General features: G+C 69.8%; 52 protein-coding genes and 1 pseudogene (1 of these 53 only partly in view). 23 read left to right on the forward strand and 30 right to left on the reverse strand.

Going from position 1 to position 57027, the window contains the following annotated elements; translation table 11 throughout:
* The 6 genes from A3CU_RS0140870 to A3CU_RS0140895 form a co-directional block, all read right to left on the reverse strand.
* Positions 1–443: TIGR03619 family F420-dependent LLM class oxidoreductase (locus tag A3CU_RS0140870; RefSeq protein WP_027947099.1), on the reverse strand; the 443-nt coding region annotated here is incomplete at its 3' end.
* A 467-nt stretch (positions 444–910) separates the two neighbouring features.
* A complete protein-coding gene (gene icmF, locus A3CU_RS0140875; protein WP_027947100.1) occupies positions 911–4147 on the reverse strand; it encodes a fused isobutyryl-CoA mutase/GTPase IcmF in 3237 nt (1078 codons plus the stop codon).
* Positions 4148–4236: 89 nt separating this feature from the next.
* Positions 4237–4848 carry a GTP-binding protein gene (locus A3CU_RS0140880; RefSeq protein WP_027947101.1) on the reverse strand — a complete coding sequence of 204 codons (612 nt, stop codon included), beginning with the start codon at positions 4846–4848 and terminating at the stop codon, positions 4237–4239.
* A complete protein-coding gene (locus tag A3CU_RS52040; protein ID WP_027947102.1) occupies positions 4829–5623 on the reverse strand; it encodes a DUF742 domain-containing protein in 795 nt (264 codons plus the stop codon). The genes A3CU_RS0140880 and A3CU_RS52040 overlap by 20 nt, the downstream gene beginning before the upstream one ends.
* Positions 5624–5630: 7 nt before the next feature.
* A complete protein-coding gene (locus tag A3CU_RS0140890) occupies positions 5631–6071 on the reverse strand; it encodes a roadblock/LC7 domain-containing protein (protein ID WP_027947103.1) in 441 nt (146 codons plus the stop codon).
* Positions 6068–9706 carry a sensor histidine kinase gene (locus A3CU_RS0140895; RefSeq protein WP_027947104.1) on the reverse strand — a complete coding sequence of 1213 codons (3639 nt, stop codon included), beginning with the start codon at positions 9704–9706 and terminating at the stop codon, positions 6068–6070. Before A3CU_RS0140895 ends, A3CU_RS0140890 begins: the two co-directional genes overlap by 4 nt.
* A 777-nt stretch (positions 9707–10483) precedes the next feature.
* Here A3CU_RS0140895 and A3CU_RS0140900 point away from each other — a divergent pair.
* From A3CU_RS0140900 to A3CU_RS0140915, 5 genes and pseudogenes are all read left to right on the forward strand, one after another.
* The gene (locus tag A3CU_RS0140900) at positions 10484–10906 is read left to right on the forward strand and encodes a DUF485 domain-containing protein (RefSeq protein ID WP_027947105.1); all 423 of its coding nucleotides are present in this window, start codon (positions 10484–10486) and stop codon (positions 10904–10906) included.
* A gap of 9 nt (positions 10907–10915) precedes the next feature.
* A complete protein-coding gene (locus A3CU_RS0140905; RefSeq protein WP_052373056.1) occupies positions 10916–12547 on the forward strand; it encodes a solute symporter family protein in 1632 nt (543 codons plus the stop codon).
* A gap of 5 nt (positions 12548–12552) precedes the next feature.
* Positions 12553–13695 (forward strand): type III PLP-dependent enzyme, encoded by a 1143-nt coding sequence (locus tag A3CU_RS0140910; protein ID WP_027947107.1) that lies wholly within the window; start codon positions 12553–12555, stop codon positions 13693–13695.
* A 10-nt stretch (positions 13696–13705) separates the two neighbouring features.
* Positions 13706–14059 (forward strand): annotated as a pseudogene (gene speD, locus A3CU_RS55020) (adenosylmethionine decarboxylase); the annotation flags it as partial.
* The gene (locus tag A3CU_RS0140915) at positions 14039–14926 is read left to right on the forward strand and encodes a spermidine synthase (RefSeq protein WP_052373106.1); all 888 of its coding nucleotides are present in this window, start codon (positions 14039–14041) and stop codon (positions 14924–14926) included. The pseudogene speD and the gene A3CU_RS0140915, both read left to right, overlap by 21 nt.
* Here the strand turns inward: A3CU_RS0140915 and A3CU_RS0140920 are convergent.
* The 6 genes from A3CU_RS0140920 to A3CU_RS0140950 all read right to left on the reverse strand — a co-directional run bounded on the left by A3CU_RS0140920 (position 14892) and on the right by A3CU_RS0140950 (position 18937).
* A complete protein-coding gene (locus A3CU_RS0140920) occupies positions 14892–15236 on the reverse strand; it encodes a DUF3817 domain-containing protein (RefSeq protein WP_027947109.1) in 345 nt (114 codons plus the stop codon). The two genes, A3CU_RS0140915 and A3CU_RS0140920, sit on opposite strands and share 35 nt — an antisense overlap.
* A 14-nt stretch (positions 15237–15250) precedes the next feature.
* Complete coding sequence (locus A3CU_RS0140925) at positions 15251–15649, reverse strand: hypothetical protein (RefSeq protein ID WP_425388321.1); 399 nt, start codon at positions 15647–15649, stop codon at positions 15251–15253.
* 17 nt (positions 15650–15666) lie between these two features.
* The gene (locus tag A3CU_RS49260; RefSeq protein WP_043844230.1) at positions 15667–16560 is read right to left on the reverse strand and encodes a lysozyme family protein; all 894 of its coding nucleotides are present in this window, start codon (positions 16558–16560) and stop codon (positions 15667–15669) included.
* A 138-nt stretch (positions 16561–16698) separates the two neighbouring features.
* A complete protein-coding gene (locus A3CU_RS0140940) occupies positions 16699–17184 on the reverse strand; it encodes a hypothetical protein (RefSeq protein WP_027947111.1) in 486 nt (161 codons plus the stop codon).
* 311 nt (positions 17185–17495) lie between these two features.
* The gene (locus A3CU_RS53775) at positions 17496–17663 is read right to left on the reverse strand and encodes a hypothetical protein (RefSeq protein ID WP_169739753.1); all 168 of its coding nucleotides are present in this window, start codon (positions 17661–17663) and stop codon (positions 17496–17498) included.
* Between the two features lie 128 nt (positions 17664–17791).
* Positions 17792–18937, reverse strand: a complete 1146-nt coding sequence (locus tag A3CU_RS0140950; RefSeq protein ID WP_027947112.1) for an acyl-CoA dehydrogenase family protein — start codon at positions 18935–18937, stop codon at positions 17792–17794.
* 105 nt (positions 18938–19042) lie between these two features.
* Between A3CU_RS0140950 and A3CU_RS49265 the strand changes: the two genes are divergently transcribed.
* Complete coding sequence (locus tag A3CU_RS49265) at positions 19043–19690, forward strand: TetR/AcrR family transcriptional regulator (RefSeq protein ID WP_052373059.1); 648 nt, start codon at positions 19043–19045, stop codon at positions 19688–19690.
* A 295-nt stretch (positions 19691–19985) separates the two neighbouring features.
* Complete coding sequence (locus A3CU_RS0140960; RefSeq protein WP_027947113.1) at positions 19986–21596, forward strand: succinic semialdehyde dehydrogenase; 1611 nt, start codon at positions 19986–19988, stop codon at positions 21594–21596.
* A 58-nt stretch (positions 21597–21654) separates the two neighbouring features.
* On the opposite strand, the gene A3CU_RS0140965 is transcribed toward A3CU_RS0140960, so the two are convergent.
* Both A3CU_RS0140965 and A3CU_RS0140970 read right to left on the reverse strand, forming a co-directional pair.
* Positions 21655–24672: a helix-turn-helix transcriptional regulator gene (locus A3CU_RS0140965; RefSeq protein ID WP_027947114.1), complete on the reverse strand. Its 3018-nt coding sequence runs from the start codon at positions 24670–24672 to the stop codon at positions 21655–21657.
* A gap of 63 nt (positions 24673–24735) precedes the next feature.
* The gene (locus tag A3CU_RS0140970) at positions 24736–24936 is read right to left on the reverse strand and encodes a hypothetical protein (protein WP_027947115.1); all 201 of its coding nucleotides are present in this window, start codon (positions 24934–24936) and stop codon (positions 24736–24738) included.
* A gap of 197 nt (positions 24937–25133) precedes the next feature.
* On the opposite strand from A3CU_RS0140970, the gene A3CU_RS0140975 reads away from it, so the two are divergent.
* A complete protein-coding gene (locus tag A3CU_RS0140975) occupies positions 25134–25802 on the forward strand; it encodes a DUF4232 domain-containing protein (RefSeq protein WP_084144217.1) in 669 nt (222 codons plus the stop codon).
* 54 nt (positions 25803–25856) lie between these two features.
* Here the strand turns inward: A3CU_RS0140975 and tesB are convergent, their stop codons facing one another.
* From tesB to A3CU_RS49270, 4 genes are all read right to left on the reverse strand, one after another.
* A complete protein-coding gene (tesB, locus tag A3CU_RS0140980) occupies positions 25857–26765 on the reverse strand; it encodes an acyl-CoA thioesterase II (protein WP_027947117.1) in 909 nt (302 codons plus the stop codon).
* A 95-nt stretch (positions 26766–26860) separates the two neighbouring features.
* Entirely contained in the window at positions 26861–28285 is a 1425-nt protein-coding gene (gene pyk / locus A3CU_RS0140985; protein ID WP_027947118.1) for a pyruvate kinase, read from the reverse strand.
* Positions 28286–28446: 161 nt separating this feature from the next.
* Entirely contained in the window at positions 28447–29112 is a 666-nt protein-coding gene (locus A3CU_RS0140990; RefSeq protein ID WP_027947119.1) for a DUF2461 domain-containing protein, read from the reverse strand.
* Positions 29113–29165: 53 nt separating this feature from the next.
* Positions 29166–29888 (reverse strand): DedA family protein, encoded by a 723-nt coding sequence (locus A3CU_RS49270; RefSeq protein ID WP_052373061.1) that lies wholly within the window; start codon positions 29886–29888, stop codon positions 29166–29168.
* Between the two features lie 316 nt (positions 29889–30204).
* Between A3CU_RS49270 and A3CU_RS0141000 the strand changes: the two genes are divergently transcribed.
* Both A3CU_RS0141000 and A3CU_RS0141005 read left to right on the forward strand, forming a co-directional pair.
* Positions 30205–31350, forward strand: a complete 1146-nt coding sequence (locus A3CU_RS0141000) for a sensor histidine kinase (protein WP_027947120.1) — start codon at positions 30205–30207, stop codon at positions 31348–31350.
* Positions 31341–31985, forward strand: a complete 645-nt coding sequence (locus tag A3CU_RS0141005) for a response regulator (protein ID WP_027947121.1) — start codon at positions 31341–31343, stop codon at positions 31983–31985. Before A3CU_RS0141000 ends, A3CU_RS0141005 begins: the two co-directional genes overlap by 10 nt.
* Before the next feature lie 102 nt (positions 31986–32087).
* Here the strand turns inward: A3CU_RS0141005 and A3CU_RS0141010 are convergent, their stop codons facing one another.
* Positions 32088–33113, reverse strand: a complete 1026-nt coding sequence (locus A3CU_RS0141010) for a 6-phosphofructokinase (protein ID WP_027947122.1) — start codon at positions 33111–33113, stop codon at positions 32088–32090.
* A gap of 281 nt (positions 33114–33394) precedes the next feature.
* Here A3CU_RS0141010 and A3CU_RS0141015 point away from each other — a divergent pair, with 281 nt between their 5' ends.
* A complete protein-coding gene (locus tag A3CU_RS0141015) occupies positions 33395–34471 on the forward strand; it encodes a 3-deoxy-7-phosphoheptulonate synthase (protein ID WP_027947123.1) in 1077 nt (358 codons plus the stop codon).
* 78 nt (positions 34472–34549) lie between these two features.
* On the opposite strand, the gene A3CU_RS0141020 is transcribed toward A3CU_RS0141015, so the two are convergent.
* Both A3CU_RS0141020 and A3CU_RS0141025 read right to left on the reverse strand, forming a co-directional pair.
* The gene (locus A3CU_RS0141020) at positions 34550–35047 is read right to left on the reverse strand and encodes a polyadenylate-specific 3'-exoribonuclease AS (protein WP_027947124.1); all 498 of its coding nucleotides are present in this window, start codon (positions 35045–35047) and stop codon (positions 34550–34552) included.
* 103 nt (positions 35048–35150) lie between these two features.
* Positions 35151–35912, reverse strand: a complete 762-nt coding sequence (locus A3CU_RS0141025) for a lysophospholipid acyltransferase family protein (protein ID WP_027947125.1) — start codon at positions 35910–35912, stop codon at positions 35151–35153.
* Positions 35913–36096: 184 nt separating this feature from the next.
* On the opposite strand from A3CU_RS0141025, the gene A3CU_RS0141030 reads away from it, so the two are divergent.
* The 3 genes from A3CU_RS0141030 to A3CU_RS0141040 all read left to right on the forward strand — a co-directional run bounded on the left by A3CU_RS0141030 (position 36097) and on the right by A3CU_RS0141040 (position 38760).
* Positions 36097–36837 (forward strand): alpha/beta hydrolase, encoded by a 741-nt coding sequence (locus A3CU_RS0141030; protein WP_027947126.1) that lies wholly within the window; start codon positions 36097–36099, stop codon positions 36835–36837.
* Positions 36838–36925: 88 nt separating this feature from the next.
* Complete coding sequence (locus tag A3CU_RS0141035; RefSeq protein ID WP_027947127.1) at positions 36926–37372, forward strand: hypothetical protein; 447 nt, start codon at positions 36926–36928, stop codon at positions 37370–37372.
* A 275-nt stretch (positions 37373–37647) separates the two neighbouring features.
* Positions 37648–38760, forward strand: coding sequence for a glycerate kinase (locus A3CU_RS0141040; RefSeq protein ID WP_027947128.1), 1113 nt, complete (start codon positions 37648–37650; stop codon positions 38758–38760).
* Between the two features lie 56 nt (positions 38761–38816).
* Here A3CU_RS0141040 and A3CU_RS0141045 read toward each other — a convergent pair whose 3' ends face one another.
* Positions 38817–40763 (reverse strand): AfsR/SARP family transcriptional regulator, encoded by a 1947-nt coding sequence (locus tag A3CU_RS0141045; RefSeq protein ID WP_245617551.1) that lies wholly within the window; start codon positions 40761–40763, stop codon positions 38817–38819.
* Positions 40764–40881: 118 nt separating this feature from the next.
* A complete protein-coding gene (locus A3CU_RS0141050; protein ID WP_027947130.1) occupies positions 40882–41628 on the reverse strand; it encodes an SAM-dependent methyltransferase in 747 nt (248 codons plus the stop codon).
* Between the two features lie 316 nt (positions 41629–41944).
* On the opposite strand from A3CU_RS0141050, the gene A3CU_RS0141055 reads away from it, so the two are divergent.
* Positions 41945–42823: an alpha/beta fold hydrolase gene (locus A3CU_RS0141055; RefSeq protein ID WP_027947131.1), complete on the forward strand. Its 879-nt coding sequence runs from the start codon at positions 41945–41947 to the stop codon at positions 42821–42823.
* Between the two features lie 22 nt (positions 42824–42845).
* Here the strand turns inward: A3CU_RS0141055 and A3CU_RS0141060 are convergent, their stop codons facing one another.
* On the reverse strand, positions 42846–43556 hold the full coding sequence (locus A3CU_RS0141060; protein WP_027947132.1) for an MBL fold metallo-hydrolase: 711 nt from the start codon (positions 43554–43556) through the stop codon (positions 42846–42848).
* 52 nt (positions 43557–43608) lie between these two features.
* Positions 43609–44361, reverse strand: coding sequence for a DUF427 domain-containing protein (locus A3CU_RS0141065; RefSeq protein WP_027947133.1), 753 nt, complete (start codon positions 44359–44361; stop codon positions 43609–43611).
* Between the two features lie 141 nt (positions 44362–44502).
* Here A3CU_RS0141065 and A3CU_RS49275 point away from each other — a divergent pair, with 141 nt between their 5' ends.
* The 4 genes from A3CU_RS49275 to A3CU_RS0141085 are packed head-to-tail and all read left to right on the forward strand — an operon-like array spanning position 44503 to position 46633.
* Positions 44503–44694, forward strand: a complete 192-nt coding sequence (locus A3CU_RS49275; RefSeq protein ID WP_043844235.1) for a DUF2795 domain-containing protein — start codon at positions 44503–44505, stop codon at positions 44692–44694.
* The gene (locus tag A3CU_RS0141075; RefSeq protein ID WP_027947134.1) at positions 44675–45682 is read left to right on the forward strand and encodes a DNA topoisomerase IB; all 1008 of its coding nucleotides are present in this window, start codon (positions 44675–44677) and stop codon (positions 45680–45682) included. Before A3CU_RS49275 ends, A3CU_RS0141075 begins: the two co-directional genes overlap by 20 nt.
* Positions 45683–45703: 21 nt before the next feature.
* Entirely contained in the window at positions 45704–46402 is a 699-nt protein-coding gene (locus A3CU_RS0141080) for a methyltransferase (RefSeq protein ID WP_425388322.1), read from the forward strand.
* Between the two features lie 3 nt (positions 46403–46405).
* A complete protein-coding gene (locus A3CU_RS0141085) occupies positions 46406–46633 on the forward strand; it encodes a CDGSH iron-sulfur domain-containing protein (protein ID WP_084144218.1) in 228 nt (75 codons plus the stop codon).
* A gap of 3 nt (positions 46634–46636) precedes the next feature.
* On the opposite strand, the gene A3CU_RS0141090 is transcribed toward A3CU_RS0141085, so the two are convergent.
* The 5 genes from A3CU_RS0141090 to A3CU_RS0141110 all read right to left on the reverse strand — a co-directional run bounded on the left by A3CU_RS0141090 (position 46637) and on the right by A3CU_RS0141110 (position 52180).
* Positions 46637–47605 carry an iron-containing redox enzyme family protein gene (locus A3CU_RS0141090; RefSeq protein ID WP_043844238.1) on the reverse strand — a complete coding sequence of 323 codons (969 nt, stop codon included), beginning with the start codon at positions 47603–47605 and terminating at the stop codon, positions 46637–46639.
* Positions 47606–47639: 34 nt separating this feature from the next.
* The gene (locus A3CU_RS0141095) at positions 47640–48791 is read right to left on the reverse strand and encodes a carboxylate-amine ligase (protein ID WP_027947138.1); all 1152 of its coding nucleotides are present in this window, start codon (positions 48789–48791) and stop codon (positions 47640–47642) included.
* Positions 48716–50212 carry an FAD-dependent oxidoreductase gene (locus A3CU_RS0141100; protein WP_027947139.1) on the reverse strand — a complete coding sequence of 499 codons (1497 nt, stop codon included), beginning with the start codon at positions 50210–50212 and terminating at the stop codon, positions 48716–48718. Before A3CU_RS0141100 ends, A3CU_RS0141095 begins: the two co-directional genes overlap by 76 nt.
* A gap of 34 nt (positions 50213–50246) precedes the next feature.
* Complete coding sequence (locus A3CU_RS0141105) at positions 50247–50990, reverse strand: class I SAM-dependent methyltransferase (RefSeq protein WP_027947140.1); 744 nt, start codon at positions 50988–50990, stop codon at positions 50247–50249.
* A gap of 350 nt (positions 50991–51340) precedes the next feature.
* Entirely contained in the window at positions 51341–52180 is an 840-nt protein-coding gene (locus tag A3CU_RS0141110; RefSeq protein ID WP_027947141.1) for a helix-turn-helix transcriptional regulator, read from the reverse strand.
* 133 nt (positions 52181–52313) lie between these two features.
* Between A3CU_RS0141110 and A3CU_RS0141115 the strand changes: the two genes are divergently transcribed.
* The 4 genes from A3CU_RS0141115 to A3CU_RS0141130 form a co-directional block, all read left to right on the forward strand.
* Positions 52314–52757: a nuclear transport factor 2 family protein gene (locus tag A3CU_RS0141115; RefSeq protein ID WP_052373063.1), complete on the forward strand. Its 444-nt coding sequence runs from the start codon at positions 52314–52316 to the stop codon at positions 52755–52757.
* A 163-nt stretch (positions 52758–52920) separates the two neighbouring features.
* Entirely contained in the window at positions 52921–53793 is an 873-nt protein-coding gene (locus tag A3CU_RS49280; protein WP_052373066.1) for an NAD(P)H-binding protein, read from the forward strand.
* 154 nt (positions 53794–53947) lie between these two features.
* A complete protein-coding gene (locus A3CU_RS0141125; protein WP_027947143.1) occupies positions 53948–55234 on the forward strand; it encodes an ATP-grasp domain-containing protein in 1287 nt (428 codons plus the stop codon).
* Between the two features lie 3 nt (positions 55235–55237).
* A protein-coding gene (locus tag A3CU_RS0141130) for a CocE/NonD family hydrolase (RefSeq protein ID WP_027947144.1) crosses the window boundary here: on the forward strand, positions 55238–57027 show its 5' portion. 229 nt of this gene lie beyond the right edge of the window; only the first 1790 of its 2019 coding nucleotides appear in the window; the start codon lies at positions 55238–55240; the stop codon falls past the right edge of the window.

The raw sequence follows: 57027 nt of genomic DNA on the forward strand, positions 1-57027 counted from the left end.
GTCCAAATCGCCTTCAACGCCTCAATCCGCTCATCCAACAACGCCCCACGCGTACGCGGATCAGTACCGTGATTACGCATCTCCTCACGATTCCACCCAGCACCCACCCCGAAAAGCACACGCCCACCGGACACCAGGTCCAGACTCGACACCTCCTTCGCGGTATGAATAACATCCCGCTGCACCAACAACACGACGCCCGTCCCCAGCAACAAGTTCGACGTCACCGACGCTGCGGCCGTCAACGCCACGAACGGGTCGAGCGTGCGAAAGTACCTGCGGGGAAGTTCCCCGCCACCTGGGTAGGGCGTCTCGCGGCTGACCGGGATATGCGAGTGCTCCGAGACGAGGAGGGCGTCGAAGCCACGCTCCTCCAAGGCAGTGCCCAGCGCCGCTGGGCCGATTCCGTAGTCGGTTACGAAGGTGGCAACTCCGTACTTCATGTGACGGCCAACCACCGAATCAGGCCAGGTATTCCCCGCCGTCACCGACCGTGACGGCCGGGGTTCCGCGCACTCAGGCCTGGGTCGAAGCCGGTTGGGGTGGGTTGGGCTGACTTTGGCGTTCCTGCCCGAACCCCGAAACTCGTCACCAACCCAGAACTCACCTCCCCGAACCCAGAACTCACCCACCTCAACCCAGAACTCGCCCTCCTCAACCGGGGACACGCCAGGTGCTGGCGTGTCCCCGGTCCAGGCACGCGAGTTCCCGGCTCAGGCACGCGAGTTCCCGGCTCAGGCATGCGTGTCCCCGGTTCAGGCACGCGAGTTCCCGGTTCAGGCACGCGAGTTCCCGGCTCTGATCGATATCGATAGAGCCCTGCCTCCGTCACCCCGGCACGCCGGCACCCTGGCACCCCGCACGCCGGCACGCGAAGACTCCGCGTCACACCAAACTGGACGAAGGCTGTTCAGACGTTGCGGCGATACTGGCCACCCACTTCGAAGAAGGCCTCGGTGATCTGCCCGAGCGAGCACACGCGGGCCGCATCCATCAGCACCGCGAAGACGTTCTCGCCGCGCGTCGCAGCCTGTTGGAGGTCGTGCAGCGCCTGCTGGGCTTCCTCGGCATGCCGGTGATGGAAGTCCGCCAGCCGGGACAGCTGGGACTGCTTCTCCTCCTCGGTCGCCCGGGCCAGTTCGACCTGCACCTCGTCGTCCTCCGGGTGCGGGTTGCGGAAGGTGTTCACGCCGACGATGGGCAGGGAACCGTCGTGCTTGCGCCGCTCGTACAGCATCGACTCGTCCTGGATGCGCCCGCGCTGGTAGCCGGTCTCCATCGCACCGAGGACCCCGCCGCGCTCGGAGATGCGGTCGAACTCGACCAGCACCGCCTCCTCCACCAGGTCGGTCAGCTCGTCGATGATGAACGAGCCCTGTAACGGGTTCTCGTTCTTCGCCAGTCCCCATTCCTGGTTGATGACCAGCTGGATGGCCATCGCCCGGCGCACCGAACTCTCCGACGGCGTGGTGATCGCCTCGTCGTAGGCGTTGGTGTGCAAGGAATTCGCGTTGTCATACAGTGCGCACAGCGCCTGCAGCGTGGTCCGGATGTCGTTGAACGTCATCTCCTGCGCGTGCAGGGATCGCCCCGAGGTCTGGACGTGGTACTTCAGCTTCTGCGACCGCTCGTTCGCGCCGTACCGCTCCCGCATGGCCGTGGCCCAGATCCGCCGCGCCACCCGGCCGAGCACCGAATACTCGGCGTCCATGCCGTTGGAAAAGAAGAACGAGAGGTTCGGCGCGAAGTCGTCGATCCGCATACCGCGGGCGAGATAGGACTCGACATAGGTGAACCCGTTGGCCAGCGTGAACGCCAGTTGCGAGATCGGGTTCGCCCCCGCCTCCGCGATGTGGTAGCCGGAGATCGACACCGAATAGAAGTTACGCACCCCGCGCTCGATGAACCATTCCTGGATGTCGGCCATCATGCGCAGCGAGAACTCGGTGGAGAAGATGCAGGTGTTCTGCCCCTGGTCCTCCTTCAGGATGTCCGCCTGCACCGTGCCACGCACCGTGCGCAGCGTCCACGCGCGCAGTTCGTCGGCCTCCTCGGGCGTCGGCTGCCGGCCGTGCTCGGCGACGAAGGCGTCGATGCGCTGGTCGATCGCGGTGTTGAGGAAGAAGGCCAGGATCGTCGGGGCGGGACCGTTGATCGTCATCGACACGGACGTGGTCGGCGAGGTCAGGTCGAAACCGTCGTAGAGCGCCTTCATGTCGTCCAGCGTCGCGATCGACACGCCCGAGGTGCCGACCTTGCCGTAGATGTCGGGTCGGGTCCCCGGGTCGTGGCCGTAGAGGGTGACCGAGTCGAACGCGGTGGAAAGCCGCTTCGCCGCCGAGTCGGCCGAAAGGTACTTGAACCGCCGGTTGGTGCGGAAGGCGTCGCCCTCGCCCGCAAACATCCGGGCCGGGTCCTCCCCCTCGCGCTTGAACGGGAAAACCCCTGCCGTGTAAGGGAAATATCCGGGCAGGTGCTCGCGCCGGAGGAAGGAAAGCAGCTCGCCGTCGTCGGTGTAGCGAGGCAGAGCCACCCGCGGGATCCGGGAGCCGGACAGGGTTTCCCGCCACAGCTGGGTGCGCAGCTCCTTGTCCCGCACCCGTACCACGAGTTCCTCCTCGCGGTAGGACTCGGCCAGCTCCCGCCACTGCGCCAGCAGGCGCCGCGACTCGCCATCCACCTCCGATTCGGCGGTTTCGACCAGTGCGTCGATCGCCCCGGTGTCCGCGCCCGCTTCCTTCAGCGCCGCGCTGGCCGCGGCCAGCTGGTCGCGCTTGCGGACCGCGGCGACCTGGCGCCGGGTGCGCTCGTGGTACCCGCGCACCGTCTCGGCGATCTCCGCCAGGTACCGGACCCGCGCCGCCGGGATGATCGTGCTCGCACCGGTCGACACCTTGCCCTGGACGGGCGGCAGCGTGGGCGTGGACACCGAAAGCCCGCGCTCGGCCAGGGAATCACGCAGGTGCTCGTACAGCGCGGTGACACCGTCGTCGTTGAACTTCGCCGCGCTGGTGCCGAACACCGGCATGTCCTCCGGCGCGGCGCCGAACTCCTCGCGGTTGCGCAGCAGTTGCCGGGCGACGTCGCGGCGGGCGTCCTCCGCGCCCCGGCGCTCGAACTTGTTGATCGCCACCACATCGGCGAAGTCGAGCATGTCGATCTTCTCCAGCTGTGAGGCGGCGCCGAACTCCGGCGTCATCACATAAAGCGAGAAGTCGACATGATCGACGATCCCGGCGTCGCCCTGCCCGATCCCGGGCGTCTCGACGATCACCAGGTCGTAGCCCGCCGCCTTGCACGCTTGGACCGCCTCGTCGAGCCCGGTCGGGATCTCGCCGTGCGTGGTCCTCGTGGCCAGGGAACGGAAGAAGACCGGTGAACCGGCCCCGCCGAGACAGTTCATGCGGATCCGGTCGCCCAGCAGCGCACCGCCACCCCGGCGCCGGGTCGGGTCCACGGCCAGCACGGCGATCCGCAGCTTGTCCTCCTGGTCGAGCCGGAACCGGCGGATCAGCTCGTCGGTGAGCGAAGACTTCCCGGAACCGCCGGTGCCGGTGATGCCCAGTACCGGCACCGTCCGGGCCGCTGCCGCTTCGGCGATGGCAGAGGTCCAGTCGGCGGCGAGCACACCGGCCTGCAGCTGGGTGATCACGCGGGCGAGCGCCGCCACGTCGCCGGACAGCAACCGGTCGACCGACGCGGGCGGCTGCGCGGCCAGGTCGGCGTCGCAGTCCCGGATCATCGAGTTGATCATGCCCGGCAGGCCCATCTCGAGGCCGTCGTCCGGGGAGAAGATCCGCGCCACGCCTCGCGCGTGCAGCAGCTCGATCTCCTCGCGCACGATCACCCCGCCGCCACCGCCGTAGACCTTGATGTGCCCGGCGCCGCGCTCGTTCAGCAACTCGACGAGGTAGGTGAAGTACTCGACGTGGCCGCCCTGATAGGCGCTGATCGCCACGCCATGGACGTCTTCGGCGATCGCTGCCGTGACGACCTCGTCCACGGAACGGTTGTGCCCCAGGTGCACGACTTCGGCGCCCTGGGACTGCAGGATCCGTCGCATGATGTTGATCGACGCGTCGTGCCCGTCGAACAGGCTGGACGCGGTTACGAACCGGATCGGGTGGGTGGGCCGATAGCGCTCCATACCCTTAAAATACTTGGGCTTCCTACTATTTCAACCCCAAGTACTACTGGAGGTGACGGCGGCAACATGTCGGGCATGTTGCCGCCGGCTCAGCGCTGACCGACCGACCGCATCGCGATCCACTGCCGCATCGCGTACTCGACCAGCGTGATCAGGGTCTGCTTGGTCGACTCGCGGTCCCGCGCGTCGCACCGCACGATCGGGATGCTGGGGTCGATGGCCAGTGCCTCACGCACGTCGTTCAGATCGTGCGCCAGGACCCCATCGAAGGTGTTCACGCCGATGATGTAGGGCAACCCGCGGTCCTCGAAGAAGTCGACCGGCGCGAACGAGTCCGCCAGCCGGCGGGTGTCCGCGAGCACGACCGCTCCGATCGCACCGCGCACCAGGTCGTCCCACATGAACCAGAACCGCTGCTGGCCCGGCGTGCCGAACAGGTACAGGATCAGATCCCGGTCCAGCGACACGCGGCCGAAGTCCATGGCCACGGTCGTGGTCGCCTTGTTCGGCGTGTTGTCGAGATCGTCAATGCCCCGACTGGCGTCGGTCATCATCGCCTCGGTGGTGAGCGGCACGATTTCCGACACCGACCCGACGAAGGTGGTCTTGCCGGCGCCGAACCCACCAGCGACCACGATCTTGGCCGAGGTCATGGTCTGCGGCGCGGCCGGCCGCGGTGCCTTAAAGCCGACGGAGTCCACTCAACACCCTTTCCATCAACATGAGACGCGCCTCGGCGTCGTCGTTACCCGACACCGTTTCGTGCACGGTGATCAAACCAGCCCCGGCTGCGTCGCTGATCAGTACCCTGGCCACGCCCAGCGGAACCCTCAGCAGCGCCGCGATTTCCGCCACGGATCGCGGCGTCCGGCATTCTTCCATGATCGCGCGGTGCTCGAACTGCACCGCGACCTGGTCCCCCTGGGCGACGGCGGCTTCGGAGGTGGAGAGCAGGGTCTCCAGCTCCAGCTCGAGGTTCGCCTTGGTGCGGCCGCCGGTGAGGGCGTACGGGCGCACCACCGCGGCTTCCTCCGCCGGCTGTTCGTAGCCGTCGTAGTAGTACTCGGCCGGGCCGGTGTTGGACACGGCCGGCTCGAAGAGCCCGGTCCCCTGGGCAGGCTCGAAGAAGCCGGGCGGCCCTGGCGGCTGCGCGGCCGGGCCTGGCTCCGGCGGCGGCGAATACGCCTCGGCGGCGTACTGCCCGTAGCCGGGCTCACCCGGGTAGTACTCCGGCTCGCCCGGATACGCCTGCTCGCCCGGATACGTCGGCTCACCCGGATACGCTTGCTCACCCGGATACACCGGCTCGCCTCCGTACGTCGACGGGCCGGCGTCGGTCTCCAGCTCCGGGTCTTCACCGGCCGACTTTTTCCGTTTCTTGCGTCGCCGTGAATCCAGAGTGAAGGCATTGAAGACGTCGGCGAACGTCGCCTCGTCGTCCTCACCGGGCGGAGGTCCCCCAGGTCCCGTACTCATCGCGGCCTCATCCCACCGGCTGGCCCATCAACGGTCCCCCCGAGCCCTGCAGCTGAGCCCGCAGCTCGGGGGTGAGGATCTGGCCGACCCGGTCGACCAGCATGGTCATCTCGTAGGCCACCTGACCGATGTCGCAGTTCGGCGCGGCGAGCACGGCCAGGCACGAGCCGTCGCTGATGGACATCAGCACCATCATGCCCATCTCCATCTCCACCACGGTCTCGTTCACCGCCCCCGCCTCGAAGCACCGCGCGGCGCCTTGCGTGAGGCTCACCAGCCCGGACGCCACCGCGGCGAGCTGGTCGGCGCGGTCCAGCGGCAGGCGGTTCGAGGCGGTCAGCAACAGGCCGTCGGCGGACACGACCACCGCGTGCGCCACACCCGGGACGCGCTCGGCGAAGTCGTTGACCAGCCAACCGAACTGGTTGTGTTGCTGCGGCGAGGTCATTCACCCTCCATGTTTTCTCGTTCGGAGTCGACCGCATGAGCTGTACGGTGCCGTCCGCGCTGCACGCCCTGCTGGAAACTGGCCAGCCGGCCGCGCACATCCTGCGGGTCGCGCTGCTGGGGCCGGGAACCGCCCGGCCCGGACGCGCCGCCCGGCAGGAGCTGCTCGCCACGACGGCGGCGGGGCAGGCCCGCTGCCGTGAAGCTGGTCGGCGCCGTCTTCGACACGGTTTCCACCGTGCGCCAGCTTTCGTCCGTGGCGAAGGACCACGCCGACTCACCACTGGGTGAGGCGGCCGGTTCGAACGCCGCGGGCTGACCCTGCTGGTCGTACTGGTCGTACTGCTGGTCGTACTGAGGCAGGGCCGGTTCGACGCCACGCTGCGTCAGCTCGCCCGCCTCCTCCGCCGGCGTCTGCTCCGGCGGTTCGGGCCAGGGCAGCGTGCCCGACGACGAGGCGGCCGGTTCGTACTGCTCGTGCTGCTCGTGCTGCGGCAACAGGCCGCGTTCCACGGGAGTGTAAGCCGTGCTCTCCCCGGACGCCGGGTGGCGGGTGGGCAACTGGCCGTAGCCGGACGCCGGAGCCGGTTCCTCCTCGCGCGGCGGACGCGGCCGGGGACGGCGCTGCGGCAGTTTGCCCGGCCCCGGCTGGCTCGAGTCGGACACCGGCTGCGGCTCGGGCCGCGTCGGCAGCGATTGTGGTTCGGGCCGGGCCGGCAGCGGTTGCGACGACTGGCTCGAATCGGCCGGCGGCTGCCACAACTGGGACGACGGCGCGGCTTCGGCTTCCGGCTCGGCCGAGTGCCGAGCCCGGTTCACGCCCTTCTGGAAGCTGGAGAGCCGGCTCCGGATGTCGGAGGGGTCGCGCGCCGGGCGCTTCGGCCGCACGCTCGCCTCGCTCGTGGCGCTGCCCGGCAGCAGCTGCTCACCGCGTCGGCGCCGGGGCAGACCCGCCTCGGTGTAGCTGGTCGGTTCCGCCTCGGAGACCGACTGGACGGCACGCCAGCTCTCGTCGGCCGCGAAGGCCCAGCTTGCCGGGGTGTGCTCTGGCTCGCCGGCCGCGTCCTCCGCCCGCTGAACCTCGTACGCGGCGGGCTCTTCCGCCGGCTCCGGCGGCCCGGCCGGCTCGGACTGCGAGAGCGGCTCAGCCAGCGTTTCGGCGGGACGCGCCGGCGCGGGCGAGTCGCTGCGGAACCACGCCGACAGCGTTTCGTCGAAGATCGGCGTCGTCTCCGGCAGGGACGGGGGTTCCGGCGGTGCCGGTTCCTGCTGCTCAGTGGCCCACCAGCCGCTGGACGGCGGGGTGATGTCGTTCGCCTCGAACAGCGCCTTGCCGCTGGGCAACGGACCCGAGGGCGGCTCGCTCACCGGCGGAGCCGGCGGGGCGGGCGGCGGTTCCGGTGTCACCGGCGGCATCGAGGGCAGGCTCGGGTGGTCCGACGCCGGGCTGAACAGGGCCGTGCCGGAGATCTCCACGTCGCCCGGCTTCCGCGACGGCAGCACGCCGGAGTGACCGTTGGTCCACCCGCCGGGCGCCGACGCTCCATCGCCCGGGGCCGCGGGGATCCCGGCGAAGTCGGACAGGCTGCCGGCACCGACGGCGCCGTTGACCGCGCGGCGCTGCGGGAGCCCCTCGCTGGCCTGGGGCGTCGCGGGCTCGGCCGGCACCGCCTGGATCACGCCGGTCTCCTGCAGATCCATCACCAGCTCACCGGGCACGGTCACGGTGGCGCGGATCCCGACGACCTCCTTGCCGCCGTGCAGGAAGACGCCGATGTTGTGCCGCCCCGCGAGGCGGCCGACCACGAACAGGCCCATCCGGCGCGAGGTGGCCAGGTCCACCGTGGCTTCCTGCGCGAGGCGGGCGTTCGCCTCGGTGATCTCGGTCTCGGTCATGCCGATGCCCTTGTCGACGATGTCGATCAGCAGGCCACCCTCGGCGACGCGGGTGTTGACGGTCACCTTCGTCTCCGGCGCGGAGAACGCGGTCGCGTTGTCGAGCAGCTCCGCGATCAGGCGCATCAGGTCACTGGCCGCGTACCCGACGATGCGGGCGCTCGGCGGCTGCTGCACGACGACCCGTTGGTACTGCTCGATCTCCGACACCGCGGCGCGGATCACGTCGGCCGTGGCAATCGGCTGGCCGGAGCGGCGCCCCGGCTCCGCGCCGGAGAGAACCATCAGGTTCTCGTTGTTACGCCGCATCCGGGTGGCGAGGTGGTCCAGCTGGAACAGCGTGGCCAGCTGGTCGGCGTCCTCCTCGTCGCGCTCCAGACGCTCGATCAGCTGCAGCTGCCGCTGCACGAGGCTCTGACTCCGGCGCGACAGGTTGACGAAGACGCTGCTGTAGCCGGTCCGCAGGTTGGCCTGCTCCGCGGCCAGCCGCAGCGCCTGGCTGTGCACCGCGTCGAACGCCGTGGCCACCTGACCGATCTCGTCGGTCGTCCCGATGGCCAGCGGTTCCACGTCGGTGCTCTGCTCCTGGCCGTCCTGGATGTTGCGCACCGCCTCGGGCAACTGGCGGTCGGCCACGTCCATGGCGCCGGCCCGCAGCCGCCGCAGCGAGCGCAGCAGCTGCCGGGTGATCAGGAACACGACCGCACCGGTGACGAAGAGAGCGAGGAACAGCAGCACGGCGAGCAGGCCGGTGCTGGTGCCGGAGTTTTCCACCAGCCCGGTGGCGGTGCTGGTCAGCTCGGCGCTCAGCCGGTTGCTGACGCCGTCGACGGCGGCGATGACCGAGCTCGACGCGGCGGACCACTGCTGGCCGGAGATGGCGGCCAGGGCCGGACCCGAGTTCTGCGCGGCGAGAACGGTGCCGACCAGCCGGGTACGGGTGTCGTAGTCCGTGCCCTCGACGCTGTGCTCGAAGTCCTGCTGCTGGGCCGGCGACGCCGCGGACTTGAAGTCCTTGATCCGGTCGTCGAGGCGGACCTCCATCGTGCGCAGGTCGTTGATCTGGGTCCCGGTCAGGGTGCCCCGGCTGATGCCGTAGCCGAGCAGCGCCTGGGAGAAGGAGATGTTCTCCTTGGCGACCTGGAGCCCGTGCAGCGCACTCGGGCTGCTGCCGATCGAGCCGTCGCCGATCTCGGCCACCAGCGCGTTGTCCATGGCGAGCAGCGCACTGGTCATCGCGGTGTAGTCGTCGAGAGCCTGGCTCACCTCGAGCTTGCCGGTGGTGGCCTGACCACGGAGGTCCGCCAGCTTCGCCATCGTGCCGCGGACCGTGATGACGGAGTCGGTGATCGCGGCGTCCAGCTGGCCGGCGCGGCCGGCGTCGAGATCGAACTGCGGGAGCGCCTTGTCCACCGCGGCGCGGGCGAGGTCGAGCTGGGGGGAGCTGCCCACGGTGCCCTGGGTGAGCAGCGACGCGGTCTCGGTCCGTTCCTCCTGGAGCGCGCCGGTCAGCGTCCGCACGTCGCCGCCGAGGGTGACCAGCCGCTGGATCCGCTCGTAGTTGTTGGACCGGTCGACCTGGTTGGCGATGGTGATCCCGCCGAGCACCATGGCGAAGACGATCGGGACCAACGTCACGGCGGCGAGCTTGACCGTGATGCTCCAGTCTCGCCAGCGGGCGATCGCGCTCAACTTAGACGGACGGCGCGGTTGCTGGCCGAGGAGCTGTCCAACAGGCACTTGGCCTTGTCCTGCAACGGTCACGAAGGTGACTCCCTGTCCGGCATTTTCGATACACGTCTCTGGCGCTCACTGCTCTCCCCGTCAGCCGCGAACTCTGTCCGGTCTCGCCCACGGCGCCGTACCCGGCTCGCCTCGCCCGGCTTGCGCGCACGCGCATCATCTGTGGTGCGGGACGCCTCAGACAAGATGGGCTTACCTTCGGTCACAGGGAGTCAACGTGGCGTGGGAAGCGTACACCAATCGGGCGGCCCACGATCAATACCGAGCGCCCCGCCTACGACCTGCACGAATACCGAATGTGATGGCATGTTAACGCGATCACCCGTAATCGAACCTGGCGGTCCGCACAATTTCCGAGGATCACCCGGACAGTGGTACCGCTTCCCCGATCACCCAGTAGCCCAGGGATCGCCTGAAGCCGCCGGGGGAACAGGTACCGACCACCCCCATGGATGGGGAACCAGAGGAGCCACGGAAGAATAACGCCCGATCCCGTTGTGTTCACCCCGAGTTCACCTCGGCTCCGGCCACCGACCACGCGTAACGCCGCCAGTCGCACACGCACCGTCATCACGTTCAGCGACAGGGTTTCACGAAAAATTACAAGCAGTCACAAATGGCTTGAGTATGTGCGCGACAGTGTCCCTATTAAGAGGGATTAACCGCCCGTTCGCTCGATCTTTTGTACCGGCCTGGTGAACTGTCCGTCGATCTGCGCAGCTACCATGTGCGGCCGCGACAGATTTGCCCGCTGGAGTTCGCCGGGAGGCAGACATGCAACGCATTGCTCCGACCCCTGCGACGAGGAGTAATCCCGATGACACCGGCCAACTCCCGGTGTTGTTCGAGTCCTCCGCGCCCGCCCATCCCGCCGAGACGCACTCCCGGAGCGGGCCCGGCCCGGACTACCTGGCGATCCAGGCCAGCCAAGAGTTCCAGACGCTGAGGTCCCGGTTCCGCCGCTTCGTGTTCCCGATGACGCTGCTGTTCATCCTCTGGTACTTCGCGTACGTGATCCTCGCCGCCTACTTCCACGACTTCATGAGCAGACCGGTGATCGGGGTGCTCAACGTCGGCATCCTGATGGGCGCCGGCCAGTTCGTCTCGACCGCGCTGATCATGGCGGCCTACGTGCGCTTCGCCAAACGCCGGCTGGACCCCGAAGTGGAGAAGGTCCGGCGGCAGGCAGGAGTGTAGGAAACAACCATGGTCGCCCACCCTTCCGCGGTACTCATCCAGGCCGCCGCCACCGACGGCAACAACCCCATCTTCAACACGGTCGTCTTCGGCCTGTTCGTCGCGATCACGCTGTTCGTCGTCTACCGGGTGAGCAGCGGTGCGACCAGCCGGGCCGACTACTACGCCGCGGGCAGCGCTTTCACCGGGCGGCAGAACGGGATCGCGCTGTCCGGCGACTACCTCTCGGCCGCCTCGTTCCTCGGTATCGCGGGCGCGATCGCGGTGAACGGCTACGACGGGTTCCTCTACTCGATCGGCTTCCTCGTCGCCTGGCTGATCGCGCTGATGCTGGTCGCCGAGCTGACCCGGAACACCGGCCGGTTCACCATGGGCGACGTGCTCAGCTTCCGGATGAAGCAACGTCCGGTGCGCGCCGCCGCGGCCACCTCGACGCTGGTCATCTCGCTGTTCTACATGCTCGCCCAGATGGCCGGCGCCGGTGGGCTCATCTCGTTGCTGCTCAACATCCACAGCGCCTTCGGCCAGGCCCTGATCATCGCGGTGGTCGGCCTGGTCATGGTGGTGTACGTGCTGGTCGGCGGGATGAAGGGCACCACCTGGGTGCAGATCATCAAGGCCAGCCTGCTGATCCTGTCCGTGGCGCTGATGACCGTCTTCCTGATCGGCAAGTTCGGCTTCAACATCTCGAACCTGTTGTCCCAGGCGGCCTACAACAACCCGATGGGCGCGAAGCTGCTCCAGCCGGGCGGCTCCTACGGTGCCACCGACCTCACCAAGCTGGACTTCGTGTCCCTGTCCTTCGCGCTGGTTCTCGGCACCGCGGCACTGCCGCACGTGCTGATGCGGTTCTACACCGTGCCCACCGCCGGCGAAGCCCGCCGCTCGGTCGTCTGGGCCACCTCGTGCGTCCTCATCTTCTACCTGTGCACGCTGGTGATCGGCTACGGCTCGGCCGCGCTGGTCGGTTCGAAGGAGATCAAGAGCGCGCCGGGTGGCGAGAACTCCGCGGCGCCGTTGCTGGCCCTGCACATCGGCGGCCCGGTGCTGCTGGGCGTCATCTCGGCGGTCGCGTTCGCGACCATCCTGGCCGTGGTCGCCGGCCTCACCATGACCGCGTCGACGTCGTTCGCGCACGACGTGTACGCGAACATCTTCAAGCGCGGCAAGGCCGATCCGTACGAGGAGGTCCGGGTCGCGCGGCTGACCGCCGTGGTGATCGGGTTGCTCTCGATCATCGGCGGCATCCTCGCCAACGGCCAGAACATCGCGTTCCTGGTCGCGCTGGCCTTCGCGGTGGCGGCGTCGGCGAACCTGTCCACGCTGCTGTACTCGCTGTTCTGGAAGCGCTTCAACACCACCGGCACGCTGTGGGGCATCTACGGCGGCCTGATCGCGTGCCTGGTGCTGGTCGCCTTCTCGCCGGTGGTGTCCGGTTCCCCCGACTCGATCATCAAGGGCGTGGACTTCCACTGGTTCCCGCTGAAGAACCCGGGCCTGGTGTCGATTCCGTTCTCGTTCCTGTGCGGGTTCGTCGGCACCCTGGTCGGCCGGGGCAAGGCCGACCGGTACAAGCAGGCCGAGATGGAGGTTCGCTCCCTCACCGGGATCGGCGCCCCGCAGGGGCGCTTGCGACACTAGCTGCCGTGAGTGATACGCGGATCGTGCACTTCCTGGCAGAGCGGGCGCCCGCGACCCCGTGCCTGGTCGTGGACAGCGCCGTGGTGCGCGAGCGGGCTCGTGCGTTCGCCGCCGGGTTCGGCGAACGCGCGCTGCGCTACGCGGTCAAGGCGAATCCCGAACCGGCGGTGCTGCGGGCGGTACTGGCCGCGGGCGGCGGTTTCGACGTGGCGAGCCCCGCGGAGATCGACGCATGCCTGGCCGAGGGCGCGCCAGGAGAATCCCTCTCCTACGGCAACCCGATCAAGAAGGCCGCCGACATCGCTTACGCCTACGCACGCGGTGTCCGGGACTTCACCACCGACGCCCCGGCGGACGTCGACCAACTCGCCCGGTTCGCCCCCGGCGCCGCGGTTTCGGTGCGGCTGCTGGTGGACGGGCCTGCTTCGGCGACGCCCTTCGGCCGCAAGTTCGGTTGCCCGCCCGCGCAGGCCGTGGACCTGCTACGGCGGGCGCGGCGGCTCGGCCTCGACCCAGCCGGCATCGCCTTCCACGTCGGCTCGCAGCAGGCGGACGTTTCCGCCTGGGAGAGCGGAATCGCCGCCGCGGCCAAGGTGTCCGCCGAACTGGCAGTCGACGGAATCCGGCCCCGGAGGCTGAATCTCGGGGGCGGGTTCGGTGTGTCCTACCGCACGCCGGCGCCGTCCCTGGGCGAATACACGGTGGCGATCTCGGCCGCGCTGCGCGCGCACTTTCCCGGCGGGGCGCCGGAACTGGTGGTCGAACCGGGCCGGGCGGTGGTCGCCGAGGCCGGGCTGATCCGGACCGAGGTCGTGCTCGTCGCCGAACGCGCCGGGCAACGTTGGGTGTACCTCGACGTGGGCCGCTACAACGGACTCGCGGAGACCGAGAACGAAGCGATCCCCTACCGGCTCGTTCCGGCCGGTTCCCGGGACTGGCCGGAAGACGAGCCGAGGGGTCCCGTCGTCCTCGCTGGGCCGACATGCGATGGTGACGACGTGATCTACCAACGCACCCGGTATGAGCTGCCGCTGTCCCTACGCGCGGGCGATCGGCTCGACATCCTCGACGCCGGTGCGTATACGGCCAGCTACTCCTCGGTGGCGTTCAACGGCATCGAGCCGCTGCGGACCTACTGCCTCGACTGAACACACGCCCATGCATAACGAATTTCCCGCATTCTCCGGCCGGCACGTGCTCGCCGAACTCGAAGGCATCGACCCGGCATCCTTGGACGACTCCGGTCTCCTCACCGAAGCGCTGCGGTCCGCGCTGGCCCAGGCCGGAGCCACGGTGCACGAGGTGGTCACGCACCGGTTCACCCCGCACGGCGTCACGGTGCTCGCGCTACTGTCCGAATCGCACGCGTCGGTGCACACCTACCCGGAGCACGGCTCGATGTTCGCCGACGTGTTCACCTGCGGCGACCGCGCCGACCCGGAACTCGCCGTGCGTGTGCTCGCCGACACACTGGCCGCGCCGCGGACGAAGATGTCCACAGTGGAGCGTGGGTGGGCGGCGCCGCCGACCGAGCCCGTCGGCGCCGGGCTCTCGCGGCGGTGGGCGGTTTCCGAGGTGCTGCTCCACGAGCACACCGGCTTCCAGGACCTCCTGATCGGGCGCACCGCGCAGGGTGTCTCGCTGTTCTGCGACGGTGAGCGCCAGAGCACCGAGGCGACCCAGCTGACCTACCACGAGGCCCTGATGGTGCCCGGGATGCTGCTCGCCGAGCAGCTGCGGCGGGTGCTGATCATCGGCTCCAGCGAGGGCGTGGCCAGCCAGCTGGCGGCCGCCGAGAGTGGCGAGGTCGACCACGTCGACATCGACCGGGTCGCCGTGCGTTCCTGCGCCGAGTACCTGCCCTACGGCTACTCGCCGGAGGAGCTGGCCGCGGCGGAACGGGGCCAGGGCCCGATCCGGGTGCACTACCGGGACGGCTGGGACTTCGTGGCCAACTCCGAAGGCGGCTACGACCTGGTGGTCATCGACCTGCCCGACGAGAACCCCGAGGAGCAGGCCCAGCACAACCGCCTCTACGGCGAAGACTTCCTGCGGCGCTGTGCGGGGCTGCTGGCGCCGGGCGGTGTCGTCACCAGCCAGGCCGGCTGCCCGACCGTCTGGCGCAACGAAACCCTCATCAGCGCCTGGCACCGGTTCCGGAACGTGTTCCCCACCGTCGTCTACTACGGCTCGGACGAACACGAGTGGGCGTTCCTGTCCGGCCGGGTCGAGCCCATGGCCGACCCGGTGGTGGCCATGACCGCCCGGCTCGACAAGGCGCACTACCGCCCGGAGACCCTGGACGCCACGGCGCTGCGCGGCAACAGCACGCCGCCGCTGCGGGTCAGAGCTTCCGGCCCGCCTCGACCCGGTGCGTGACCGCGCGCTCGGCGACGAAGGACAGGAACGGGATGGTCCCGGCGAGCAGCACGAAGACCGTCCCCTTGATCGACCAGCGCGCCTTGAGCGCCAGGTCCACCGCAACCACCAGGTACACCATGTAGAACAGGCCGTGCGTGACCCCGGCCCAGCTCATCATCCCGGGCGAGTCGAAGGCGTATTTGAGGATGAACGCGGTCGTGAGGCAGAGCAGCGCGACACCGGTGGTCCAGGCCAGCACGCGGTAGCGCACCAATGGCCCCCTGAGTGATTCGCGCGATTTCGTGCGCTGTTCGCCGGTGCTCACCATTCAGGCTTGCCTTTCTAACTGTTCTCTTGGTCTCTCGCGTGGAGTTCCGCGAGGTAGCGGTTGTAGGCGGCCAACTCGTCGTCCTCTTCGTCCGCGACGTCGCGCACGACCGGGCGTGGCCGGGGCGCCGGAACCTCGGTGACCGGCTTCCTGCCCCATTCCGCCCGGGCGCCCGGTGGCGCCTGCTCGGCCTCGGCGGCGGACTTCCGGAGCTTGCGGATGCGGTAGATCATGAACGCCGGGAACAGTCCGAACAGCGGCCACTGCAACACGTAACCGAGGTTCTGGAAGCTGCCGCTCGCCGACTCGAACCGGTTCCACTGCCACCACGCCAGCCCGACCGAGACGGCCAGGCTCAGCACACACAGGCCGGCTGTCAGGAGTCGGCGGGGCATGGCGGAACCTGCTGGCACGCATTCGACGCTAGCACCTACGAAACCCGCACCCCCTGAGCGGCCTTGGCGTAGGAGTCCGCCACGCCGAAAACCTTCCGCGCGTAGTCGACGGAATTGTTGTACGAGAGGACACCCGACCACCAGCCCTGCGCGCTGGACATGTCGCGGCCACCGGCGCACAGGTACTTCGCGGCGGCCAGTGCGGCCGCGTCGATCTGCTGTGGGTCGTACCCCCCGCCCCATTTGGCCCAGGTGGACGGCACGAACTGCATCGGGCCGACGGCGTGGTCGTAGTTCGGGTCGCCGTCAAGGGCGCCGTGGTCGGTGTCCGGGATGGAGCGGACGCCCGGCGAACCGTCCAGCGGAACCCCGATGATGGGCTTGGACGGATACCCGTTGTCGCGCAACACCGCACCGGCGTACTGGCCGTGGTTGGACTCGATCCGGCCGATGCCGGCCAGGGTCGCCCACGAGATGCGGCAACCGGGCTGGCTTTCCCGCAGCTGGAGTTCGGCGTTGCCGTAGGCGATCAGCGCCCTGGCCGGGATGCCGGTCACCGCGGAGACCCGGTCCGCCCAGATCGACAGGACAGGCCTGCCGCCCGTCTCGGTGCCGGGCCGGCTACTTGGCTGGGTGGCGGGCTCGCCGACGACCGTGGCGCCCACCGGGGCCGCCGCACCGGGCTGCACGTCGGCTTCGGGAATGTCGAGCGCGGGGATGTCGGTGGTGGTCGGGCCGGCGGCCGGGGTGCCGAGCCGGCCGGCGAACCAGATTCCACCGGCCGCCACCCCCAGCACCACCGCGACGATGCCGAGCCGCACCAGCACGGTCAGTGAGAGAGTCTTTGTCGGACGTGTGCCCGCCACGGGCACTTCTGCTGCTTCGGTGGCCTCTTCGTGCCGCGCCCCCAACGAAACCAGCCTCCGCATGCCTCGACTCGATGTGACAACGAGTCACACGGGCAGGCGTTACTCGGTGAGGAGCACCGGCCCGGCGACCTGCCAGATGATCCCGCCCGGAGCGTCAAGACGACGCAAGGCGCGCGGCATGTCGCCGGGGTAGCTGCCTCAACTCGCTCGTTGCTGGCGGGCGAGACGTGCGACACACCACGCCGGCGCGCTGCCCCGGCGAAGGTGTTGGAGAACGGTCATCGGGCCGAGCCGGCGGGACAGGTCCGACGGGCTGAGCCCGGCGGCCCGGTAGTCGAGCGCACGCTGGTCGAGCGGGCTGACGCCGGCGTCCCACCACTTCTCGGCCTCGGAGACGTCACCGATCATCTGCCACCAGCCGGCCGCGGCGACCAGCAGGTCGTACGGCACGTCGGGCAGGCGGTCGCGCATGGCGTCCAGGTAGCTGGGGTCGGCCGGCTCGAGCGGCGCCCACCCGCGGGCGCCCGACCGGGCGCGCTGGCCGGGAATGCCCGGTGGTTGCTGCTGCGGTACGTCGGCGAGCCACGCCGAAGCGATCCGGTCGATCTCCCTTTCCTCGGCCGTCTGCTCCCGTTCTGCCGCCCACTGGCGAATCACCGCATCAACTCCGGGATCTCCGGTCATCCCTGCCTCCTCCTTGTGCCCCAACGAGGTTTCATGACTGCGCAACGGCGTTGATCGACGATCACGCGCGACCGCCGGTTCGAAAAGGACCGCTCGGTCACGCAATGTGAGCACCGTAGAGCGCCGCGCCATCGCCGCGCCAGAGTTTCAAGCGCACGAATTCGGCGACCAGGGGTTTAATCGGGCCAATCCACCCGGATGGCCCAACTAAACTCCCCAAACCCTGGGAATAGTCACGATGCGTAGCTCCGGCACGCGGGCATGCCTGCGCTCGGGGCCACCTCTGGCGGCGCCGAATCGGGCTTGTCGAGTCAGGAGAAGAGGCTGCGCACGAAGGTCACGATCGCCTCGGCGCCGTTGCGCAACCAGCCGAGGACGTTGTGCACCACGTCTGCCGACTGGTTCGGCTTGGTGACCAGAAAGAACAGCACGAGCGCGACGACGGCGACGATAACGATCTTCTTGGTGTTCCCCGACATAGGCGCTATCCCGTCGTCGTCCGAGCCCAGCCCCCCGGCCAGGCAATATCGACATCCTCTCCCGGCCGGGCTGGTTCCGACAAATTTCAACGAGACATGGCGCGTCGTCACGGTCTGCGTTCGAATTGTCACAGAGTGCGCGAAATGATCTCCTTCATGATCTCCGAGGTGCCCCCGAAGATTCGGGAAATCCGCAGGTCGGCCCAGGCCCGTGCGATCGGGTACTCGGTCATGTAGCCGTAACCGCCGAACAGCTGCAGGCAGTCGTCGACGACCTTGTTGACCCGTTCTGTGGTCCACAGCTTCGCCATCGCGGCGCCCTGGACGTCCAGCTCGCCCCGCAGGTGCCGCTCGACGCACTGGTCGGTGAAGGCGCGCGCGACCGCGGCCTCGGTGGCCGCCTCGGCGAGCGTGAACTTGGTGTTCTGGAAGCCGAACACCGGCCGGCCGAAGGCGGAGCGCTGTTTGGTGTAGGCGATCGTCTCCTCGACCACCCGCTCCATCCCGGCCACCGCGCTCACCGCGATGATCAGGCGCTCCTGCGGCAACTGCTGCATCAGCTGGATGAAGCCCTCTCCCTCGGCGCCGAGCAGGTTCGCCGCCGGCACGCGTACGTCATCGAAGAACAGCTCGGCGGTGTCCTGCCCCTTCAGCCCGATCTTGTCCAGCACGCGGCCGCGGCGGAAGCCGGGCGTGGTGGTCTCCACCGCGATCAGGGAGACACCCTTCGCGCCGGCGTCGAGGTCCGTCTTCACCGCCACCACCACGAAATCGGCGAGGCCCCCGTTGGTGATGAACGTCTTCGCGCCGTTGATGACGTAGAAATCGCCGTCACGCACCGCCCGGGTGGTGATGCCCTGCAGGTCGGAACCGGTGCCGGGTTCGGTCATCGCCACCGCGCCGACCAGTTCACCGCTGGCGAACTTCGGCAGCCATTCCTTCTTCTTTTCCTCCGACGCGTAGTTCAGCAGGTAATGCGCGACGATCCCGTTGTGCACGGACACGCCCCAGGCGCTGTCCCCGGCTCGCGCCTGCTCCTCGTACAGCACCGCCTCGTGCGCGAAGGTTCCGCCACCACCGCCGTATTCCTCCGGAATGGACAGTGCCAGCAGGCCGACCTCGCCGGCCTTGCGCCACAGCTCCCGGTCCACCTGCCCCTGCGCGGCCCAGCGCTCCTGATGGGGCACGAGTTCCTTCTGGCAGAAGGTTCTGGCCAGTTCCCGGAAGTCGTCCAAGTCCTGGCTCCATGCGCTCTTGGAGATCTGCAGTGGCATCGCGGGAGCCCTCCAGTAGAAAACAATACGACCAGAATGTAAGTTCCCTCCAGAATGTAGCCTGCTTGTCCAGCACGTGGGCGGGCAGACAGGCCGGGAGAGACCGTGACCCGAGGACACCGCACGCAGGCGCAGCGCCGAGAGCAGACCAGGACGGCACTGCTGGACGCCACCATCGACTGCCTGGTCGAGCTCGGCTACGCGCGCACGTCCGTGCAGGAAATCTGCAGCCGCGCCGGGGTCTCGAAAGGCGCCGCACAGCACCATTTCCCGGACAAGGCGGCCCTGATGGCCGCCGCCGTCGAACATCTGACCACCCGGCGGATGGCCGCGCTGGCCGAGTCACCGGGCAGCCGGCCGTCGGGAGCCGACGCGATCCCGGCCGCGATCGACCTGCTGTGGGCGGGCTACTCGGGCACGCTCGCGACCGCGGCGACCGAGCTTTGGGTGGCCGCGCGCACCGACCCCGCGCTGCGGGCGGCCATCCGCCCGGTCGACCGCGCGCTCGGCCGCGCGGCCCTGCAACGGGTCGCCGGGCTCGTGCCGGACCTGCCGGCCGAAGAGGTGGAGGCGCTGTTCTGGCTGACCGTGAACCTCACTCGCGGCCTGGCCCTGGACGCCGAACTCGGCGGCGCCCCGGCACGGCGGAAACGGCTCCTCGAAGAGTGGAAACGGATCGCCGTCGCCGAAATCACCGACCGCGGGAACGACCCGGCCCGGCCCGCACCCGGTCGGCCCGTCACCCGTGACTGACGGTCCGAGATCCGGCCGTGACCATGAAACATGCCACCGCGCTACGGGCCTTCCCGAACAGGCCCATACCAACGGTATGCTGTACCGAACGGTAACTACGGCGCGGGTATCCCCGCAAGATACCGGAGGCCAACAACACCCGTATGTCAACTCGCGGCACTCACGGCGACCACCGAGCGCGCCGGGAGTCTCGCCGGCGCGGCGGCAGTGCGCCCTCATCGCCAGACGTGATCCGACCCCCTACGCAGCGCCCCGTCGACACGATCGCGCGCAAACTCGCGAAGGAAGAGGCCCCATGACCAGGACGACCGAAAGCACGGGCCACGGAGAGAGCCGGCCGAGGACGGTCGGCGGGTTCGTCGGCGCCCCGTCCGCCGCCCGCGCCGCCCAACTCGTCCGGCGTGCCGCCGGCGGCGCCGACTCCGCACCGGTCGACATCACCGCACCGTTCACGGGGTTGCTCACCGCCACCCTGCCGCAGGCCACCGACGCCGACGCCCGCAAGGTCTTCGACGAGGCCCGCGCCGCGCAGGCGGCCTGGGCGGCCCGGCCGGCGACCGAGCGCCAGCGCGTGCTGGCCCGGCTGCACACGCTCGTCCTGCAGCGGCAGGAAGAGATCCTGAACCTGGTGCAGCTGGAATCGGGCAAGGCCCGCATCGACGCCTACGACGAGGTGGCCTCGGCGGCACTGGTCGCGGGCTACTACGGCCGGCACAGCGCCCGCATCCTGGCCTCCCGGCGCGTCGCCGGGGTGCTCCCGGTCCTGACCAGTGCCCGCGAACTGCGCCACCCCAAGGGCGTCGTCGGCATCATCTCGCCGTGGAACTACCCGCTCGCCCTGACCGCGATGGACGTGTTCCCCGCGCTGGCCGCCGGCAACGCCGTGGTGCAGAAACCCGACAACCAGACCGCGCTTTCCGCGCTGTGGCTCAACGAGCTGACCGAGGAGGCCGGGCTTCCGTCCGGGGTCTGGCGCATCGTGCTCGGCCACGGCGGGCAGATCGGCGACGCGTTCGTCGAGGAGCCGGACTACCTGTGCTTCACCGGATCCACCGCGACAGGGAAGAAACTCGCCAAGCAGATCGCCGGCCGGCTCACCGGCTACTCGCTCGAACTCGGCGGCAAGAACCCGATGCTGGTGCTGCCCGACGCCCCGGTCGCCAAGGCCGCCGCGGGCGCGGTCGCCGCCTGCTTCTCCTCGGCCGGGCAGCTGTGTGTTTCGGTGGAACGGATCTACGTGCACGAGAACATCCGCGAGGAGTTCACGCGGGCGTTCGTGGCCAGGACCGAGGCGCTGCGGCTCGGCGCCGAACTGGGGTACGGGGCCGATCTGGGCTCGCTGACCACCCCGGCCCAGCTGGACTCGGTGTCGGCGCACGTGGCGGATGCCCGGGCCAAGGGCGCGCGGGTGCTCACCGGCGGGCGGTCACGGCCCGAGGTCGGCCCGCTGTTCTACGAGCCCACCGTGCTCACCGACGTCACCAGGGACATGGCGGTGTTCGCCGAGGAGACTTTCGGTCCGGTCGTGTCGATCTACGGCTACCGCGACATCGAGGACGCCATCAGTCGCGCCAACGACACCGGCTACGGGCTCAACGCCAGCGTGTGGGCGGCCAGCGGATCCGTGGGCTCGACCGTCGCCGCCCGGCTCAAGACGGGCACGGTGAACGTCAACGAAGGCTTCGCCGCCACGTTCGGCACCGTGGGCCTGCCGATGGGCGGGATGAAGGAGTCCGGCCTCGGCCGGCGCAACGGCGCCGAGGGACTGCTCAAGTACACCGAGAGCCAGTCGGTCGCGGTGCAGCGCGGCCTGCGGCTGCGCCCGCCACGGGTCATCCCGCCGCGGCTGTGGACGCGCGGGATGTCCATCGGCATCCGCCTGCTGAACCGCCTGCCCCGCCGCTAGGGACTGTTCGAAGTGGCCGGCAGCTGAGCGGCTACGCCGCTACGAAGCACTACCCAGGTCAGTTCGCCACCGGTCTGGTGAGCAGGCCGCGGTCGTAGGCGATCGCCACGGCCTCGGCCCGCCGGGCGGCGCCCAGCTTGTTCATCACCCGCGACAGGTGCACGCTGACCGTCTTTTCGCTGATGAACAGCTCCTCGCCGACCTGCCGATTGGTGCGGCCGAGCGCGACCAGTTCGAGCACCAGGCGTTCGCGCTCGGTCAGCGGATCGACCCGGTCCCGCCGCGGCGCCTCGGCCGCCGCACCGGGCAGCTCGATCCGGGCGCGGCGCGCGAGGCCCTGGATCGCCGCTCGTAACGGCACCGCCCGCAACCGCTCGGCGACCTCGTACGCCAGCAGGAGCTCCTTGCCGGCACGGGTCTCGCCACGGCCCAGCAACGCCTCGGCGTAGTGCCAGCGGCTGATCGCCTGCTCGTAGACCGCGCCGTAGCCGAACCCGGCCACCGCCGCGGCCCAGGAGTCCGGATCCGCGGGGCCGTCCAGCCCGCTCGCCGCCGCCTCGGCGCGGGCCAGCCACGCGCGCCCCTCCGGCCCCACCTGGCCCGAACGCGGCCGCCCGTGCTCGGCGCCGTGCCGGACCATGGCGAGCAGTTCCGCACCGTCGGCCGCGGCGGCCGTGGCGGCTGCGTCGTCGCCCCGCAGCCGGGCGGCCGTGGCCTGTGCGGCGGCCGCCTCGATACCCAGCGACCCCACCCGGATCTCGGCCATCCCCCAGTGGTCTCCGGTGCTTTCGAGGAAGTCGACGACCTCCCGGACCCGGGCGATGGCGAGGCCGAAGTCCTCCTGCCAGTAGGCCAGTTCCGCACCGGCGAGAGTGGTCAGCGCGATCAACGGTTCGGCCCGCCAGTGCGGGCGCAACTCGGGCAGCAGCCTGGCCACGGTGTCGAACCGGCCCCGCGCCACGGCCAGCGGAACCCAGGACGCGGTCAACCGGGCGGCGACCACGCTGGACACGCCCCGGCCCGGCCGCGCGGAGGGCTCACTGGGCCAGTCGCCGCTGACGTAGCGCAGCCACAGGTGCCGGGCGCGCAGTTCCAGGCCGAAGTTGCTCCAGGTGAGCCCGGTCTCCTCGGCGCGCCGGACGCCCCGCTCGTAGCTCTCGATGGCCGGCTCGATCTCGGCCTGGTCCTCATGGCTCAGCCCCAGGAAGTACACCGCCCTGAGCTCGACGTCGGACGCGTCGACGCTGCGCGCCTTCCGTTCCGCCTCACCAAGATGCCGGCGGGCCTCGGCGAAGTTCCCCGAGTTGTCGGCCAGCGTGCCGAGCGTGGTCAACGCGGCCGCCTCGGCCCCGGCGGTGCCCACCGCGCGCGCGTCGGCCACCGCGGCCCGGGCGCTGTGTAGCGCTTCCTCACGCCGGCGGATCGCGCGCAGGATGGCCGCCCGGGTGGCCAGCACCCACGCTCTGGTCTTGCTCGGCTCGCCCTCGGCCACCAGATCCCAGGCATGTCCGATCGCCTCGACCGCCTCGTCGAGCGTGCCCTCGACGTTGACCAGCGCCTCCGCCAGGCGGCGCCAGACCCGGGCCGCCCGCTCGGGCTCGGTGTCGGGGCGCAGCGCCTGCACCGCCGACCGCGCGTAGGCGATCGCGCGCTCGGGCTCCCCCGAAGTGCCGGCGAAATGGGACGCCTCGTGCAACAACAGCAGTTCGTCGTGCTCTGGCGGGCGCTCGGACTCTCCGACCGCGTCCCAGATTTCCAGCGCCTGCTCGACATGACGCAGCGCGGCGCCGGGAGCGCCGAGCCGCTCCGCTTCCTCGGCCGCGCGCAGCAGCGCGGGCAACGCCGTGTTCAGGTCCTTGCTCTGCAGGCTGTGGTAGGCGAGTTTGGCGTCGTGCCCGCGCCCCTGCGGTACCCGCTTGATCCGGGCCGCGTAGGCGGCATGCATCCGGGTGCGCTCACCCGGCAACAGATCGCCGTAGACAGCCTCTTGCAACAGGGCATGCCGGAACGTGTAGGCGCCTTGCTCGATCACCAGCACGTGATGCTGCACGGCCTCACGCAGAGCCTCGTCGAGTTCCAGCTCCCCCAGCCCGGACACCTCGGCGATCGCGCCGTGCATCACCGAGTCGCCGGCCACCGAGATGACCCGCAGCGCGCGGCGGGCGTCCGGGGAGAGCCGTTCCAGCCGGGCGAGCAGCACCTCCGCCAGCCCCGCGGGCAGATCCACGGAGTCGGCACACGAAGCGAGCAGTTCCTCGGCGAAGAACGGGTTGCCCTCCGCGCGTTCCACGACGCTGGCCACGACTTCCGGGGAAAGGGGCCCGTCCGCGAGCGCTTCCACGAAGGCCCGGGCGTCCTGGGGGCCAAGCGGCGCAAGCTGGATCCGGGACACCGCGGGCAGGCGGACCAGTTCCACGAGCAGACTCCGCAGCGGATGCCGCCGGTAGACGTCCTCCTCGCGGTAGCTCGCCACCACCAGCAGCCGCTGCCCGCGCAGCCGGGAAAGCAGGAACGACAACAGGTTCCGGGTGGAACCGTCGGCCCAGTGCAGGTCCTCCAGCACCAGCAGCACCGGCCGGTTCGCGGCGATGTCGGTGAGCGTGCCGAGCACCGCGTCGAACAGCTGGAGCTGCCCGAGATTCTGCTCCGCACGAGCGCGTTGCGGCACGTCGTGCTCGGAGCCGGAGACGACCGGCACCTGCTCCCACTCGATCAGCGGCCCGGACTGCGGCAGCGGCAGCAGCCGGCCCAGCGCCGGGCGGGGACCGACCGCGCCGGCCACGACCTCGTCGTCCATGGTGGCCAGCGGGCCGAACGCCTCCGCGAACGGCAGGTAAGGCAGGCCGCCTTCGCGCACGTCGAGACAGCGGCCGGTGAGCACCAGCGCACCGCGGCCGGCGGCGAACTCGCCGAGCTCGGTGAGCAGCCGCGTCTTGCCGACCCCGGCATCGCCCGCGACGAGCACCGCGCCGGCCTCCCCGCGTTCAGCGCGGAGAAACGCGGCACGGAGCCGGCGCAGCTCGTCGACTCGCCCTACCAACGGGATTCCAGAACCTAGACGCGGCACGAGAAGCATTGTCCCTCACCCCACCGACAGCTCCACCACGGTTTCCGCTCCGGGCGCGGTGCCCGGCCGTCCTCATCCGGCCCGGGTCCCTACCCGCGGGCGCTGGTCGCGACTCGGCCACCGCTGCTCCGGTACCGCGATCGCGGCCTCGCGCCGCCCCAGCTTCCGCCACCACCTGCCGCCGTATCCACTGCTACCGCGGGTCTTGTGCAGCTCCTCGGTCCGGTAGGCGACCTCGGCCTGCACCCTGTCGAACAGCCAGTCCTCGTGCACTGACGATCCCCTCTTCTCTTTCTCCGGTGTTCTTTCTCCAGCGAGTTCCACAGTCGTCCTGAGGGAGGACCCGTCGCATCGGACGATCACCTACGTCCGGGCATCGACCGACCCCTTACCCGCGCGCGGGAGTAAGGGTTCGACGCAACCCCGGCGGTCAGCAGGCGTCCTGGAGACCGAAAGCGAGGAACAGAGCAATGAGGGGACACAGCATGGTGGTCGATCGGACTCGGATGTTGGGCGCACTGGCCGGACTGCTCGGTGGCGCGCTCCTGGTTGCCGGCTGCAGCCAGCAGCCGGCCTCGTCTCCGAGCCCCGCGCCGGGCGGCAGCTCGGCCAACCCGGCACCGGGGATCGCCGTCGGCGATTCGCCGGTCCAGGCCGCCAACCCCACCAGCGGCCAGCAGGCCACTGGTGGCGGCTCGTGCACGGCCAAGGACTTCAAGGTGGATCTCAACGTCCAGCCCGATCGGCCCGGCATCCTGCTGATGGCGGTGGAGAACACGTCCAAGAAGGTCTGCAAGCTCAACGGCTGGGCCGCCGTCGCGCCCATGGACGCCTCCGGCAGCACCTTCAACGTTCCGACCAAGAAGGTGGAGATCCCGGGCAGCCCGACCCAGGTCGACCTTCCCCCGGGTACGAACGCCTTCGCCGGGGTGCGGATCGAACTGGGCAGCAAGGCGGATGACCGGGTCGCCACCGGCTTCGACGTCACCCTGCCAGGGGTGAGCGACCCGGTGAACGGAAACATCGTCGGCACCGACGGAACCGACAGCAACAGCGGCCTCTACGCCGAGTTCCCGGTCAAGTCGATGCAGGTCGGCACGCTTCAGCCGGCCGCACAGGGCGTCACCGTCTTCGACTGATCCAGAACGAGTAAGGGCGCCTTACGAGCAGACAGTTGCTCGTAAGGCGCCCCATCAGCGGACCACTCGGAGCAGGCCTTCCTGCACCACCGTCGCGATGAGCCTGCCGTCGGCGGAGAAGAACCGGCCGGTGGCCAGACCGCGCCCACCGGAGGCGCTCGGCGTCGCGGTGTCGTACAGGAACCACTCGTCCGCCCGGAACGGGCGGTGGAACCACAGCGCGTGGTCGAGGCTGGCGCCGACCACGTGATCCAGCTCCCAGTAGACGTCGTGCCGGGCCAGCGGCGAATCGAGCAGCGTCAGGTCGGAAGCGTAGGTGAGCACGCAGACGTGCAGCAGTGCCTCGTCCGGCAGCTTGCCGTCCGCGCGCATCCACACCTGGTTGCGCTCGCTGCTCCGGCCGGTACCACGGGTCGCCCAGGGCGGGTCGTTGACGTAGCGGAGGTCGATCGGGCGGGGCTGGGTGCCGAAACCGGGCAGTTCCGGGAAGTCCCGCAGCCGCTCGGCGAGCGTCGGCAGCGTCTCGGGAGCGGGCACGTCGGGCATCTCATCGGCGTGTTCCAGGCCTTCCTCCTGCTTCTGGAACGACGCGGAGAGCGAGAAGATCGCGTTGCCGTGCTGGATCGCGACCACCCGGCGGGTGGTGAACGAGCGGCCGTCCCGGATCCGGTCGACCTGGTAGACGATCGGCACCCGGGGATCGCCGGGGCGGATGAAGTAGGCGTGCAGGGAATGCACCTTGCGCTCGGCCGGCACGGTCCGCCCGGCCGCGACCAGCGCCTGCCCCGCGACCTGCCCGCCGAACACCCGGACCGAGGAGGTTCGCGGGCTCACTCCGCGATAGATGTTCTCCTCGATCTTCTCCAGATCCAGCAGGGCGACCAGGTGATCGAGCACCGGCTGCCCGCCCGCGCCGACCGACGCGTCCAGCTCGGCCGCGGCATCCCTCGCGACCTCAGTCATGCCGTTTCGTCCGCTCGGTGGTCACCTTGACTGCCGCGACTCGATACCAGGGGTGCCATGCCTCGACCCTACTGTCCGGTTCCGCCGAGCCAGGGCTACGCGTGGTCGTCCTCACCAAGGCGGTGCACGCGGATGAGGTTGGTCGAGCCGACCGTGCCGGGCGGCGAACCGGCCACGATCACGACCAGGTCGCCCGGCTGGTACCGCTCCATCTCGAGCATGGCGTGGTCGACCTGCTGGATCATCTGGTCGGTCGAGCCGACCTCGGGGACGATGTGGGTCGTGGTGCCCCAGGTCATCGAGAGCTGGCTGCGCACGCTCTCCTCCGGGGTGAAGGCCAGCAGCGGCAGCCGGGTGTGCAACCGGGCCAGGCGGCGCACGGTGTCGCCGGACTGCGTGAACGCGACCAGTGCCTTGGCGTTGAGCCGCTCCCCGACGTCCCGGGCGGCGAAGGAGATCACGCCGCGCTTGGTGCGGGGCACGTGGGACAGCGGAGGCACGGTCGGCGAGTCGGCCTCGACGGCCTCCACGATCCGGCCCATCGTCTGCACGGTTTCCACCGGGTAACGGCCGACGCTGGTCTCACCGGAGAGCATCACCGCGTCGGTGCCGTCGAGCACCGCGTTGGCCACGTCGGATGCCTCAGCACGGGTCGGGCGCGAGTTGTTGATCATCGAGTCGAGCATCTGCGTGGCCACGATGACCGGCTTGGCGTTCTCCCGGGCGATCTGGATCGCCCGCTTCTGCACCAGCGGAACCTGCTCGAGGGGAAGCTCCACCCCCAGGTCGCCGCGGGCGACCATGACGCCGTCGAAGGCGAGCACGATGGCCTCGAGGTTGTACACCGCCTCGGGCTTCTCCAGCTTCGCGATCACCGGCACGCGGCCCCGGCCGAGCCGGTCCATCACCTGGTGCGCCTGGTCGATGTCGGCCGGGGACCGCACGAACGACATCGCGACGAAGTCCACCCCGAGGTTGAGCGCGAACTCCAGGTCCTCGACGTCCTTCTGGGACATCGCCGGCACGGACACGTCCATGCCCGGCAGCGAGACGCCCTTGTTGTTGCTGACCGGCCCGCCCTCGGTGACCTGGCAGACCACGTCCGGGCCGTCGACGTCGGTCACCATCAGGCCGACCTTGCCGTCGTCGACGAGCAGCCGGTCGCCGGCCTTGGCGTCGGAGGCCAGTCCCTTGTATGTGGTCGACACCCGGTCGTGTGTGCCGGCGACGTCCTCGACCGTGATGCGCACGGTGTCGCCGGTGCGCCACTCGACCGGTCCGCCGGCGAAGGTGCCCAGGCGGATCTTCGGCCCCTGCAGGTCGGCGAGGATGCCCACCGCGCGGCCGGTCTCCGCGGCGGCGGCCCGCACCAGGTCGTAGACCTGCTTGTGGTCACCATGACTGCCATGGCTGAAGTTCATCCGTGCGACGTCCATTCCGGCGTCGACGAGGGCACGGATCTTCTCGGCCGTGGCAGTCGCCGGGCCAAGGGTACACACGATCTTCGCACGTCGGCTCACGTCTATATAGCGTAGCGCCTGCTTCCGCGCACGTCTTTACCGATCTCTAAAACGGTCAAGAGTTTGACTTCCCGTCACGTGGCCGATGCTCAGGGTTCCCCGGTCAGCGCCGGGTCTCGCGGTGAGCGCCGGGGTTTCGCGGTCAGCGCCGGGTTTCACGGTCAGCGCCGGGGCTTCTCACTCACGCCCACGTGATCGCGGGCCCATTCGTTCAGGTCGCGTACCTGCCGCCAGGCCGCTCGCACCCGGTCGAGGCACGCCCGTTCGTGCACCGTGTCGTCCGGCTCCCAGGTGCGGACGGCGTACAGCGACCGGTGCCGGAGCAGGTCGATCCGCGGATGGTCCTCGGCATAGCCGCGGGGCCGGCTGCGCAGGACGTCACCGGCGATGGTCCAGCCCAGGCGGCGCAGCCGGGCGACGATCTTCTCCAGCGCCTCACCGTGCACGCCGGTGTCGACGGCCTGGCGGAACCGGGCCAGTTGGTCGGACTGCAGGTGGAAGCAGCCGCCGCCGGTGCGCAGCCCGGCCGACGAGATCTCCACGTAGTAGGCGCCCGCGCCGCGGCCCTTTTCGATGACCGCGCCGCAGTGCGTCTTGTACGGGGTCTTGTCCCGGGAGAACCGGACATCGCGGTATGGCCGGAAGACCTTGCCTTCCCCGAAATCCCGGCCGAACTCTTCGGCCAACTCGGCGAGCAGGGCCTCCATCGGCGCCCGCACGTGCTCACGGTAGGCCGTGAGGTTGTCCTCCCAGTAAGCCTTCGTATTGTCGGCGACGAGACCGTCGAAGAACTCGATGGCGTGTTCCCCGAACCCCGCGAATTTCATGGAAAGCACCTTAAGGTCGGCCGGTGACGGCCGCCGGGGCCTGGGCCCGGCGATCACCGCTCCCAGCTGCGCCCGCGGCCCGTGCTCCAGACGTCGATGACCTGGGTGGCGTCGGGATCGGCCGGCCCGCGGCCCCGCCCCCGGTTACGCAGCCTGATCACCACGAACAGCGCGACGACGACCGCCACGGCCACGATGACGATTCGCTGGAAGATGTCCGCGTATTCGTTGACCAGATACCACTTGACGCCCAGGGCATAACCGGCGAGCACGAAGATCGTGTTCCAGATGAGGCTTCCCGCCGTGGTGAGGAAAAGAAATTTCGGCAAGTTCATCCGCTCGACCCCGGCGGGCAGGGAAATGACGCTGCGGAACAGCGGGACCATCCGGCCGAGGAAGACCGCCTTGGTGCCGTGCCTGGTGAACCACGCCTCGGCCCGGTCGAAGTCGGAGACCTTCAGCAACGGGATCTTCGCGATCAGTGCCCTGGTCCTGGCTCGCCCGAGCATGGCTCCCAGCAGGTAGACGATGATCGCGCCGACCACCGATCCCGCCGTCGTCCAGGCCAGTGCGCCGGGGAGGCTGAGCGTGCCCTGGCTTGCGGAGAAACCCGCCAGCGGGAGCACCAGTTCACTCGGAATAGGCGGAAACAGGTTGTCGGCGCCGACCGTGAGCGCCACGCCCGGGCCGCCGAGGGAGTCCATCAGGTCGACCACCCAGCCGGCGAGACCGCCCAACGGCTCGGCGGCGCTTTCGGCAAGCAGGAATTGCTCCATTTTTCGAATACCCCTTGGAATTGCGGATCAAATGCTGTGTTGTTTGGCACGGGTGCGGGCGGCCAGACCGTGACATCTCTTTTCGGCTGCCGGTCGATCACAAGGCGGCCTGCCTTTCCGCCCACGTGCAGCGTCGTTGTCTGTCGCCACAAGTGCCAACCTTGCGTTTTGAACTGGGTTCTGCCTATGAAAGTTATGGCGGCCCGACCGGCGAAACCATGAGGTCAACCATCGAGATGTGTGCGGGCGGCCACAGGCGGAATACTGCGGAAAACCTCATCCCGGCGGCCCGGCCCGGCCGGTTACCGTGGCGTCCATGCACCAGGACCTCCGTGCCCGCGCGATGCTCACGCGCTGGCTGTGGGCAGCGGTGAGCGTCCTGTTTGGCGCCGGCACCGCGCTGGCCGAGTTCGGGTTCTTGCTGCTGACGCCGCTCATCGCGCTTCCCGGCCCACAGCGCGAGCCGCTGTCCCGCCTGGCGGTGCGGCTGACCGAAGTCGAGCTGCGCCGGATCACCCGCTTCCACGGTCCGCTGTACGTCGACGCGCTCAGCCCTCAGCGATGCCGGCGTTACCTGGCGCTGCGCTGGCTCGTCGGCGGACTCGGCTTCGGTGTGCTGCTGATGCTGGTGCTATGTGTCACGACAGCGGGTTCGATGCTGTCCGCCTGGGCTCTCGGCGGCGACTGGGGACTGATCGAGAACAGCAACCAGCGCGTCGACACCTCGCTAGTGGCGCTGACCGTGGCACCCGGCACAATGTTGATCTTCGTCAGCATCGTGGGCGTTTCCGGCGTGAGCACGCTGGATCACTGGCTGGCGACGCAGGCGCTGGGTTCCGGTGATCTCATGCACCGGCGGATTCTGGAGCTGACCAGCACCAGGGCCGAGGTGATCGAGGCGATCAACGACGAACGCCGGCGCATCGAGCGGGACCTGCACGACGGAGTCCAGCAGCGGCTGGTGGCGCTGGGCATGCTCGTCGGCCGGGCCCGCCGCGCGACCGGGGGTGCCGTACTGGAGCAGGCGCAGTCCATGGTCCAGGAGGCGATCGGGGAGCTGCGTGAGGTCGCCCTGCGGATCTACCCCAGTGCCCTGGATTCAAGCGGTCTCCAGGCCGTTCTCGAGTCACTGGCCCAACGGTCGAGCGTTCCCGTCCGGCTTTCGTTCGGGCTGGCCTCCCGGCTGCCGTCGGCGTTGGAGACGGTGATCTACTTCGTCGTGTCCGAAGCACTGACCAATGCGGCCAAGCACGCCGACCCGACCCTGATCGAGGTGACCGTGACCCCCGGCGAAGACCGGATCCGGGTGGTGATCACCGATGACGGTCCGGGCGGCGCGGACCCCACCGGCACCGGGCTGTCGGGCCTGGCCAGCCGGGTCGCCGCGGTCGACGGCCGGTTCCTCGTGCACAGTCCCCCGGGCGGGCCGACGTCGCTGGAAGCGAGCCTGCCGTGCGCGTGATCCTGGCCGAGGACTCGTCACTCTTGCGCGAGGGCCTGGCTTTGTTGCTGGCCGAAGAGGGGTACGAAGTGGTCGCGGCGGTGTCTAATGCCCCCGACCTGATCAGCGCGACCGCAGAACATCGCCCCGACGTCGTGGTCACCGACGTGCGCATGCCGCCGACACATCACGACGACGGGCTCCGGGCCGCACTGAAAATCAGGCAGGAGTGGCCGGAAACCGGTGTGCTCGTGCTCTCCCAGTACGTGGAGAAGAGGTACGCCACAGAGCTGATCACCAACTTCCCGAGCCGGGTCGGCTACCTGCTCAAGGACCGGGTCGCGCAGGTCGACGAGTTCCTCGACGCGCTGGTCCGGATCGCGGCCGGTGGTACGGCGTTCGACCCGGAAGTGGTCCGGCAACTACTGACCCGCACCACCCACGCGGACCCGCTGGAGCGGCTCACCCCGCGCGAAAAAGAGGTCCTCGAGCTGATGGCCCAGGGCCTGACCAACGCACGGATCTCCGAAACCCTGCATATTTCCCAGAGCGCCACGGAAAAACACATCAACTCGATCTTCGACAAGCTGGACCTGGCGCCGTCGAGCGGCCTGAGCCGGCGCGTGGTCGCCGTGGTCTCCTACCTCGGCAGCTGAATCTCACGGACGCCAAGCCGGTGACGTGGGATCCAGCCGCCGTGGCGGGAACTCGCCGCGCCCGGTCGCGAAAACGCGTGCTGACCCGGGCGCCGGGGCAGGTCAGCCGAAGAAGACCTCGGCCTCTTCGTACCGGCTCTGTGGCACGGTCTTCAGCTCGGCGGTGGCCTCCGACAGCTTCACCCGCACGATGTCGGTGCCGCGCAGGGCGACCATCGTGCCGAAGTCGCCGTCGACGACCGCGTCCACCGCGTGCAGGCCGAACCGGGTGGCCAGCACCCGGTCATAGGCGGTCGGGGTGCCGCCGCGCTGCACGTGGCCGAGCACCACGGCCCGCGACTCCTTGCCGGTGCGGGCGGCGATTTCCTCGGCCAGCCAGGTGCCCACGCCGCCGAGCCGGACGTGCCCGAACGCGTCCTTCTCGCCGCTGTGCAGGGTTTCCACGCCGCCTTCGGGCAGCGCTCCCTCGGCGACCACGATGATCGGCGCGTACATCCGCTCGAACCGGCGCTCGACCCACTCCACGACCTGGTTCACCGAGAACGGCCGCTCCGGCACCAGGATCACGTTCGCGCCGCCGGCGAGGCCGGAGTGCAGCGCGATCCAGCCGGCGTGCCGGCCCATCACCTCGACCACCAGGGCCCGGAAGTGCGACTCGGCGGTGGTCCGCAGCCGGTCGATCGCTTCGGTGGCGATGTGCACCGCGGTGTCGAAACCGAAGGTGTAGTCCGTGGCGGCCAGGTCGTTGTCGATGGTCTTGGGCACGCCGACGACGCCGATCCCGTCGTCGGTCAGCTTCTTGGCCACGCCCAGGGTGTCCTCGCCGCCGATGGCGATCAGCGCGTCGACGCCCTGAGCGGCCAGCGTCGCCTTGATCTTGTCAACCCCGCCGTCTTCCCGGTACGGGTTGGTGCGGGAGGAGCCGAGGATGGTGCCGCCGCGGGCGAGGATGTCCTCCACGTCGCCGAGCCCCAGCGGCTTGCTCTCCCCGGTCATCGGGCCGCTCCAGCCGCTGCGGAAGCCGACGATCTCCCAGCCGTGGACCTCGATGCCCTTGCGGACGACGGCGCGGATCACCGCGTTCAGGCCGGGGCAGTCGCCACCGCCGGTCAGCAGACCGACTCGCATCGGATCAATCCCTTCCAAGAAGTCTTTCCCTGTCAACGCCAGCGTAGACCCGCCCCCGCTTGATCGGTCAAGGCACCGGGCAACCGGCCGCGACCGGGGGACGCGGTACGCGTGCTACGTTGGTTGCGTGCTGCGGCGTTATTTCTGGTTTAGCGGGCCGGCCCTGGGTGGGCCAGCCGGCGAGATCGCCGCGCGCTGAACCACTCCACCCACGAGCCGGATACCCAGACCGGCTCGGTGGACTCTCCCGGCGGGCCGGTCAGGAAAGGACCAACCCCGCCATGCAGATCACCGCCGGCCCCGCGGAATCCCTGGACAACCAGCGAACCGCCGCCATCAGCCCACTGATCTCCCCCGCCCTGCTGCGGCAGGAGCATCCGCTGGACGTCGCCGTCGCCAAAACGGTCGCGCAGGGCCGCGCCGACACCGTCGACGTGCTCAAGGGCCTTGACGACCGGTTGATCGTCATCGTCGGCCCGTGCTCGGTGCACGACCCCGAAGCCGCCCTGGACTACGCGCACCGGCTGGCCGAGCGCGCCACGGCCGTGCGCGACCAGTTGCACGTGATCATGCGGGTGTACTTCGAGAAGCCCCGGACCACCCTCGGGTGGAAGGGCCTGATCAACGACCCCGGGCTGGACGGCGGCTACGCCGTCAACCAGGGCCTGCGCCTGGCTCGCAAGCTGCTGCTCGACATCTCCGCGCTCGGGCTGCCGGTGGGCTGCGAGTTCCTCGACCCGATCACGCCACAGTTCATCGCCGACACGGTCAGCTGGGGCTCGATCGGCGCGCGCACCGCGGCCAGCCAGGTGCACCGGCAGCTGTGCAGCGCGCTGTCCATGCCGGTCGGGATCAAGAACTCGACCGAGGGTGACGTGCAGGTCGCCATCGACGCCGCGCGGGCCGCCGCGGCCGGCCACGTGTTCCCCGGGATCAACGCCGACGGGCTCGCCGCGCTGATCACCACCTCCGGCAACCCGGACTGCCACGTCATCCTGCGCGGTGGTTCCGGCGGCCCGAACCACGACGCCGAGACCGTACGCGACACGGTGGACCGGCTGGAGAAGGCGGGGCTGCCCCAGCGGCTGATCATCGACGCGAGCCACGGCAACAGCGGCAAGGACCACCGTCGGCAGGCCGTGGTGGCCGGTGAACTGGCCGAGCGCATCGGTCGCGGCGAGCGCGGGATCGTCGGCGTGATGCTGGAGAGCTTCCTGATGGCCGGGCGCCAGGATCTCGTGCTCGGGCGCGCCGGCGAACTGAACTACGGCCAGAGCATCACCGACGCCTGCCTCGACTGGACCACCACCGCGGCCCTGCTCGACGACCTCGCCGCCGCGGTGGCCGCCCGTCGCTAGAGAGTGCTTCGAAGTGGCTTGCGTGGTTTGCGGGTAGCGGTGGGAAGCCGACGGCCCACCGCAGGCGGCTCCGGCCGCTCAGAAGCGGCCGCGGCGCTGGCGGTGGGCTTCGATGGCTCGCCAGCGCTCGAGATTGTGGCGCGCGTCGGCGAGTGCATCGTGGGCATCGGTGGGCGGCGCCGGCATTTTGGGTTTGCCGACGTCCTCCCACCGCTGCCGCAGGTCACGGGTGAACCGCGGCAGCTGGCGCGGCAGGTCGGGCATCGCGCCCCACAGCTGCGCCAGTGCCACGTGGTCGTAAGCGGCGTACCAGGCCCACAACTCGATGCCGCCGGACGGCTTGCCGAAGAACTCCAGCAACTCCTCGCGGATCTGCTTGCGGCTGCGCCACGCCCGGTCGCCCGGCGAGGGCAGCTTCGGCAACACGTTCTCGCGCACCCAGAGCCCGGCCTTGGCCGGATCGAAGTCGGTGGAAACCGCGTAGAACTCCCGGCCCCGCTCGTCCACGACACCGATCGAAACCAGATCGATCGTCACGCCGTCCTCGATGAACTCGGTGTCGTAGAAGAATCGCACCGGAGCACTTTAGTCCTGTGGGGGCAAGCCCCCACACCCCCGCTGGGGGAAGCCCCCAGACCCCCTCGTGCCTGCCGTGCCAAGCCGCTTGGCCCCTTGGTTCTCAGCCTGCCTTCGGCTCCGGTACCCGCTCGGCCTCGGCGGCCGAGGGCTGCGATGGCACGGTGGGGCGGACCCCGGCGGCTTCGGCGGCGATCAGTTCCTTGGCACGGTCCGCGTAGATGTCCACGTACTCCTGATCGGACAGTTCCATCAACGCGTACATGATCTCGTCGGTGATGGAGCGCTCGACGAATCGGTCCCCGGACAGCCCGTCGTAACGGGAGAAGTCGAGCGGCCGGCCGAACCTGATCTCCAGCCGGCGCGGCCGCCACAGCTTCGACCCGATGGGGTTCACCTTGTCCGTGCCGATCATCGCGACCGGGACCACCGGCACCCCGGCCTCCAGCGCGATCCGCGCGACGCCGGTCTTTCCCTTGTACAGGCGGCCGTCCGGCGAGCGGGTGCCCTCCGGGTAGATGCCGAGCAGGTGCCCTTCCCGCAGCAGCCGGATCGCGGTGTCCAGCGCAGCCTGCGCCGCGGAACCGCTGGAACGGTCGATGGGAATCTGGCCGGCGCCGATGAAGAACCATTTCTTCAGCCGGCCCTTGAAACCCTTTTCCGTGAAGTATTCCTGTTTCGCCGGAAATGTCACCCGGCGCCTTACCCGGATCGGCATGAAAAAGGAGTCGGCGACCGCGAGGTGATTGCTGGCCAGAATCACCCCGCCCTGCTCGGGAATGTTCTCGGCGCCGGTGACCCTGGCCGGCCACAGCAGCCTGAGGAGTGGCCCGAGTAGCACGTATTTCAGCAACCGATACAGCACCGCTTCACGGCCTCCTGCCTGCCCGAACCTGCCCTAACCGACCAGCGTACGAACCGTGACGACCACCGCACAACCGCAGGCCGGCCGGTGCGCGGGATCTCACACGCGCGTCGGGGATCCCATCATCGCCCACGGCGTGGGACGATGGGGGCCCAATCACACAACGGACGGAAGGACACCGCCCATGCTCGCCGGTGCCGAACCGTTCTCCCACTCGGGGACGGGCGAGGTCGCCGTGCTCCTGTGCCACGGCTTCACCAGCACCCCGCAGAGCATGCGGTCGTGGGCGGAGTACCTGGCGGCGCGGGACTTCACCGTGCGCGCCCCGCTGTTGCCCGGGCACGGCACCACGTGGCAGGAGCTCAACCGCACCCGCTGGCCCGACTGGTACCTGGCGGTCCGCGAGGAACTGCTGTCACTGCGGGAAACCTGCTCCCGGGTGTTCGTCTGCGGGCAGTCGATGGGTGGCACGCTCGCCCTGCGGCTGGCCGAGGAGTTCGGCGAACAGATCGCGGGACTGGTGCTGGTCAACCCGTCGGTGATGACGCAGCGCTGGGACGCCAAGCTGCTCCCCCTGCTGTCGCGGGTGCTGCCCTCGGTCCCCGGTATCGGCAGCGACATCGCCAAGCCCGGCTCGACCGAACTGGCCTACCGCCGCCTTCCGGTCCGCGCCACCGCGAGCCTGGCCCAGCTGTGGCGGGTGGTGCGCGCCGACCTGCCGAAGGTCACGCAGCCGATCCTGTTGCTGCACTCGAGGGTCGACCATGTGGTGGAGCCGGTCAACTCGCGGATCGTGCGCGACTCCGTCCGCAGCGAGCGGGTCGTCGAGGTGTTGCTGGAGAACAGCTTTCACGTCGCCACCCTGGACAATGACGCGCCTTTGATCTTCGAACGTAGCGTTGAGTTCGTGCAGGAGGTCGGATGAGAAGCGCGCTATGGAGTAGCGCTCTGTCAGGGCGCGGCAACCAAGGGACGTCCTCGGCCCAGGCGCCCCGCACCGCGAAGGAACTGCGATGAGTTCGCGCGACACCGATCCCGAGGACGTGGACGCCACGTTCGCCGCGATCGTCGCCGACCTCGAAGCCGAGGGTGTCGGCAAGTTCGAGGAGGAAGAGAAGCCCGGCGAACCGGCCGAGCGACCTCGGCCCGGGAATGGGGAAGAGGCCTGGCGCACCGGCGGCACCTCCTGGGAGCAGACCGTGCTCGGCGACGATCCCGCCGAGGACAACGAGCACTACGTGCCGCCCGAACCGCCGCCGCTGCCCCGGCCGGGCAAGGGCGCGTTCGTGGTGTTGCTGCTGTTGGTGGTCGGGTTGTTCGTGCTGATCGCGCCGGGGGTGATCGGGCTCGGCAGCAACGTGGGGACGCCGCTGGGCATTCTGGCTCTCGCCGCCGCGATCGCACTGGCCCTGCTGCGGGTCAAGCAGGGTCCCCATGACGGAGACGGCGCGCAGGTCTGAGCGCGCATACGGCCATCCGGCGGTGTCGTAGGGTTCGGCCATGCTTGGAAAAGATGGCGCCCTCGGTGGTCCGCCTGGCGGCGACGGGTTGAGACAAGGGGTGTCATGCAGTGCCCTTCGCGAGTTTGCGCGCGACCGCGATCGTGTCGACAGGGCGCTCCTGACGAACTCGGGTCACGTTGTCCTTAATGGCGCCCTGCCGCCCCGCTAGCGGGGCCTGGCGGCGGCGCGCTCTGTGGTCACCCTGCCAGCCGCGGGTTGCCACAATGGGTGTCATGCCTCGAGTCGTGATCGCGCCGGACAAGTTCAAGGGCTCGCTGCCCGCCGACGGCGTCGCGTCGGCCCTCGCGGCCGGGTTGCGGCACGCGGCGGCGGACGTGACGGTGCTCGAATGCCCGATCGCCGACGGTGGTGACGGCACGGTGGCCGCCGCGGTGGCGGCCGGCTTCGACCGGGTGCCGGTGGTCGCGACCGGGCCGACCGGCGAGCCGGTGGAGACCGCGTACGCGCGGCAGGGCGACACGGCGGTGGTCGAACTGGCGGCGGTCTCCGGGCTGGGCCTGCTGCCCGGTGGCCGGCTCGCCCCGTTGACGGCGACCACGCTCGGCGTCGGCGAGGTGATCCGGCGGGCCCTGGACGACGGATGCCGGCATGTCGTGCTCGGTCTCGGCGGGAGTTCGAGCACGGACGGCGGCGCCGGGCTCGTGCGTGGTCTCGGCGCGCACCTGCTCGACGCGGACGGCGGCGAGTTGCCACCGGGTGGCGCCGCGCTCCTCCGCCTGGCCCGGCTCGACCTGAGCGGCTTGCGAAAGGTCGAGATGACCGTGGCCAGCGACGTGGACAACCCGCTGCTCGGGGAGCACGGGGCGGCCGCGGTGTACGGCCCCCAGAAGGGCGCCACTTCGGCCGACGTCGAGCTGCTCGATCGCGCGCTACGGCAGTTCGCCGATGTCGTCCGCGCGGAGACCGGGGTCGATCTGGCCACCGCACCGGGTGCCGGGGCGGCCGGTGGCACGGGGTTCGCCGCCCTGGCGATCCTGGGCGCGACCTTCCGGCCGGGCATCGACGTCGTGCTGGAGCTGACCGGCTTCGAAGACAAGCTCGGCGGGGCGGACCTGGTGATCACCGGGGAAGGGTCGTTCGACGAGCAGACGTTGCGGGGCAAGGGCCCGGCCGGGGTCGCCGCGGCGGCGAAGGCACGCGGCATCCCCGTGGTGGCGGTCGCCGGGCGCGTGACCCTGGGCGCGGAAGTCCTTGCGCACCATGGCTTTTCCGCGGCCTACTCGCTGTCCGAGATCGAACCCGACCTGGCCCGCTCGATGGCCCGGCCGGCCGAGCTGCTCACCCGGCTCGCCGCGCGGATCGGCGCCGAATGGTTGGGATCCTAGGCAGTGTTTGGAAGCGCGCGTCACCTCAGGCGGAAACACGGACTTTGAGACGCGCTCTAGCGGGTGCCGAAAAGGTGATCGAGAGCCGCCAGGATGTCGTCGACCGGACCGAAAGTGATCATCGCGGTGGTTCCGCCCGCGATCTCGCCGCGCAGCGGGCGGAGGGCATCGTGCGCTCGCGTGGCGAGTGATTCGTCCTGGAGCAGGATCGCGGTGTGCGCGTTGACTGCCCAGAGTGCGTCGTACAGGTGGTCGGCAGGGGGCGTGGGCAGGGTGGCGGCGGCGCGGCGGGCCGCCGCGAGGTTGCCGCGGGCGAGGTCGAGGAGGGGCTGGACCCAGGGACGGTAGGGACCCCAGTCGAGACCGGGGTCCGTTGGCGCCGGACGTTGGTGGCGCAGGCGAAGGGAAAGGAGCGCGAGCGCGAAAATGCCGGCTTCCAACCCGGGCATGCCGGCGCTGGCGAGCTCGGTGGCCAAGGCGCGGTAGGCGTGCGCGACCTCGGCGGGTTCGTTCGAACGTTGCGCCAGCCGCATGGTCCGGAAAGCCGTGGTGAGAACGTGAACAAGGGGAATTTCGTGGCTGGGGGCGAGCCGCTCGGCCGCCACGACGTGAGGTTGCGCGGCCTCGGTGTCTCCGCGCGCCGCGCATACCTGGATCTTGATCAGATGGCCGAGGATCTCGAACGCCGGAAGATCATGCCGGGTGGACAGATCGATGAGCTCGCCGGCGAACGCGTCGCGTTCGCCGGTGCGCCCGGGGTGTTGGAAGGACTGCACGAACCGGGCGTTGAGCGCGAGTACCAGCACGCTCGGGTCGCGAAGGTCCCGGGCGAGTTGTTCGGCTTCGGCCGCCGCCTCGGCGGCCCAGCGGTCCCGGGTTCCGCGATGCTCAAGCCCGATGGTGGCGAGCAGGCGTGCCCGGAGGGCGGGTGAAGTTCCTGGTCCGAGCCGGTGGAGCGTGCGCCGGGTCGTCGCGACCAGTGCCTCGGACCGGGCGGGATCATCGGCGCGGGTCCAGATGGTGGGGACGTCGTAGGCCGCGATCACGCGGGCGGTGAGATCGGGGTCTGAAGTTCGTTCCGCTTCCGCGACGGCCGCGGCGCGTTGCTCTTGGGCGAGTACCAGGTTGGTGCCGCCAGTGATCGCGGCGGCCCCGGCCACGGTGCTCATCGAGCGCAGCCGCGTGTAGGTCCCCGTCGCTTCCGTGCGGTTGAGCAGGCGCAGCCTGTCCTCGTCACGGGGCGAGGGCGTCAGGTGTGGAGCGTGCCGGAGGATGTCACGTTCGAGATGGTCGAGACTGTCCACCGATTCCAGCCCGAACTGATCCAGCAGCCTGGCCCGCGCGCTACGCAGCGAAGCCAGCGCGTCGACCTGGCGGTCGGCCTGGTAGAGAGCATGGGAAAGAAGGACCCAGGCTTGCTCCCGCCACGGGTGTGTGGTCGCGAATGCCTCCAACTCCGGGATGAGGGGCGTGCCGCGCCCGAGGTCGAGCACCGCCCGGGCGCGCAGTTCGATGGCTTGACGGTGAAGCTCTGCCAGGCGGGCGCGCTCCCGCACCAGCCAAGGCGAGGCGTCGAGGTCCGCGTACGGCTCGCCCGCCCACCACGAGAGCGCTTCGCTCAGCGCGCCGGCTACCTGGCCACTCGGTGCGTGCCGCGCGGCCCGAAGGGCGTCCTCAAAACGGTGGGCGTCGACTCGTGCCCGCGGAATCCGAAGGGCGTATCCAGTGCCGACGGTCTCGATTACCTGCGACCGGGTCCGAGGGGAACGATCCGGTTCAAGTGCCCGGCGCAGCTCGGAGACGAAGGTGCGGACCGTCCCGGCCGCGGTGGGCGGAGGGTCCTCCCAGAGATCCTCGATGAGCAGCGGAAGCGGGACGGCTCGGCCGCCGGCCGCGACCAGCCGTCCGAGAAGCTCACGGCGGCGCTGGCTGCCAACCGCTATCGAGCGGCCCTCACCGTCCTTGACCGATATCGGCCCGAGCACGTCGATGAGGATTTCCACATATCCCATTGTCGTCGACGCCGGGCTGCTGCTAATCCGGCTCTTCACAGTTGGTCGATGACATCGAGCACGGTGTGCGGGGCTGGCGGCAGCGCGCGGCCCCGCACACCGTCGATAGTCAGCGACTCATCAGCGCGAAGACTCCCCAGCCGAGGTACTCCCGCTGGTACCGCGTGTAACGGGCAGGCTCGGTGGTGAGGTCGGCGCGGACCTCGGCGGCCAGCTCGTCGTCGGGATGCTCGCCGAGCCAACGGCGCATGCTGAGCCATTGGGCCGCCTGGTAACGGTCCCAGCTGTCCTGGGAGGACAGGACCATCTCGACGACGTCGTACCCGAGCTCACCGAACTGCTCGATCAGATCCGGCAGCAGTCGGAAGTCGTCGACGCTCGTGGCGAGACAGCCGCGAGCAGTCTCCTCGTCGGGCACGGGCTTGCGCCAGTACGGCTCGCCGATCAGCATCAGGCCATCGTCGCGGAGGCTCCGGCTCAACAGTTCGACTGTCCCGGGCACGCCGTCGCCGATCCAGGTGGCACCGACGCACGCGGCAAGGTCAACGCGCTCGTCCGCGACGAATCCGGACGCGTCGTCGTGTACGAAGCTGACCCGGTCGGCGACACCGAGCTCGACCGCACGCGTACGTGCCTGCTCGGTGAAGACGGTGCTGATGTCGACCCCGGTACCGGTGACGCCGTGGTCGCGGGCCCAGGTGCACAACATCTCACCGGAGCCGCTGGCGAGATCGAGGATGCGGCTACCCGGACTCAGGCGCAGCGCCTGGCCGAGGGTGGCTAACTTCTCTGCCGTGAACGGGTTGTGGATGCGGTGGTGGGATTCACGGATGGTGAAGATGCGCGGAAGATCCACGAGAGGTGTTCCTTACCTTCGATGAGGTCATGACAGGTCGCAGCGACCGCCGCTTGAGCAGGGGCGGTCATGTCATGGGCAGTCATCGATACACCTCTTTGGAACGCGGGGAAGCTTGTGGCAGCCACCGTAGCTGGGAGCGCCTTGCGATCGCCACGGACCTTACGACCCGATCGCTGCTCGAAACCGGTGGATTCGGGCCACAACTACACCCTCGTCTGTGAAGAGCCGCTAATCCACTGCTAACCCGGCTCCCAGATCCTCGTCTTGTTCACGCATCCACTTGTGACGATGTCGAGAGACGGAGACGACAACGATGGGCATCACCATTCCGGGGTTCGAGACCAAATCGATCGCGGTGGCCGACGGTATCGAGCTGAACGCGGCGGTCGGCGGGCAAGGACCGGCACTCGTGCTGCTACACGGCTTTCCCGAAACCCACCTGATGTGGCGGCACGTCGCTCCCATCCTCGCCGAGCACCACACCGTGGTCTGCCCCGACCTTCGCGGCTACGGCGCCAGCAGCAAACCGGAAGCGGTCGACGAGAACACCTATTCGAAGCGGACGATGGCCGCGGACATCGTCGGCCTCGCCGACGCACTCGGATTCGACCGGTTCGCACTCGTCGGGCACGACCGCGGCGCGCACGTTGCCTTCCGGGCCGGCCTTGATCACCCGGATCGGGTAAGTCACCTGGGGATCCTGGACATCCTTCCCACGCTGGACACCTGGAACGTCCTCCACGGGGTCAGTGCGGCGGTGGCCTTCCACCTCTATCTGATGGCCCAGCCGCCCGGTCTGCCCGAGCGGATGATCGCCAACAGCTCCGACGCGTTCTTCGGCTACTTCCTCGACATCTGGTCCAAGAGCTCCGACGCCATCCCGGCGGACGTGCGCGCCGAGTACCTTCACGCGTGCCGTGACGCCGTTGAGTCGATCGTCGCCGACTACCGGGCCACCGCGACCGTCGACATCGAGCACGACCAGGCCGACCACGACGCCGGCAACCGGCTCACCATGCCGGTGATGGTCGTCCAGCAGGACTGGGGGAAGCAACTGGGGTTCGACGCGTCCGCGACCTGGCGGCCGTGGGTCGCCGACCTTCGGCACTTCACCACCCAGGCGGGTCACTTCATGGCCGAGGAGGCACCGGAGGACATCGCCACGCTGGTCCTGGACCTGGTGAAACGGTGATCGCCCGGCCAGGCCGCCCGGCCTAGGCGAACATGACCTTCCACTCCTCGAGGGAACGAGGACGGAAGACGAAGTTCTGCTGCCGGACCGACGACAGGGCGGCCGACGGTTCGGCCGAATACTGGTGGCCCGGGAAGACCACCGGGTCGCCGGGCAGGCTCGCCAGCCACTGCAGGCTCCGGTACATGGCCTCGGAGTCGCCGCCCGGGAAGTCCGTCCGGCCGCAGCCTTCGAGGAACAGCGTGTCACCCGCGACAAGCCGCCCCTCCACCAGGAAGCACTGGCTGCCCGGGGTGTGCCCGGGGGTGTGCAACAGCCGGATCTCGATGTCGCCGACGGTCACGACGTCGTCGTGGTCGTGCGGGGTGAGGTCGGTCGCGGACACGCCCGTGACGCGCCGGACCCACTCCGTCTCCTCCCGGTTGACGTGCACCGGCACCGGTTCGCGAGCGAGTAGCTCACTGAGGCCGGGTAGCGAGAAACCCATCATGTCGCCGCCGACGTGGTCGGGGTGATGGTGGGTGGCGAGCACCCCGGTCAGCCGCATGTCGTCGGCTGCCAGCGCGTCCAGCAGGTCGCCGACCGCGTAGGCCGGGTCGACCACCACCGCCTCCCGGGTCTCGCGATCGCCGATCAGATAGGCGAAGTTCACCATCTGGCTCGCGACCGGGTTACCGGCCGCGTAGTCGCGGCCGGACAGCAACTGGCGGAAGTACAGGCGGTCGGCTGTCACACCTGAAGACCCTAGCCCAGCATGTTCCTCCGCGAGTCGGCGCAAGAGCTACTCAGGCGAACTTGGTCTTCGGCCTCTCCTGCTTCACCCCATCGAGGAAGACGTCGACCTTCTCGTCGTAGAACGCGACCAACCCGGCGACCTTCTGGCTTTCCGGCAGCGGCATCCGGTAGTACCAGGCGACGTCCGTATACAACTCGTCACCGATGCGCACCGACCAGTACTCCGCCTCACCCTTGTACGGGCAACGGGTGATCGTGTCGCTCGGCTCCAGCAACTCCAGTCGCACGTCGGTCTTCGGCAGGTAGTACCGCGTCGGCAGGCCGGTCTCGAACAGCAGCCGCGGCTGGCTGGACTCGGCCACGGTCACCCCGTCGATCTCCACGCGGATGTGCCGCGAGCTGGACAGGACGTCGACCCGGGTGTACGGGTCACGCGGGTGGACGAAGATCTCCTCGTCCTCCTCGAACCACGCGTCCATGGCCGCGAAGTCCAGCCGAACGTGGTCCCGCAGTTCCCCGATCGGCGAGTCCGGGTACTCGGTGGCCGCCTCGACGGCCTCGCGGTCCCCCACCTTGACGGTGGAGAGACGCCCCTCACCGCGGCTGGGGGAAGGCCTGGCCGCCCCGGTCGGCACCAGAACGTCCTCGACGTCCTCGCGCGGGAGGTAGTAGGTGGGGTAGTACGGCACCTCCCACACCAGCAGCGGCCGTCGGCTGTCGGCGATGACCCGGCCGCCGAAGACCACCCGCACCCGCCTGGCACTTTGCTCGACTTTGACCCGTCCACGGGTTTGCGTACTCATGACGGAACCAACCTCGCCGATCGCACGGATATTTCCGGGTTCCGTCCTGAACCGTCGCCGACCACTCGATTGGCGTCAGCGCAGCCCGCTCCCCTTGATGCGGCCGGTTTGCGCTCCTCAGGTGGAGGGTATGCCCGGTTCATGGACGAGCGGCTGTGGACCCTGCTGTCCGATGTGGACTTTCCGTGCAGCCGGGCGGAACTGCTCCGCCACGCCGCCGCCGGTGGCGCGGACGACGACGTCCTCGGACACCTCGCGGCATTGCCCGAGCGCAGGTACCCCGGCCTGGCCGACGTGATCAGGGAAGTGCCCCGTGCGCCTGGAGAAAAGTGACCCGGGCGCACCGGGCATCCGGCGCCGGAGGAACGGGGCCGGTTTTCGCTATTTCGACCCGCAGGGCGGGCCGTTACGGGACGAGGAAACGCTTCGCCGGGTGAAGGATCTGGCCATCCCGCCGGCCTGGCACGACCTGTGGATCTGCCCGAAGCCGAACGGGCACATCCAGGCGATCGGCACCGACGACGCCGGCCGGCGCCAGTATCTCTACCACGAGAAGTGGCGCCGGGCCCGCGACGAGGAGAAGCACGACCGGGTGCTCGAACTGGCGAAGCGGCTGCCCGAGTGGCGCGCACGGGTGGCCGCCGATCTGCGGGTACGCGGACTCGGTCAGTTGCGGGTGCTGGCGGGTTCGCTGCGCATGCTGGACCGGGGTGTCTTCCGGACCGGCGGCGAGGAGTACGCGGAGGAGCACGGCACGCGAGGCGCCGCGACCCTGCTCCGCGACGACGTGACCGTGCGACGGGAGGTCCTCGTCTTCCGGTACCCCGCCAAGGGCGGCATCGAGCGGGCGCTGAGCATTACCGACGCGGACCTGGCCGGACTGGTGAAGTCGTTGCGGCGAGCCAAATCCGGTACCGACCGGCTGCTGGTCTACCGCAACGGCGACGGCTGGCGCGAGGTGCACGCCGAGCAGATCAACGAGCGGTTCAAGGAACTTGCGGGCGCGGAGTTCACCGCGAAGGACCTGCGGACGTGGCACGCCACCGTGCTGGCCGCCACCGCTTACGCCGCCGCACCACCGGCGAGGTCGGAGCGCGCCTTCACCCGGGCCAGGGCGGCTGTGATGCGCGAAGTGGCCGAGGAACTGGGCAACACGCCGACGGTGGCACGAAACTCCTATGTGGACCCGCGAGTGACCCGCGCGTACCACGAAGGCTCCACTGTGGACATTCCGATCGCACGGATCGAGACCGAGCGGGACCGGGCCGAGCTGGAGCGGGCCGTGATCCGGCTGCTGGACCACCGGAAGCACCGAGGGTAGGGGGCCGTGGTATCTGGGCGTGTGAAGATCGCGAGGGCACTGTGGACGTTGACGGGGCCGTCGCTGCCAGACCGCCGAAGGCTGCGGCTTCCCGGCGTGTACCGGCCGCAGGCCGACACCCGGTTGCTGCTGCGCGCACTGCGGGATGCCGGGCTCGGCCGAGGTTGGCGAGCGCTTGATCTCTACACCGGGTGCGGGGTGGGGGCGGTCGAGGCAGTGCGCTGCGGCGCGGGCGAGGTGACCGCCGTGGACGTCTATCTGCCGGCGGTGGCCAGCGCCTGGATCAACACGCTGGGGCTGCCGGCCCGGATCCGGCGAAGGGAGCCGGCGGACGAGTCGTTCGATGTCGTGCTCGCCAACCCGCCCTACGTGCCGTGCCCAGGGGCGGGACGGCCGAGCGGGCCCGCACTGGCCTGGGACGCCGGGCCGGACGGGCGGTCGCATCTCGACCGGCTGTGCGACCGGGCCGCCGGCCTGCTCGCTCCGGGCGGCACGATGCTCGTCGTGCACTCCGCGGTGTGCGGGGTCCGGCGCACCCTGGAGTCGTTGCGTGGCAACGGACTCTCGTCGTCCGTGGCGGCCCGCGCCGTCGAGCCGTTCGGCCCGGTGATGCGCGGGCGCGCGGGATATCTGGAGGCGGCCGGCCTGATCGAAGCCGGGCAACGGCACGAAGAGCTCGTCGTGATCCGGGCCGACCGCCGGGACGGATTCGAGGAGTGAGTCATGGTGTCCGCGGCAATGGGTTCGAACGGCTCGCGGAACGAGCCGCGCCGGGTGACCATCGTGCCGGGCGGCCCCATCCTCGTCGAAGGACCGGTGGAACTGACCCTGCCCGACGGCTCGACCGTGTTCGCGGACCGGTTCGTGGTCGCGATCTGCGCGTGCAAGCGCAGCCGTCGCTACCCGTTCTGCGACACCAGTCATCGCACCCGTGAGCGGAAGTCGCGGTAGGGGTCATACCGGGCGCAATGAGGTCCGGCCTGCCCGCCAGGCGCCGAGGACGTGGTCGGTGAAGGAGCTTTCCACCAGTTCGGTCGCCTGGATGCCGAAGACCACGTCGGCCGCCAGCTCCGGCTCGGCCGCGAGCAGGCCGCCGATCACCTCCCGGCGCATGACCTGCTCGTGCACGGCGTCTGCCTCGATGTGCTCGGTGAAGAACCGGCGGCACGCCTCCGGCGCCTCGTGGCGGGCCAGTGCGCGGTCCATCCGCCGGGCGCTCGGCGCGGTGCTGATCTCCGCGGCCGTGAAGTGCCCGACCAGCGCGCCCCGTAGCCGGCGGTGCAGGCCGAACAGCGACATCAGGTTCACCACGGCCAGCATGCATGCGGGCGCTCGGTTCAGGTAGTGCAGGTAACCGGCGTCGAGCCCGGCCGCGGTGAGGAGATCGGCGTACAACTGGGCATGGACCCGCTCGGCGCGCCCGCCGCCGAACTCGTCGAACTCGACCGCGACCAGGGCCGCCTTCGCCCGGCCGCGCAACCGCGGGATGACCCAGGCGTGCGGGTCGGCCTCCTTGAGGTGGTAGATCGACCGGTGCACCAGGTATTCGCGCATCTGCCACCACTGGCCCCGCTCGGCGAGGTAGTGGCTGATCCCGGTGCCGTCGGCCGGTTCCACGAGCAGTTCGTCGAGCACCGCCGCCACCTCGGTGCCGCCGGCCGTGCCCGCGCGCAGCCCGGCCAGGAAGGCGCGCTCCATCCCGCCGCGGAAGGCGAGCAACCCCGGGTCCCACTCCCAGTCCGCGTCGACCCCCGGCAAGCCCTGGTAGTGCAGCTCGTAGCACAGATGGAGCGCCAGTTGGAGATCCTCGCCGAAGGCATCGGCGTCGGCGATCGCCGGGAACACGCCGGGCGAATCCGAGTGCAACGCTTTGACGACGGCTTCGGACAGCGGACCACGGGCATCGATCACGTCAGCCGTCATACTGTTTCCTTCGCGAGTTGCGACACAAGGGGCGTCATACCCGTTCCCCGTCGCCGGTAAGCATCGTGATCAGTGCCGGGAAGCCGGTGGCGGCCGCGCGCCGCTGCCGGTCGGCGCCGGTGCCGCACCGGTCCAGCCGGCACACCAGATCCCGCACCAGGTCCCCTTCGCTCTCCGTCTGCACGGGGTGCACGTGCTCCAGCAACTCGCCGAGAATCCGCCGCGCCGGCATCCGTCTGGCCAGGGCCGGGTGCACACCCTCGCCGCCGACGCCGTCCCGGGCCGCCGCCCACAGCGCGGCCGCCGCGACCTGGTCGGAGGGCCGCACGGCTTCCCGCCCGCGGTCGAGATCGGTCAGCGCGCGGTGCACCAGCGCCCGGCTGAGCAGTGCCTGCAGTACGGCCTCGTCAACCGAGCACGCGGTGTCGGCGACCCGGAATTCCACGGTCGGAAAGGCCATCGACGGCCGCGCGAGCCAGAACGTCATCCACGGGTCGACGAGCGCGCCGCAGTCCACGAGCCGGCGCACCTCTGCGGAGTATTCGGCGTAGCCGGAAAAGAACGGCGGCACACCCGCGCCCGGAAAGCGCGACTGCTGCACCATTCGCCAGCTGCCGTAGCCGGTGTCGTGGCCGCGGTCGAACGGCGAGTTGACCGAGATCGCCAGCAGCGTGGGCAGCCACGGGCGCAGGTGGTTCACCACCGCGACGGCGGTCTCGGCGTCCCCGACGCCGACATGCACGTGGCATCCGCACGCCTCGTAGTCGGCGACCATCCCGCGGTAGGTCCGGTCGACACGCGCGAACCGTCCCTCGTTGCTCCCGGGCACCGCCGGTCCGGAACGGACCGGTGTGCCGCACGCCGCGATGACCGCGTCGTGCCGGGCGGCGGCGCGCCGGAGGGAGCGCCTGCCCTCAACGAGCTGGTCACGCAGTTCCGCCACGTCCCGGCAGATTCCGGTGGCCGCTTCGATCTGGGTCGCGCGCAGCTCCCGCTGCACCAGGCCACCGCCGGGCAGCCGGGACAGTCCACTCAGGACGCGGCCGGCGCGCGGCACCGTCGCGCCCGTGGCCGGGTCCAGCAGGAGGAACTCCTCCTCGACGCCGAAGGTCAGGCCGGGGACAGCGGCGCCGTCGCCGGCCCCTGAATCACCGTGCCGTCGGTGCTGAATCGCGATCCGTGACATGGGCAGTCCCAGGTTTTCTCGGCGTTGTTGAACGCCACGAGACAACCCAGGTGGGTGCACCGAGCGCTCACCGTGCGCAGTTCACCGTCCTCGGTCCGATAGCCCGCGACGAACCGGCTTCCCCGCCGGGTCACCGTGGCCTCACCGGGTCGCAGTCCCTCGGGAGTGCCGGTGGAGGTGGCGGCGCCGACGTAGCCGCCTACCAGGTGCCTGGCCACCGCCACGTTGTCCTTGGCCAGCGCGACCGCCGAAGGCGCATCGAAACGGTTGGGGTCGAACAGCGCGGCAGCGGGGGGATCGCCGCCGCGGATCAGCTCGTCCAGCAGCAGGCCCGCGGCGGTGCCGCCGGTCATCCCCCACTGGCCGAACCCGGTGGCCACCCACAGGTGACGGGCCGCCGGATGATACCGGCCGACGTAGGGCACCGAGTCCAAAGTAGACATGTCGTGCGCGGACCAGCGGTGAGTCAGGCGAGTCATGCCGAGTTCGAGTGCGGCCTGCGCGAGCCGGGAGTAGCGTCCTTCGACGTCGATGTCTTCGCCCGTCCGGTAATGCTCGCCGCCGACGACGAGGAAGCCGTCGTAGCCACGCAGAGAGCGATGCGTGTCGGCGTCCAGGTACATGCCGTCCACCGCCGCGCCGGGCCCGGCGACCGCGAGGTCACGCACCGGGTTCAGCCGGGCGAAGAACAGGCCGCGGTCGAGGATCGGGTAGTGCGTGGCCACCACGACGTCGCGCCCGCGCACCCGCCCACGCGGCGTGTGGACGATCCCGCGCTCCTCGACCTGCGTGACCCGGATGCCTTCCACGATCCGCCCGCCGAGTTGCTCGATCCGTTCGGCCAGGCCCAGCAGCCAGCGGCGCGGGTGGAACTGCGCCTGCCCGGTGAACCGGACGGCGCCGGCCGCGCCGAGCGGCGGCACTATCTCTTCCCCGCCGACCAGACTCGCGGGCAGGCCCGCCTCCTCGGCAGCCTCCGCCTCCGCGCGCAAACGGTCGAGGCGAGCCGGATCGGTGACGTACACGAAGCTGTCCTGGCGCGTGAAAGCACAGTCGATCTCCACCTCCGCCGAGGTGCGGGCGATCCAGTCGAGCGCGGCCGACTGGGCTTGTCCGTAGGTGGCGGCGGCGATCGCGCCCCCGCGCTTGTCCTTGCGCGACTTGAGAGTCGAGTACGCCAGTGCGTGCTGCGCGGTCACCTTGGCGGTGGTGTGGCCGGACACACCCGCGCCGACCGCACCGGCCTCCAGCACCAGCACGGAGCGTCCGGCCGCCGCCAGCAGGTAGGCCGTGGTGAGGCCGGCGATCCCCGCGCCGATCACCACGACTTCGGCCTGGACGGGTAAAGGCCGCCCGCCGCGGTCCGGGGCGGGCGCGGTGTCCACCCACAGGGAAAGCGGCGCGGGCAGTCGCGGACTCACCCGCTCCGGCTTCCCGCTTCCCCCTCTCGCGAAACTATTCCGGCTTCACCGCGGTGACCAGTTCGGAACTGCCCCAGGGGCCGCCCCACCACATACGCCACCCGGCCGGGCGCACCTGGATGCCGGTCACGCCCAGTTCGGTGAGGTGGTCGCGGTATGCCCGTGGCGTGCCGAAGATGTCGACGACGAACAACCGCCCGCCCGGGCGCAGCACACGCACCGCCTCCTCGATGGCCTTGGCGCGCTCCGCGGCGGGGGAGATGTTGTGGATCGCCAGGCTGGACACCACGACGTCGAACTCGCCGTCGCCGAACGGCAGTTCGCGCAGGTCGCCCGTGTGTAACTCGATCCGGTCCCGCACCCGCTCGGCGGACGCGTTGCGTTCGGTGGTGTCCTGGGCATTGCCGGACTGGTCCCGGGTCTGCCACAGGTCGACGCCGACCGCGTGGCCGGTGGTGAGCCGTCCGGCGACCGCGAGCAGCACCGCGCCGCGCCCGCAACCGAGGTCGAGCACCCGCTCGTCGCCGCGCAGCCCGGCCTCGTCGAGTATCTCCGCCCAGACCCGGAACTTCCCGCGTTTGGTGGCGTGCAGGTAGCACCCGGCCGAAAACAGGAACACGACCGCGAGCACGGCCGGTGCGACCGCCACGGCCGGGCCGGCGAGAACCGCGGTGGCGATCGTCGCGGCGGTCAGCAAGACCGCGGCGGAGGCTAGCCCGAACAAGGTGGCCGGGGAGTCGATGCCGTAGGAGCCCCGCACCGGTGCCTGAGCCGTCATGGCCGCCAATCCTGGCAGATCCCGCCACCACCCGCCTCACCGAGTCCGCAGGTCCAGACCGCGTTGACCAGGGCCCGCCCGGCGTGTCTCCGCCCCAGGCACCCGAGTTCCGGCTTCAGGCACCCGAGTTCCGGCTTCAGGCACCCGAGTTCCGGCTTCAGGCACGCGAGTTCCGGCTTCAGGCACCCGAGTTCTCGGTTCAAGGACGTAAGTTGCGGATTCGCGACGTCAGGTTCGCCGTCGGCATCGACAACCGTGCCTGTTCATCCATTATGGACAATCTCACCGACCGGCCTGTTGTCAGCGACCGCGGCCGTCTCCGGCATCGTGTCGGCACCCGTGCAGCAGGGTCACTCGCCGAGGGTGCCCAGCCGGGCGAGTGCGGCGGCGCTCGGGCTGCCCGGTTCCGCGGTGTACATCACCAACTGCAGGTCGGTGCCGGGCAGCAGCAGGGTCTGGCAGTCCAGCTCCAGCTCGCCCAACTCCGGGTGGCGCAGGTACTTGCGCAGCGTAGGTCTGGGTCGCACGTCGTGGTCACGCCAGCCGGCGGTGAAGTCCGGGCTGTGTGCGGCGAACTCGTTGACCAGCTCGCCAAGGACGCGGTCGGCCGGGTAGCGGACGCTGGCCGCGCGCAACCGGGCGGCGGACTGCCGGGCGAACGCGCCCTCCGCGCCTGGCGGTGCCGAGCAGCGGGCGTCGCCCAGCCGGATGGACAGCCGCACGATATTGCGCTCCTCGGCGGGGAGCAGCCCGAACTCAATGATCAACGCGGCGGCCGCGGCGTTCCAGGCCACGATGTCCTGCCGCTCGTCGACCAGGTAGGCGGGTATCGGGCCGAGCCGGTCCAGCAGCCGGTGGGCGTCGGCGGGCACCGGTGCCCGATCGGCGTCCGTGCCCGGCGGGACCTGCCCGGCCAGCCGGGCCAGGTGCTCGCGCTCCGCGGCGGTGAGCCGCAGCGCGGTGCCCAGCGCGGCCAACACCTCCGGGGACGGACGCGGTGCGCGGGCCTGCTCCAGCCGTTCGTAGTAGCTGACCGACATCCCGGCCAGTGCGGCCACCTCTTCGCGGCGCAGCCCGGGAGTGCGCCGGGCCCGCCGGCCCGGCGGATGGGTGGCCGTGGCCGGCACCTGGTCCGGGCGCAGTGTCTCCCGCCGGCGCCGCAGGAAGTCGGCCAGTTCGGCTCTGCTCACCCCGCTCATGGTGGCACGGGGCGCCCGGCTTAGCCACGGACTGGCGGTCCGGGGCTTGACTGTCTGTTCCCGACGGCGCAGCCCTTGTCCAATCTGGACCGGTCACACACCTGATTGAGCACTGGAGGACACCGTGTCGAGCACTCCCGAGGAGACGTTCCGTCGGCTGCTGGATCTGTTACTGGCCAAGGACATGGACGCCATCGCCGACTTGTGGGCAGACGACGGCATCGCCGAATTCCCGTTCGCCACCGAGATCTCGCCGCGGCAGCTGGCCGGACGGGAGGAGGTCCGCGACTACCTGGCCGGATATCCGGAGGTGATGGATGTGCGAGAGATCTCCGCGGTCACCGTGCACCACACGGAACGGCCGGACACCATTGTGGTGGAGTTCACCGCGAACGGCCGCACGGTGCGCACCGGCGAGCCCTATCGGCTGGACTACGTCGTGGTGATCACCGTCCGGGACGGCCTGATCACCCGCTACCGGGACTACTGGAGTCCACTTGCCGCCGCCGCGGCGGCCGGGGCGCTGCCCGAACTGCTCGACACGCTGCGCTCGGCGGCCGTCCGATGACACCCCTTATGTCAACCCGCGGCAATCAAGGTGACCACAGAGCGCGCGCCTTTGTCCCGCTATCGGGGCGGCGGGGCGCCCTGTTCGCAGACCTGACTCGACCGCCTATGCAGCGCCCCGTCGACACGATCGCGGTCGCGCGCAAAGCCGCGGAGGAACACTGATGACACGCGTGCTGGTGACCGGTGGCACCGGGAAGACCGGGAGCGCGCTGGTGGAACTGCTGCGTGGCAGCGGCGTGCCGGTCCGGGTGGGCAGCCGGAACCCGGCTGCCGATGATCCTGACGCGGTCCGGTTCGACTGGGGTGACCCGGCCACCCATCCGGCCGCGTTGCGCGGAGTGGACCGGATCTTCCTGGTGCCTCCGGTGGAGAGCGTGGACCCGATGCCGATGGCCGGGCCGTTCCTCGCCGAGGCGCACCGTCTCGACGTGCACCGGGTGGTGCTCCTCGGCTCCGCCGTCGTGCTGCCGAACGCTCCCGGCGCGCTGGAACTGGCCGCGCGGGTGCGGGCCCGGCCCGGGTGGGTCGTGCTGCGCGCGTCCGGGTTCATGCAGAACTTCCTGAGAACGCACCCGCTGGGCGAGCGGATCCGTCAGCACGGCGAGATCCGCACCGCCGCCGGTGACGGCCGGCTGGGCTGGATCGACGCGCGGGACATCGCCGCCGCTGCCTTCGCCCTGCTCGCCGAGCCCGGCGGCCGGCGCGACTACCTGCTGACCGGGCCGAAGGCGCTGAGCTACCAGGACGCGGCGGAGATCATCACCGCGCGGACCGGGCGGCGGGTCCGGGTGGTGCACATCGGGACTGACGAGCAGGCGGCCAACTACCGGGCCGCAGGCATGCCCGCCGGGTTCGCCGCCGCTCTCGCCGCCGTGGAAGACGGCATCAGGGCCGGCCGGGAAGAGCAAGTCAGCACCGCGGTGCTGGACCTGACCGGCCGTCCGCCCCGCACCTTCGCCGAGTTCGTCGAGGAGCACGCAACCGAGTGGGCGGGCCACCGGCCGCCTGAGCACTGGTCGAAAAAGGATCGTTAGTGGCGAGAAGACCACTGCTTCCCCGTGCCGACACTGTCCAAACAGGAATTTCCGGCCAGGTGCACACGTCGAACATGAGTCGTTGTCGTCACAGGGAACTTCTGGGGGTACCCGCATCAAGGGGTGTTTACCCGGCAGCGATCTCGGGGATGCGATGGGAGTGACAGACATCTTCGTGCTTGGGCTCGATGAACCGAACCGCCGGACCCTCGGCCGCGTGCCGGGGGCGGAGCACTACCGGTTCCACCCGCTACTGACCATTCCCGACCTCCAGGAGGGCGACCTCCCGATCGGGGACCTGATCACCAAGGCCATCCGGGAACTCGACGAGTTCGACGGCGAGATCGGCGCCATCGTCGGGTACTGGGACTTCCCGGTCAGCAGCATGGTGCCGCTGCTGTGCCGCCGCTACGGGCTGCCGGGACCGGAGCTGACCGGCGTGATCAAGTGCGAACACAAGTTCTGGAGCCGCCTGGAGCAGCGACAGGTCCTCGACGACGAGGTGCCCGAGTTCGCGCTGGTGGACCCGGACGGGGACGGCCACCCGCCCGCGGGGGTGAAATTCCCGATGTGGCTCAAGCCGGTGAAGTCGTTCTCGTCGGAACTGGCCTTCAAGGTCCGCGACGAGCGGGAGTTCGCCGAAGCGGTCGAGCAGATCCGGCTCGGCATCGAGCGGGTGGGCAAACCGTTCCAGTACGTGCTGGACCAGGCCGCCGGCCTGCGCCTGCCGCCCGAGGTGGAGCAGGCGGGCGCACTGTCCTGTCTGGCGGAGGAAGCCATGTCCGGGGTGCAGGCGGCGACCGAGGGCTTCGTCCACGACGGGGAGGTGGTCGTGAACGGCGTGCTGGACTCGATCAACTATCCGGACAGCTCATCGTTCCTGCGCCACCAGTACCCCTCACAGTTGCCCGAACGCGTGGTGTCGCGGATGACCGAGGTGTCGGAACGAGTGATCTCGCGCATCGGACTGGACAACTCGACCTTTTCCGTGGAGTTCTTCGTGGAGCCGGACAGCGGCCGGGTCCGGGTGCTGGAGATCAATCCCCGGCATTCCCAGTCGCACGCGGAACTGTTCGAGTACGTCGACGGAGTCCCCAACCACCACTGCATGGTCCAGCTCGGCCTGGGGCGACGGCCGGACATGCCGCGCGGCGAAGGACGATATCCGATCGCGGCCAAGTGGTACCACCGCCGGTTCTCCGACGCCGTGGTGCGGCGCGTGCCGACCGAACAGGAGATCGAGCGCGTGCGGCAGGAGATCCCCGGCGTCGCCGTGGACGTGGTGCCCGCCGCCGGCCAGCGACTGTCCGATATGGACGCTCAGGACAGCTACAGCTACGAACTCGCCTTCGTCTACGTGGGCGCGGAAAACGAAGCGGAGCTGGAGCGGAAGTACCGGCGCGTGACGAACGCGCTGAATTTCGAGTTCGAGGAGGAATAGCCCATGCGCGCGGTCAGCGCGCTCCCGCACGAGATCATCCAGGAAGAACACGTCCGCATCCCGGTCTCGGACGGGATCTGCCTGTCCGCCCGGATCTGGCGGCCGGCGTCCTCCGACCAGGAGCCCGTGCCCGGGCTGTGCGAGTACATCCCTTACCGGAAAAGGGATCTCACCGCGTGGCGGGACTCGATCCATCACCCCTACCTCGCCGGGCACGGCTACGCGTGCGTGCGGGTGGACCTGCGCGGCACCGGTGATTCGGAGGGGGTGCTCGTCGACGAGTACGTCGAACGCGAGCAACTCGACGCCGAGGACGTGCTGGCCTGGATCGCCGAGCAGCCATGGTGTGACGGGCGGACGGGAATGATGGGCATCTCCTGGGGCGGGTTCGCCGCGCTCCAGGTCGCCGCCCGGAAGCCGCCGAGCCTGCGCGCCATCGCGATCTCGTCGTTCACCGACGACCGGTACTCCGACGACTTCCACTACATGGGTGGCTGCCTGCTTTCGGACAACCTCGGCGAGGCGGGCACGATGTTCGCCTACGCCACGCTCCCGCCCGACCCGGCGGTGGTCGGCGAACGCTGGCGTGAGATGTGGCTGGAGCGGTTGGATGCGGCCGGCCCGTGGGTCGACGAATGGTTGCGGCATCAGCACCGTGACGACTACTGGCGGCACGCGTCGGTGTGTGAGAACTACCAGGACGTGTGCTGTCCCGTGCTCGCCTCCAGCGGCTGGGCCGACGGCTACTCGAACGCCGTGATGCGGCTGCTCGCGCACCTGGACGTGCCACGCAAGGGCCTGATCGGCCCGTGGTCGCACAAGTACCCGCACCTGGGCGAGCCCGGCCCGGCGATCGGCTACCTGCAGGAACTCGTGCGATGGTGGGATCACTGGCTCAAGGACGTGGACAACGGCGTGCTCGACGGGCCGATGCTGCTCACCTGGATGCAGGAAAGCGTGCCGCCGTCGACGTCCTACGAGCAGCGGCCGGGACGGTGGGTCGGCGAACCGGACTGGCCGTCGCCGAACGTCGAGCCGTCCGTACGCCCGCTGGCCTGGCACCGGATCGCCGAACCGGGCGAGCGCGGTGAGGGCGGGGAACTCGGCCTGACCGTCTCCTCGCCGCTTTCGGTCGGCCAGTTCGCCGGCAAGTGGGCGTCCTACAACGCACCCCCGGACCTGCCCTACGACCAGCGGGAAGAGGACGGCGGCTCGCTCGTGTTCGACACCGACGCGCTCGGCGAGCGATGCGAGATCCTGGGCGCCCCGGTGGTGCGGCTGGAGGTGTCGGCGGACCGGCCGGTGGCCATGATCGCCGCGCGGATCTCGGACGTCGCGCCGGACGGCGCCGCGACCCGGGTGACGTACGGCCTGCTCAATCTCACCCACCGGGCGGGCCACGACCGGCCCGAACCGCTCGAGCCGGGCCGGCGGTACGCGGTCGAACTGGTGCTGAACGGGGTGGCACAGGCGTTTCCACCCGGGCACCGCATCCGGCTGTCACTGTCCACTTCGTACTGGCCGCTGGCCTGGCCGCCCCCGGATGCCACCCAGGTCACCGTGCACGCCGGGGAACTGGCGCTGCCCGTGCGGAAACCCGGCGAAGACCCCGCGTTCGCCGGCTTCGGCGAGCCCGAGGGGGCACCGCCGCTGCCGGTCACGCGGCTGCGTCCAGGGGAGGAGCGGTGGAACGTCAGCCGGGACCTGGTCGACTACGAGTCGGCGCTGGAGATAGTCAAGGACTCGGGCACTCAACGGATCGACGACATCGACCTGGAGTTCTCCCGCCGCGC

The sequence above is a fragment of the Amycolatopsis taiwanensis DSM 45107 genome, assembly GCF_000519205.1.
In the GTDB taxonomy this organism is placed as follows: domain Bacteria; phylum Actinomycetota; class Actinomycetes; order Mycobacteriales; family Pseudonocardiaceae; genus Amycolatopsis_E; species Amycolatopsis_E taiwanensis.

What these genes read in the sequence shown, in the direction of transcription:
- tesB (WP_027947117.1), bottom strand. Translation starts at nt 26,765, where the DNA reads ATGACTGAGGTCGCGAGGGATGCCGCGGCCGAGCTGGACGCGTCGGTC.
- A3CU_RS0140920 (WP_027947109.1), bottom strand. Translation starts at nt 15,236, where the DNA reads ATGGTGAGCACCGGCGAACAGCGCACGAAATCGCGCGAATCACTCAGG.
- A3CU_RS53775 (WP_169739753.1), bottom strand. Translation starts at nt 17,663, where the DNA reads ATGTCGGGGAACACCAAGAAGATCGTTATCGTCGCCGTCGTCGCGCTC.
- A3CU_RS0140900 (WP_027947105.1), top strand. Translation starts at nt 10,484, where the DNA reads ATGCAACGCATTGCTCCGACCCCTGCGACGAGGAGTAATCCCGATGAC.
- A3CU_RS0141010 (WP_027947122.1), bottom strand. Translation starts at nt 33,113, where the DNA reads ATGCGAGTCGGTCTGCTGACCGGCGGTGGCGACTGCCCCGGCCTGAAC.
- A3CU_RS0141095 (WP_027947138.1), bottom strand. Translation starts at nt 48,791, where the DNA reads ATGTCACGGATCGCGATTCAGCACCGACGGCACGGTGATTCAGGGGCC.
- A3CU_RS0140975 (WP_084144217.1), top strand. Translation starts at nt 25,134, where the DNA reads ATGAGGGGACACAGCATGGTGGTCGATCGGACTCGGATGTTGGGCGCA.
- A3CU_RS0140940 (WP_027947111.1), bottom strand. Translation starts at nt 17,184, where the DNA reads ATGACCGGAGATCCCGGAGTTGATGCGGTGATTCGCCAGTGGGCGGCA.
- A3CU_RS49270 (WP_052373061.1), bottom strand. Translation starts at nt 29,888, where the DNA reads ATGGAGCAATTCCTGCTTGCCGAAAGCGCCGCCGAGCCGTTGGGCGGT.
- A3CU_RS0140950 (WP_027947112.1), bottom strand. Translation starts at nt 18,937, where the DNA reads ATGCCACTGCAGATCTCCAAGAGCGCATGGAGCCAGGACTTGGACGAC.
- A3CU_RS0140965 (WP_027947114.1), bottom strand. Translation starts at nt 24,672, where the DNA reads ATGCTTCTCGTGCCGCGTCTAGGTTCTGGAATCCCGTTGGTAGGGCGA.
- A3CU_RS0140990 (WP_027947119.1), bottom strand. Translation starts at nt 29,112, where the DNA reads ATGAAATTCGCGGGGTTCGGGGAACACGCCATCGAGTTCTTCGACGGT.
- A3CU_RS0141035 (WP_027947127.1), top strand. Translation starts at nt 36,926, where the DNA reads ATGAGTTCGCGCGACACCGATCCCGAGGACGTGGACGCCACGTTCGCC.
- A3CU_RS0141055 (WP_027947131.1), top strand. Translation starts at nt 41,945, where the DNA reads ATGGGCATCACCATTCCGGGGTTCGAGACCAAATCGATCGCGGTGGCC.
- A3CU_RS0141015 (WP_027947123.1), top strand. Translation starts at nt 33,395, where the DNA reads ATGCAGATCACCGCCGGCCCCGCGGAATCCCTGGACAACCAGCGAACC.
- A3CU_RS0141040 (WP_027947128.1), top strand. Translation starts at nt 37,648, where the DNA reads ATGCCTCGAGTCGTGATCGCGCCGGACAAGTTCAAGGGCTCGCTGCCC.
- A3CU_RS49280 (WP_052373066.1), top strand. Translation starts at nt 52,921, where the DNA reads ATGACACGCGTGCTGGTGACCGGTGGCACCGGGAAGACCGGGAGCGCG.
- A3CU_RS0141090 (WP_043844238.1), bottom strand. Translation starts at nt 47,605, where the DNA reads ATGACGGCTGACGTGATCGATGCCCGTGGTCCGCTGTCCGAAGCCGTC.
- A3CU_RS52040 (WP_027947102.1), bottom strand. Translation starts at nt 5,623, where the DNA reads ATGAGTACGGGACCTGGGGGACCTCCGCCCGGTGAGGACGACGAGGCG.
- A3CU_RS0141105 (WP_027947140.1), bottom strand. Translation starts at nt 50,990, where the DNA reads ATGACGGCTCAGGCACCGGTGCGGGGCTCCTACGGCATCGACTCCCCG.
- A3CU_RS0140905 (WP_052373056.1), top strand. Translation starts at nt 10,916, where the DNA reads ATGGTCGCCCACCCTTCCGCGGTACTCATCCAGGCCGCCGCCACCGAC.
- A3CU_RS0140890 (WP_027947103.1), bottom strand. Translation starts at nt 6,071, where the DNA reads ATGACCTCGCCGCAGCAACACAACCAGTTCGGTTGGCTGGTCAACGAC.
- A3CU_RS0141030 (WP_027947126.1), top strand. Translation starts at nt 36,097, where the DNA reads ATGCTCGCCGGTGCCGAACCGTTCTCCCACTCGGGGACGGGCGAGGTC.
- A3CU_RS0141000 (WP_027947120.1), top strand. Translation starts at nt 30,205, where the DNA reads ATGCACCAGGACCTCCGTGCCCGCGCGATGCTCACGCGCTGGCTGTGG.
- A3CU_RS49275 (WP_043844235.1), top strand. Translation starts at nt 44,503, where the DNA reads ATGGACGAGCGGCTGTGGACCCTGCTGTCCGATGTGGACTTTCCGTGC.
- icmF (WP_027947100.1), bottom strand. Translation starts at nt 4,147, where the DNA reads ATGGAGCGCTATCGGCCCACCCACCCGATCCGGTTCGTAACCGCGTCC.
- A3CU_RS0141125 (WP_027947143.1), top strand. Translation starts at nt 53,948, where the DNA reads ATGGGAGTGACAGACATCTTCGTGCTTGGGCTCGATGAACCGAACCGC.
- A3CU_RS0141065 (WP_027947133.1), bottom strand. Translation starts at nt 44,361, where the DNA reads ATGAGTACGCAAACCCGTGGACGGGTCAAAGTCGAGCAAAGTGCCAGG.
- A3CU_RS0141085 (WP_084144218.1), top strand. Translation starts at nt 46,406, where the DNA reads ATGGTGTCCGCGGCAATGGGTTCGAACGGCTCGCGGAACGAGCCGCGC.
- A3CU_RS0140915 (WP_052373106.1), top strand. Translation starts at nt 14,039, where the DNA reads ATGTCCACAGTGGAGCGTGGGTGGGCGGCGCCGCCGACCGAGCCCGTC.
- A3CU_RS0140960 (WP_027947113.1), top strand. Translation starts at nt 19,986, where the DNA reads ATGACCAGGACGACCGAAAGCACGGGCCACGGAGAGAGCCGGCCGAGG.
- A3CU_RS49260 (WP_043844230.1), bottom strand. Translation starts at nt 16,560, where the DNA reads ATGCGGAGGCTGGTTTCGTTGGGGGCGCGGCACGAAGAGGCCACCGAA.